Source organism: Cupriavidus pauculus, assembly GCF_008801835.1.
GTDB classification, from domain to species: Bacteria; Pseudomonadota; Gammaproteobacteria; order Burkholderiales; family Burkholderiaceae; genus Cupriavidus; species Cupriavidus pauculus.
The window spans coordinates 1-57,671 of sequence record NZ_VZOW01000030.1 but is presented as its reverse complement, the minus strand read 5'-3'; the positions used below and the strand labels follow the sequence as shown (position 1 = coordinate 57,671).

Genomic DNA, 57,671 nt, shown 5'->3' with positions numbered 1-57,671 from the left:
ACACGGCGTCGTTGCCGCGTTCGGCCAACGTGCGGGCGTCGATGGCCAGCGTACTGGCCTCGCGCGCGCTGTCGGCATTGTGTCGCACCGTGCTCGTCAACTGCTCCATGCTCGACGCGGTCTCTTCCAGCGAGGCGGCCTGTTGCTCGGTGCGTTGCGACAGGTTGGCATTGCCGCTGGCAATCTGCTGGCTGGCCGCGGCGATCGAGTCGGCGCCGCCGCGCACTTCGCCAACCATGGCCGCCAGGCGCGCCTGCATGCGATCGAGCATCCCGAGCATACGACTCGTCTCGTTCTTCGCATGCTCGTCGGCATCCACCGACGCATCGCGACCCGAGGAGCCGAGATCGCCATCGGCCATGCGCGCGAAGCGGGCGATTGCGATATCGAGCGGCTTTACGATCGACGCACGCAGGCGCCAGGCCACCACGGTGCTGAACGCAATGCCCACGCAAAGCACGATAATCGACAGCGTCAACAGTGCGTCATAGCGATGTTGCGAGCTTTCGTAAACGCTCTTTGCGCTCGCCACCTGCAAGCGGGCGAGCTCGGTGTTGACCGCGGTAAATGCGATGTCCAGTTTCGGAATCGTCTCCATCACGGCCTTCATCATCGCGTCGCGATCCCCAGCGTGCAGCGCTGCGATCATTGGCGCCACGCCCTGGCTGAACAATGCCTTGCGCTTTTCAGACACATCGTCGGTCGCGCGCGTCTGCTCCGCGGTGCGCGGAATCGCCAGGTACGCCTGCCATGCCGCGTCGGACTGGCGCGCAAAACCCTGGGCCGTCGCAGCACGCGCCTTTGCGTCAGCGGGATCCGTAGCAAAGGCGGCCTGGTCCAGCAGCACGCGGACGAGCAATTGGTTCGATCGCGCTTCGGCCAGGTAAGTCGCCGCCGACAGTTGCTGCTGATAAATCTGGCGCGTGGCATCGTTGCTGCGCGACATGCCGAACCATCCAACCATGCCGACAATCAGCAGCAACAAGTTGGTGACAATCGTAAGGAGCCACAAACGGGCGCCAATCGTGGTGTTGCGAAACATGGGGCGATCTCTCCGTGGTAATGGCGGCCACTCCTCCGTTAGCCGTCGCCCCAATGACGGCAAGCCGAGGGGCGTACTTGATCCCACCGCGGTGATAGTCTGTGCTGCATTTTCGTGATACCTCGCTGGCGCGCCGCATGCGCCACTCGTGTGGCGCCCGCGGCCGTATGGAGGAAAACTTCCATACGCTTTAACCGAAAATATGCACACTGGCGCCATGACGCTCCCCAGCCCTGCTCCTGACACTGACGGTTTCGACCCCGGCCTGATCCTGATGGCCTTCGCACCGGTATTCCTGCTGACGATTGCCTGGGAGGCGTGGTATTGGTCGCGGCGGGACCGCTCGGTGTACAGCTGGCGCGACACGCTTTCGAATGCGTCGCTGGCCTTGATGCATCAGGCGTCGGATGCGTTCTTTCTTTGGCTGATGGTCCGCACGGTTTATACGTGGTGTTTCAACCATGGGCTGCGGCTGGTGCCGGAGACATGGTGGTCGTTCGGTCTACTGCTGCTACTGCAGGATTTTCTTTATTACTGGTTTCACCGGGCCAGTCATCGCGTCCGCTGGATGTGGGCGTCGCATGTGGCTCACCATTCATCGGAGGGCATGAATTTCTCGACGGCGTTCCGGCAGAGCCTGACCTATCCGATATCCGGCATGTGGATTTTCTGGATCCCGCTCGCTTGGATCGGCTTTACACCAAACTGGGTCATCCTGGCGGTCGGCCTGAATCTGGCCTTTCAGTTCTTCGTCCACACACGGCTGGGACGCCGTTGGCCGCGCGTGGAAATGCTGGTGAATACGCCGAGTGTCCATCGTGTGCATCACGCGAAAAATGCGCAATATATCGATCGCAACTATGCAGGTGTGCTGACGATCTGGGATCGCTTGTTCGGCAGTTTTGTCCCGGAAACCGAGCCGTCGCAATACGGCATCACGCGCCAGATTCGCACGCACAATCCGCTGACGCTGACATTTCACGAATGGCGCGACATGTTTGCCGATGTACGGCGCGATCGGGATTTGCGGTATTTGTGGAAAGCGCCGGAATGGCGGAGCCCGGCATCGCGGTCCGTCGCAGCCGATCTGACTGCCATGCGAGCCAATCCATTCCATACCGGCGATCACTAAGCGGCTCCGCAGAAAACTCAAATACGGCAGGCAATAAAAAACCGCGTCACCAGGACGCGGTTTTTTATGCGGCGAGTTATTACAGCTTTACACCGCTTCGCGCGACGCGCGCTTGCGCTCGTGTTCCTTCAGATAACGCTTGCGCAGACGAATGCTCTTCGGCGTGATTTCAACCAGTTCATCGTCGGCGATAAATTCAACAGCGTATTCCAGCGACATCTGGATCGGCGGCACCAGGCGCACGGCTTCATCGGTACCCGATGCGCGCACGTTGGTCAGCTGCTTGCCCTTGATCGGGTTGACGACCAGGTCGTTGTCGCGGCTGTGAATGCCGATGATCATGCCTTCGTACAGCGCATCGCCCGGCTTCACGAACATGCGGCCGCGATCCTGCAGCTTCCACAGTGCATAGGCCACGGCGTCGCCATCATCCTGCGAGATCAGCACGCCATTGTGACGTTCGCCCAGGCCGCCCTCGCGCACCGGTGCGTAGTCGTCGAAGATATGGCTGATCAGGCCGGTACCGCGCGTCAGCGTCAGGAATTCGCCCTGGAAGCCAATCAGGCCCCGCGCCGGAATACGATATTCCAGACGCGTACGGCCCTTGCCGTCCGAAGCCATGTCGAGCAGTTCACCCTTGCGGCGGCCCAGCTCTTCCATCACCGAACCCTGGTGGCCGTCTTCGACGTCCACGGTCAGCAGTTCGTACGGCTCGTGCTTGACGCCGTCGATTTCCTTGAACACCACGCGCGGACGCGATACGGCCAGTTCGTAGCCCTCGCGGCGCATATTTTCCAGAAGAATCGTCAGGTGCAGTTCACCACGGCCCGAAACTTCGAAAATCGTGTCGTCGCCGGTGTCGGCCACGCGCAGCGCCACGTTCGACTTCAGCTCACGGTCGAGGCGCTCGCGCAGCTGGCGGCTGGTGACGAACTTGCCTTCGCGGCCGGCCAGCGGCGACGTGTTGACGCAGAAATTCATCGTCAGCGTCGGCTCGTCCACCTTCAGCATCGGCAGCGCATCCTGGGCTTCCGGGGCGCATACGGTGCAGCCGATGCCCAGTTCCTCGATGCCGTTGATCAGCACGATGTCGCCAGCTTCCGCTTCGGAAACGATCTCGCGCTCCAGGCCGCTGAACTTCAGCACCTGGTTGATACGGCCCTTGATCGGATTGCCTTCCGGACCGAACTTGACCACCACGTCCTGCAGCGGCCGGGCGCGTCCGCGCGAAATGCGGCCAACGCCAATCTTGCCGACGTAGCTCGAGTAGTCCAGCGAGATGATCTGCATCTGCAGCGGACCGTTCGGATCGTCGTTACGCACTGGCACCTTGTCCAGCACGGTTTCGAACAGCGGCTTCATGTCGCCGTCGCGCACGTCTTCGGTCAGGCCAGCGTAGCCATTCAGGCCCGAGGCGTAGATCACGGAGAAGTCGAGCTGGTCGTCATTCGCGCCGAGCTTGTCGAACAAGTCGAAAGTCTGGTTGATCACCCAGTCCGGACGTGCGCCCGGGCGGTCGATCTTGTTGATCACGACGATCGGCTTGAGGCCGAGCGCCAGCGCCTTGCGCGTCACGAAACGCGTCTGCGGCATCGGGCCTTCCACGGCGTCCACCAGCAGCAGCACGCCGTCGACCATCGACAGCACGCGCTCCACTTCGCCGCCGAAGTCGGCGTGGCCCGGCGTATCGACGATGTTGATGTGCGTGCCGTTGTATTCGACGGCACAGTTCTTCGCGAGGATCGTGATCCCGCGTTCCTTTTCCAGGTCGTTCGAGTCCATCACCCGTTCGGCGATCTGCTGGTTGTCGCGGAAGGTGCCTGCCTGGCGCAGGAGCTGGTCGACCAAGGTGGTCTTGCCATGATCGACGTGAGCGATGATGGCGATATTACGGATGGCGCGGGTCATTCGGCGTCCCCTGAAGGCGGAGCTATCGGAAAAAATAACCCGACATTCTAGCATGTTGCACCGCGGAACACTCTATCGCTCTTCAGCATAGATCAAGGAAAGCTGTTGCGATTCTTGCAATAACCAATTTCCGTGCTTGAACATCACTTATATCTCTGCTTATATTTGCCCAAGCAAAGATTGCAGTGACAAGAGATGACCTCAACGACACAAGACGCCGAGCCCGTTGATCTGTTCGACCCTGCCTCGTACGAAATCGGCAAGAGCGTCGGGTATCTGCTGGGTCGCGCCAAGAACACGCTTTCGCAGGGGGTTGAGCAGGAAGTCGGCAGCCTGGACATGACCCATGCGCAGGCTAGTTGCTTGATGATGCTCGCCAAGCACGAGGCGACGACCGCCACGGACCTGGCGCGCAACCTCAATACCGATGCCGGCTCGGTCACCCGCCTGCTTAGCCGCATGGAAAAACGCGGCCTGATCGAGCGCACACGCCGCGACGACGATCGGCGCGTGGTGGATCTGTCCATCACGGCCGAGGGCAACGCGATGGTCGAGAAACTGCCGGCGGCGTTCTGCAATGTGATGCGCCGCCACTTCGAAGGATTCACCGCCGAGGAAATCGAAGTGCTGCGCGGCATGCTGCTGCGAATCATTGCCAATAACGGCGGCACGGACGAAGCTGGCTGCCCGTTCGATCGCAACACGGGATAGCTGCGACCGCCGCCGAACAAGTACTACAACAGTCAGTTGCCGATTCCCGATTTCGCAAGACCGCGTCCCAGCTCACACCATGAACCCCGATTACTCATCCGCCACCAGTGCGCGCCGTCACGGTCCGTGGCGCCGCACCGGCAGCCTGGCCCTTACGCTAATGGCTACCGCCGTACTTGCCGGCTGCGCGGCGCTTGGCAATTCGCATAGCACGCAGTCCATGATGCCCGCCGAATCGGTGGCCTCGCCGCAGACCTTCGCCAACGAGCACGGACAGTGGCCGTCGCAGGACTGGGTCGACCAGTTCCGCGATCCGCAACTGCGCGCGCTTGTTGACGAAGCGGTCAAGGACAATCCCAATCTGCAGGTCGCCTTCGCGCGCCTCGAGGCGTCACGCGCCATGGCGGACGCCACGCGCGCGGCCCTGTATCCGAGCGTGGACTTCGAAGGCAGCCTGGTGCGCCAGCGCTTTTCTTCTACCGACCTGTTCGAAGGCACGCCGCTGGCCGGGTCGTGGCAAAACCAGTCGCGCCTGCAGTTCGGGTTGTCGTGGGACCTCGACTTCTGGGGCAAGAATCGCGACGCGCTGGAAGCCGCGCTGTCCGACGACCGGGCCATGGCGGCTGAAAGCCAGGCTGCCCGGCTAATGCTTACGACGTCGATTGCGCGCAGCTACAACCGTCTGGCCGCGCTTTACGCGCAGCGCGATGTCGCGGAGCGGGCCATCGCCCAGCGCCGCGATCTGACCGACCTGTCGCGCCAGCGACTCGCCGCCGGGCTCGATACGCAGGTGGAAACCACCCAGGCACGCGGAACCGTGGCGGCGGCGCAGACCGACCTGCAACGTGTCGACGAGGAAATCGCACTGGCACGTAACCAAATTGCCGCACTGCTTGGCAAGGGGCCCGATCGCGGCCTGCAACTGAGCAAGCCGACCCTGCTGGCCAACGCCACGCCGCAGTTGCCGGACGACCTGACGATCAGCCTGATCGCGCGCCGGCCGGACCTCGTCGCCGCGCGCTGGCGCGTGGAGGCCGCATCCAAGGACATCAGCGTCGCCAAGAAGGAATTCCTGCCCGATGTGACGCTGACCGCGTTCGCCGGCCTGGCGTCGCTCGATCCGGCGAATCTCCTGATGAGCGTCAGCCGCACCTTCGGCGTGGGCCCGACCCTCAAGCTGCCGATCTTCGAAGGCGGGCGGCTGCGCGCCAACCTGAAGGGCAAGTATGCGCAGTACGACATCGCCGCGGCCAGCTATAACCAGACGCTGGTCGATGCGCTGCGCGAAACGGCTGACACGGTGACCAGCATTCGCAGCGTCGACCAGCAGATCAAGACGCAGCGTGAAGCGCTGGAGTTGGCCGAGCATGCTTACTCGCTATCGACCATGCGATACAAGGCCGGCCTTGGCACGCAGCTGACGGTGCTCAACGCCGAGAGCAACGTGTTGCAGCAGCGCAGACTGGCCACCGACCTGCAGGCGCGCCGTCTCGATCTGCAGATGGGGCTCATGAAAGCCTTGGGCGGCGGATACCAGGAAACCGATACGGCCGCGCACCCGGACAGCAAACGGCAAGACATGGGCCAGACCCAGGGCGCCCAGGGCTGACAAGGCCGGGCACATCCACCAGACAAGACGAAAGAAACCGTAAGAGATTCGACATGAGCACCAACCAGCAAGCAGCCCCGGCGGCTGACAACAACGGCAAGCGCAAACGCCTGATCGTCATGCTGACCGCCGCGATCGTGGTGGCAGGCGTGGGCTATGGCCTCTACTGGGGCCTGTACGGCCGTCATTTCGAGAACACCGATGACGCTTATGTGGCCGGCAACGTGGTCCAGGTGACGCCTCTGGTCGGCGGGACCGTGGTCTCGATTGCCGCCGATGACACGCAACTGGTCACTGCTGGCCAGCCACTGATCCAGCTCGATCGCGCGGACACGCAGGTCGCCATGGAACAGGCCGAGGCGCAACTCGCCCAGGCCGTGCGCGAGGTGCGCACGCTGTATGTCAACAACGGCTCGCTGGCTGCCAACGTGGCGATGCGCGAAGCCGACGTCGCCAAGGCGCGCGACGACCTGCGCCGTCGTCAGGCCATCGCCGGATCGGGCGCGGTCTCGAACGAGGAAATCTCGCACGCGCAGACCGCGCTGAAGGCGGCCGAGTCGGCACTGGTCGCCGCGAAGGAGCAACTGGCGTCGAATCAGGTGTTGACCGACCAGACCACTGTCGAGAAGCATCCGAATGTGCAGCGCGCGGCGGCGAATCTGCGTTCCGCCTATCTCGCTTTCGTGCGCTCGACCATGCCGGCGCCTGTCACGGGCTACGTCGCCAAGCGTTCGGTGCAGGTCGGCCAGCGCGTGGCAGCCGGCACGCCGCTGATGGCCGTGGTTCCGCTCGATCAGGTCTGGGTCGACGCGAACTTCAAGGAAGTTCAGATCACCCACATGCGCATCGGCCAGCCCGTTGAACTCGAAGCCGATGTCTATGGATCGAAGGTCAAGTACACGGGCCATGTGGAAGGCTTCTCCGCCGGAACGGGCGCCGCGTTCTCGTTGCTGCCGGCACAGAACGCCACCGGGAACTGGATCAAGGTGGTGCAGCGCCTGCCGGTGCGCATCGCGCTGGACCCGCAGCAACTGAAGGACCATCCGCTGCGCGTGGGCCTGTCGATGAATGTCACGGTCGATGTGCGCAAGGAAGAAGGCGCGGCGCTGGCGACGGCCAATGCCGCCAAGCCGCTGCAGACCGACGTCTACGACAAGGTGGCGCAGGACGCCGATGCACTGATCGCCCGCATCATCGCGGTCAATAACGGCGGCCGCGTGGCAGCGCCGTCGGCCACGGGCGCATCCCGGCCCGCGGCAACGCCCAAGCCCGCCAACACCTGATGTGCACGACTGGCTGACCGCCCATGGCTAATTCCACTACCGCAACGCCGGACGCAGGCGCGGCGCCGGCGCCCAAGCCGGCCCCCGCGCGCCCGGCCGCGCATCCGCCGCTGTCAGGCGGCAAGCTGATTCTGGGCACCATCGCGCTGTCGCTGGCGACGTTCATGAACGTGCTCGACTCGTCGATCGCAAACGTGTCGATTCCAGCCATTTCGGGCGACCTCGGAGTCTCGCCGAACCAGGGCACCTGGGTGATCACGTCGTTCGCCGTGGCCAATGCCATCTCGGTGCCGCTGACGGGCTGGCTGACCACGCGCTTCGGCGCGGTGCGGCTGTTCGTGCTGTCGATCCTGTTGTTCGTGATTTCGTCATGGCTCTGCGGCGTGGCGCCCAACCTCGAAACGCTGCTGGCGGCGCGCGTGCTGCAAGGCGCCGTGGCCGGCCCGATGATCCCGCTGTCGCAGTCGCTTCTGCTGGCCAGCTATCCAGCGGCCAAGAGTTCGATGGCACTGGCGTTATGGGGCATGACGACACTGGTCGCGCCGATCATGGGGCCGCTGCTGGGCGGCTGGATTTCGGACAACATGACGTGGCCGTGGATCTTCTACATCAACGTGCCAATCGGCATTCTCACGGCCTATGTCACTTGGGCGATCTACCGCGACCGCGAGACGCCGATCAAGATCCTGCCGATCGACCGCATCGGCCTCGCGCTGCTGGTGATCTGGGTGGGGTCGATGCAGCTGATGCTGGACAAGGGCAAGGAGCTCGACTGGTTCCATTCGACCGTGATCGTTGCGCTCGCCGTGATCGCGATTGTCGGATTCCTGTTTTTCCTGGTGTGGGAGCTTTACGAAAAGCATCCGATCGTCGACATCCACCTGTTCAAGGGGCGCAACTTCGCGGCCGGGGTGGTGGCCATTTCGGTGGCGTACGGGCTGTTTTTCGGAAATCTGGTCATCCTGCCGCTGTGGCTGCAGACCATCATCGGCTATACCGCGACCGACGCCGGTCTGGTCACCGCGCCGGTGGGCATCTTCGCGATCATTCTGTCGCCTATCATCGGCCGCGTGTTGCCGAAGGTGGACGCCCGCTGGGTGGCGACCGCCGCGTTCATGACATTCGGCGTGGTCAGTTTCATGCGGGCCGGCTTCACCACAGGCGTGGATACACGTGCGTTGGTGATCCCCACGCTGATCCAGGGCGCCGCGATGGCGATGTTCTTCATTCCGCTGACGTCGATCATTCTGTCGGGACAGCCGCCGGAGAGAATTCCCGCGGCGTCAGGGTTGTCGAATTTCGTCCGGATCACGTTCGGCGCAATTGGCGCGTCGATCTCGACGACAATCTGGGAAAACCGCTCGGCGCTGCATCACGCGCAGTTGGTCGAGCAGATCAATCCTTACAACCCGGCATACCAGTCGCAGCTCGATCACCTGATGCAAATGGGCATGTCGAAAATGCAGGCGATCGGATTTATCGAGCGGAATATCTCGCAGCAGGCCTCGATGCTTGGCGCCAACGATATCTTCTGGATTTCCGGCGTGCTGTTTTTCGCGCTGATCGTCTTTGTCTGGTTGACCAAACGCGCCAAGGGCGGTGGTGGCGCTGACGCGGCCGGCGCTCATTGATTCACCACGAGGCAAAAAAGGGCATCGACGCGAATCGATGCCCTTTTCTTTTGCCGATTCTGTGGATTTCAACGGCCGGCGATCTCCCGACGTGCGGCACGTGCATTCGCGCCGCTCGACCAACCTGCCTTGATCAGAGCCTGACCAATCGTTCCGGACGGAGCGCGCCATCCTTCATGCGCGCGACGCCGAGCAGTTGGCCTTCGCCGTAGACCCGCGCCAGCGATCCCTCTTCGGGCGCCTGGCCGGCAGGCAAGTCGCGACGCGCGATGCGTTGGCCTTGTAGGAAACGCGCGGCCGAAGCGGCGTCGAGATGCACGGGCACGCAGCGCTGCAGCAGCGCGTCGACGGGCGCCAGCAAGGATGGACGCAGGTCATCGGACTGCGCCTCGATCTGTTCGAGCGTGACAGCGCCGTCCAGCGTGAGATCGCCTACCCCGATGCGGCGCAGGCCTGTCAGGTGCGCCCCGCAGCCGAGCGCCTCGCCGATATCCTCGGCCAGCGTGCGGATATAGGTGCCTTTGCTGCACGTCACGCGCATCGTGAACGATGGCGTCGCGCCTTGCAAATCGGCGTCGAGCAGCGTGATCGCGTGGATCGTGACGCGGCGCGCCGCGCGCTCGATGGTCTGCCCTGCCCGTGCGTATTCGTACAACGGCTTGCCGTCTTTCTTCAGCGCCGAATACATCGGCGGCACTTGGTCGATTTCGCCCGTGAATCGCACGAGCGCGGCGTCTAGCGCGCTCTTATCGCACGTCACCGCACGCTGCGTAACGATATCGCCTTCCACATCGCCAGTGGTCGTGGTCGCGCCGAGCCGCACTACTGCCTCGTAGGTTTTGTCCGCGTCGAGCAGATCCTGCGAGAACTTGGTGGCCTCGCCAAAGCACAGCGGAAGCAGCCCGGTGGCCAGGGGATCGAGCGTGCCGGTGTGGCCCGCCTTGTTCGCACGCAGCAGACGCTTGGCGCGCACCAGCGCATCGTTGGACGACAGCCCGAGCGGCTTGTCCAGCAGCAGCACGCCATGCACGTCACGGCGCGGCAGCCGGGGCGGACGTTGGGCTTGGGAATCAGTCATTGGGAAAAAAGAAAGCGAAGCCGGCCGCAGCGTGCCGGCTCGCGGAATGCACTGGAGACTTACTCGTCGTCCCTGGCGCGCGTTGAATTCGCTTCGTTGATCAGCTTCGACATCTCGATTGCACGTTCCACGGACGTATCGTGATGGAAATGCAGCGTCGGCACCGTATGGATATGCAGGCGCTTGAACAACAGGGAATGCAGATAACCGGCCTTTTCCCGAAGGATGGCGGCTGCCACCTCGGGCTCGGCGCCGAGCACCGTGAAATACACCTTGGCATGCGCGTAATCCGGCGTCAGCGACACCGATTGCAGCGTCACCAGCCCCAGGCGCGGATCGCGAAGCTCGCGCTGGATCATTTCGGCCAGTTCCTTCTGGATCTGGTCCGACAGGCGGAGATTACGGGAGGAAATATTGCCTTTCTTGGCCATGCAAAATCGTCGTGAACCGAAGTGAAAACGGCAGGCTGGTGCCTGCCGTTTTTTCGTATCGCCTTACAGCGTACGTGCCACCTCGGTGATTTCGTACACCTCGAGTTGGTCGCCTTCCTGAACGTCGTTGAAGTTCTTGATCGACAAACCGCACTCGAAGCCCTGCTTGACTTCCTTGACGTCGTCCTTGAAGCGCTTGAGCGAATCGAGTTCTCCGTCGTGAATGACCACGTTGTTCCGCAGCACGCGTACCAGCGAGGTCCGCTTGACCAAACCGTCTGTGACCATACAGCCGGCCACGGCGCCGATCTTCGGCACGCGGAACACCTGGCGAACTTCCACCTGACCGATGGTCGTCTCGCGCTTTTCAGGCGCCAGCATGCCCGACATCGCCGCCTTGATCTCGTCTACCGCATCGTAAATGATGTTGTAGTAGCGGATGTCGATACCGTTGTGCTCGGCGAGCTTGCGCGCACCGGCATCGGCGCGCACGTTGAAGCCGATGATCACAGCCTTGGAAGCCGTGGCCAGGTTGACATCGGATTCCGAGATGCCACCCACGCCACCGTGCACAATCTGCACACGCACTTCGGCGGTCGACAGCTTCTGCAGCGACTGCACCAGCGCCTCCTGGGAGCCCTGCACGTCCGCTTTCACAATCAACGGCAGCGTCTGGACTTCGCCTTCGGTCATCTGCTCGAGCATCGTTTCCAGCTTGGCCGCCTGCTGCTTGGCCAGCTTGACGTCGCGGAACTTGCCTTGACGGAACAGGGCGATTTCACGCGCCTTGCGCTCGTCCGGCAGCACCAGCACTTCTTCGCCAGCCGCAGGCACTTCCGACAGACCCTGGATTTCCACCGGGATCGACGGACCAGCTTCCTTCGCCGGCTTGCCGTTTTCGTCCAGCATGGCGCGAACGCGGCCATAGGCGCTGCCCGCCAGCACGACATCGCCGCGCTTGAGCGTACCGCTGCTGACCAGGATCGTCGCGATCGGGCCCTTGCCCTTGTCGAGCTGGGCTTCCACCACCAGACCCTTGGCCGGTGCATCGACCGGCGCCTTCAGTTCCAGCACTTCGGCCTGCAGCGATACCTGCTCGAGAAGTTCGTCGATACCGAGACCGGTCTTGGCCGACACCGGCACGAAAGGCGAATCGCCACCGTACTCTTCCGGCACGACCTGCTCGGCCACGAGTTCCTGCTTGACGCGGTCCGGGTTAGCTTCAGGCTTGTCGATCTTGTTGATCGCAACCACGATCGGCACACCGGCAGCCTTGGCGTGCGCGATGGCTTCCTTGGTCTGCGGCATCACGCCGTCGTCGGCGGCTACCACCAGAATGACGATGTCGGTCGCCTTGGCGCCCCGTGCACGCATTGCCGTGAAGGCCTCGTGACCCGGGGTGTCGAGGAACGTGATCACGCCGCGATCGGTTTCCACGTGGTAGGCGCCGATATGCTGCGTAATACCGCCGGCTTCGCCCGCGGCAACCTTGGTGCGGCGGATGTAGTCCAGCAGCGACGTCTTGCCGTGGTCGACGTGACCCATCACGGTCACCACCGGCGGACGCGGCAGCGCTTCGGCGTCCGAGTGGTCTTCACCATCGGTTACCAGCAACGCTTCCGGATCGTCCAGCTTGGCGGCGTACGCCTTGTGGCCCATTTCTTCCACCACGATCATGGCGGTTTCCTGGTCCAGCACCTGGTTGATCGTGACCATCTGGCCGAGCTTCATCATCTGCTTGATGACCTCGGATGCCTTCACGGCCATCTTGTGCGCCAAATCGGCCACCGAGATGGTTTCGGGCACGTGCACTTCGCGCACCACCGGTTCGGTAGGCGCCTGGAAGTTGCTGCGGCCGTCATCGGCATGCTGCTTGCCGCCACGGCCACGCGGGCCGCTGCGCCAGCCGCCGGTGCCGCCAGAAGAGTCGCCACGCGTCTTCAGACCGCCGCCCTTCTTGCCACGGGAGCTTTCGTCCTGCCACGTGCCGGTCTTGGCGCCCTTGCCGCCCTTCTTGTCGGCGGTCGCGGTGGTAGTGGTGGCGGCCGGAGCCGTCACAACCTTCTTGTCGTCCTTCTTCGCTTCGGTGGTCGCGCCGGCCGGCTTCACCGGCTTGTGCAGCGTACCGGTCTGCTCGGCCTTCTTTTCCTCGGCCTTGCGTTCCGACGGCGCCTTCAGCACGCGCGCCGGCGCATTCAGCATTTGCTGGATGGCGCGGGCTTCGGCTTCGGCGGCTTCACGGCGGCGACGCGCAGCGGCGTCCTGGTCGGCGCGCGCCTTGTCTGCGGCTGCCTTGGCGCTGTCCTGCTCGACGCGCGCCTTGTCGGCCGCTGCCTTGGCATCGTCGGCATTCTTCTGCGCCTGAACACGTTCGGCGGCCAGCCGCGTCTTGTCGTCCTCAGCCTTCTTGCGAGCGGTTTCCTCGGCGGCTTCGGCGGCGGCACGCGATGCGGCAGCCTCTTCTTCGGCCTTCTGAGCCAGCAGTTCGGCCTGGCGACGCTGCTCGGCTTCCAGCGCTTCCTGACGGGCGCGGCGCTCGGCTTCCTCGCGCTCGGCGGCCTCGCGGGCTGCCTGGGCTTCGGCTTCCTGACGGGCCAGCGCCTCGGCTTCCGCGCGACGCTGTTCTTCGTCGCGGCGCGCCTGTTCGGCGGCGGCTTCCACCGACTCCTGCGTATCGGCGCCGTCGCCGTGTGAATCGGCCTCGTCACGCTTGATCAGGACGCGCTTCTTGCGCACTTCCACCTGCACCGTACGGGTCTTGCCCGTGGAATCGGATTGGCGGATTTCAGAGGTCTCGCGCTTGGTCAACGTAATTTTTTTGCGTGCGCTGTCGTCGGCCTGGCCGTGCGACCGCTTCAGGTAATCCAGCAGTCGGGTCTTGTCCGATTCGGTAATGATGTCTTCAGGCTTTGCCTTGCCCACCCCAGCTGCCTGCAATTGTTCCAGCAGTGCAGCAGGGCTGCGGCTCAGTTCTGCGGCCAGTTGGGCAACTGTTGTGCTTGCCATTCAAACCCTTTCAATGCTCGGTTTCTACGTCGGGACAATTTGTATGCGGAAAGCGCGCCAGGGTCGCGAAACCCCGGCGTGTCCCTCAGTTAAACCAATGTTCCCGTGCTTTCATGATCAGCGCCTTGGCGTCATCCTCGCTGACACCGGCCATCTCGACCAGTTCGTCGACGGCCAGTTCGGCCAGATCGTCGCGCGTGTGAATGTTGCCTTCGGCCAACTTGCCGATCAGCTCGGGGGTCAGGCCGTCGAGCGAACGCAGATCCTGCGACACCTCTTCCACCTTTTCTTCCCGGGCCAGTTCCATCGTCAGCAGCGCATCGCGGGCGCGATTGCGCAGCTCGGTGACGGTATCTTCGTCAAACGCCTCGATTTCCATCATTTCACTGATGGGTACGTAGGCCACTTCTTCCAGCGTGGAGAAACCCTCTTCAATCAGGATATCCGCCACTTCCTCGTCCACGTCCAGCTTGGCCATGAACAGCTTGCGCACGACTTCGCTTTCCTCGGCCTGTTTCTGCGCCGATTCTTCCTGCGTCATGATGTTGATCTGCCAGCCAGTCAGCTCCGACGCCAGGCGTACGTTCTGACCGCTGCGACCGATGGCGATGGCGAGGTTTTCCTCGTCGACCACCACGTCCATGCTGTGCTTTTCCTCGTCCACCACGATCGACTGCACCTGCGCCGGCGCCAGCGCGCCGATCACGAACTGCGCCGGATCTTCCGACCACAGCACGATATCTACGGCTTCGCCGCCGATTTCGTTGCGCACCGCGGTCACGCGCGTACCGCGCACACCGACGCACGTGCCGATCGGATCGATACGCTTGTCATGCGCGACCACGGCGATCTTGGCGCGCACGCCCGGATCACGAGCCGCCGCCTTGATCTCCAGCAGCCCTTGCTCCATCTCGGGCACTTCATTTTCGAACAGCTTGATCAGGAAGTCAGGCGCCGTACGCGACAGTTCGATCTGCGGGCCACGCGCAGCGCGGTCCACATTGAGGATATAGGCGCGTACGCGATCGCCGGTGCGCAGATTTTCCTTCGGAATGATCTGATCGCGCGCCAGCAGCGCTTCCACGCGGCCCGATTCCACGATGAGCCCCTTCTTGTCGGCGCGCTTGACCGTTCCGGTCATGATCTTCTCGCCGCGATCCAGGTAATCGTTAAGAATCTGTTCGCGTTCCGCGTCGCGGATGCGCTGCAGGATCACCTGCTTGGCGGCCTGCGCACCGATACGGCCAAATTCGACGGATTCGATCTGCTCTTCGATAAAGTCGTCGAGCTGGATGTCCGGATTCTGTTCACGCGCTTCGAACAGCAGAATCTGCTTGTCTGGTTCCTGCAGGCCTTGCTCGTCCGGGACGACAAGCCAACGGCGGAACGTTTCGTGCTCACCGGATTCGCGGTCGATATGGACGCGGATGTCCACGTCTTCCTCGAAACGTTTCTTGGTGGCCGAGGCAAGCGCTGCCTCCAGCGCACCGAACACCACATCCTTGTCGACGTTCTTCTCGCGCGCAAGCGCGTCGACGAGCAACAGAACTTCGCGGCTCATTGCTTGTTCCCTTTTCTTTGATTTCCCTTGAAGTCGATGACAGGCACCAGGCGTGCCTTATCGACGTCGGATATGGTGAATTCCAGCAGTGCCGGGCCATCCTTGCCCTCGAATTCCAGTCCGATCTTCTCGTCCCCGGCCTCGCCCGTGGGTTCGCGCAGAATACCGACGAAATTCTTCTGGCCATTGACTGGCAGACGCAACGTCACCCTGGCTTCATCGCCCGCGAAGCGGACAAAGTCGGCCAGCTTCTTGAGCGGCCGGTCCAGACCGGGCGACGACACCTCGAGGCGCTCGTAGTCGACGTTCTCGACAGTCAGCACGTGCGTGAGCTGGCGGCTGACCTTCTCGCAATCCTCAATGACGATGCCAGTTTCAGGCTGATCGATATAGACACGCAGAAGTCCGGCCGGGGCACGCTCAAGCTCAACCAACTCGTAGCCCATGCCGATAAGGGTGGTTTCGATCAAATCTGCCAGATGCACTGTAATCCCGAGTAGTGGCTTTCAATACCTTGGCAGGTACCGGACAACACAACGTTCTGAATCGAAGTTCCGAAACGACGACCTGTAGGCTGCCCCGCCTGCCCATCATCCTTGCCAGCGCTGCGCCATGTGACGCAATACAGCCGCAAGCACGAACGGGCGAACCAAAAAAAAATGGGCGCAATGCCCATCATTCGCCCATCCCAGCCAAGGATGATACTTTTGAATAGACTTTGATTATACGCGGATTATGTCCAAAAGGCAAAAGCCGCATGGGATCCGCGGTGGAGAGGCGCCGGCCAGCGGCGCCTCCGCGCCCACTTCGTCAGCGCTGACCGCCGCGGCCACCGCCGCGCGGCCGGCGATTGCTGCCACCGCCACCCTTAGAGGCCTTTGGCATCACATTTCCATTGACTTCGCCACCGCCGCCGCGACGCGGGCGATTTCCGCCCGCATTGCCGGCGTTGTTTCCCGCGCGGCCACCGCGGCCAAGGCCCGGGCCACGCATGCCGCCGGCACCGGCGCCGCCGCCAAACTTCGTCGTATGCGAAGTGAGCGGCGCAGGACCCGATGGGATATACCCCATCGAAGTCTGCATCGGATCCGGTTGACCGCGTCCGCCGCTGCCGCCGGCACCGCGATTGCCACCGTTCTTCTCAAAGCGCGGCAGACCGTCCATGCCGGTATGCATCGGCATCCCTGCAATCGCGGCTTCCGTGCGCTGTTTCCGTCCGCCCACCTTGGTGGCGCCCTTGCCGCCGGACTGCTCCGACTTGGCCGGCGACTTCAGGCCAATGGCGTTCATCAGCGTGCGGACCTCGGTGGCTTCCAGCTCCTGCCAGCGGCCGCGCTTCAATCCTCGCGGCAGCAGGAATTGGCCGTAGCGGGTACGGATCAGACGCGACACCGTCAGCCCAACCGCCTCGAACATGCGCCGCACCTCACGGTTCCGGCCTTCTGTCAGCGCAACGTGATACCACTGGTTCACGCCCTCGCCGCCGCCGTCCGCAATTCGCAAGAAATTGGCCTCGCCGTCGTCGAGCTGAATGCCGTGCAGCAGGCGCTGGCGATCGGCCTCCGCCAGTTCGCCCAGCGTGCGCACCGCATATTCACGCTCGATGCCATAGCGCGGATGCATAAATCGATTGGCGATATCGCCGGAAGTGGTGAAGATCAACAGTCCTTCGGTATTGAAGTCCAGACGACCCACGGCCACCCACTTGCCGTTCTTGATGCGCGGCAGGTTGTCGAACACGGTCGGACGGCCTTCCGGATCCGACTGGCTGACAATTTCGCCCGACGGCTTGTGATACAGCAGCACGCGCGGCGGCTTTGTCGACACCTTGCGGTGAATCAGCTTGCCATTCACGCGCACCTGATCGGTCGGCAGAATCCGTTGCCCGATATGCGCCGGCAGACCGTTGACGGACACCCGCCCTTGAAGGATCAGCTCCTCCATCTCGCGCCGCGATCCGAGACCACCTTCGGCCAGCACCTTGTGCAGCTTCGGTGCATCGTCGTCCGACGTCAGTTCGCGTACCGGCTTGACCTTGGTCCGCGGAACGACCATCTCTTCCTGGTCGAACTGCCCCGAAATTACGAAGCGGAACAGATCTTCGGCTCCGGCCGCCGACTTTGGCGCATTGCCAGTGCCCGCGGCCGACCGCGGCGACTTTTCGCCCCCGCGTTGCTCGGATTTGTCGTTTGGCCGGCTCTGGCCCGGTTGCGTCTTGCGCTGACCGCCCTTGTTGCGTCTGCCGGGTTGCTGGGCAGCGGGCCGGTTCTCGCCATCGACGAGTGCAGCCTTGCGTTGCGGCGGCTGGCGGCGCCTGCGCTGCCCACGGCCGTCCGCTTGCGTCTCGCCTGCAGCGACTTCAGGCGCGCTGGGCGCCTGTGCGCCAGCCTCGGCACCGGCTGCCGGCTTGCGGCGTCCGCGCTTGCGGGGTGCGCCGGCGGATGCCTCGACAGGCGCTTCGGCAGGCGCGACGTCGACAGCATCGCCCTGGCCCGGATCGCGCCCTTCACGATCCTTCGAACCCTGGCGGCGCGACGCCACCAGATTGCGCAAACCACGGCGAAGCCCCTTGCGGCGCGGCGCTCCATCGGCACCATTGCCAGCATCAGGGGTCGCGCCGGAGTCTCCCGGCACGTCCGGCTGGCGGACGTCTTGCTCAGCGGAATCAGACAAAGTATTCACTATCGATGTTGCATGTTGTTCAGTTGGACACGCGTTCGTCGTCTTCGGCCGGGAGCGGCATGTCAGCGCCCTGCCCTGAACCGTCGGAAACTTCCTCGTCGGAAGTTTCGGTGTCCACGTGGAATCCGTTGGCCTGGGCCAACGGCGCGTTCTCGGCGTGTCCGTTCAATTCGGGACCTTGCGAAACGCGATTGGTTTGTTCGTCCTGCCTGGCGCCGTGACTTTCGCTTTCGGCCGCAAACGGCCCGTGCGCCTGGGAATTCTCTGGCTGATCGACACGAGGTTCCGGGACGGCGCCATGCGAAACCGCGGCCTGCGCCGTGGCGCCCGGCGTATCATGGCCCTCCGCTGCCACGGCGACAGCATCGTCTTGGCCATCCGCTTCCGGCTGTGTCTCAGGCTTGTCAGGTTCTGCGAACGTTTCCTCGTCGCCGACCGGAGGATTTGCCGTGGCTACATCCTCGAAATCGATGGCCTGCTGGTCGAGCAATGCCGCCTGCGCCTGTGCCTGCGCATCTTCCAGCGGAGGCAGTTCATCGAGTGACCGCAAGCCCAGATCGTCAAGAAACGCCTTGGTCGTTGCATACAACGCCGGGCGCCCGGGCACGTCCCGATGTCCGATCACCTCGATCCAGCTCCGGTCCTCGAGCTTTTTCACCACGTCGGTACTGACTGTGACACCGCGGATCTCCTCGATGTCGCCGCGCGTTACCGGCTGACGGTAGGCGATGATTGCCAGCGTCTCCATGACGGCCCGCGAGTACTTGGGCGGCTTCTCCGGGTTCAGTCGATCCAGGAACTCCCGCATTTCAGGGCGGCTCTGAAAGCGCCACCCGCTGGCCAACGCGACCAGTTCGACGCCGCGCCGCTGCCAGTCCTGGCGAAGTTCATCCAGCAGAACCCGAATGGTGTCTGCGCCAACATCGTCGGAAAATAGCCGCCTCAGATCGCCGACACGCAGCGGTTCCTGCGCACAGATCAGCGCGGTCTCGAGGACGATCTTCGCCTCTTGGGTATTCATGTGATTGCGTGCAGCCTGTCTTTGCACCTGCCCCGAACTATTCCCGGGGCAACGGAGATTGCAGATACAGCGAGGCCGAAGCCACCGCCATCTCATCGTGCAGCCGACGCGCCTGCTGGTTGCGGGGCCGTCGAGCTCCTCGTCTTTTGCATCGATTTGCCGGGTCTGTCCGGCAGGAAGATCGCCCAGACCAGCAGGCTTCGCTGGCCAACGGACCTCTTGCGTCGCGCCTTCTCCCTTCGAGGCGGACATTCGTCAGGGCAAGATGGCCAGGACGGCAAGAAACAACTGATATCGGCACAGGCAACTTTGCCTTGATCTAGCGTCGTTTTCCACATGAGCGCTGGCCGCTTGACCAGGTCATTCGAACCGGATGGGACTGTGGGAGTGGCTCCAGCATGTCCGACCCTGGGAGCCCTGAACAGGCACTCCGTGTAAGGAGCGCCGCTCGACGACGCCACGAGCATGGCGCGATGCGATACCGTGGTTCTCGCGATTGTATGGCATTCCTGCCCCACGCCGCAACCGGCTGTTGTGGCTGATTCAGAACACCAAGCAAAATCCGTGTTGTGCCAACATGTCAGGAAGCCACGCGGCGCGCACCATTCCCGCCAGTCCGAAGCCAATCACCACCAGCGCGGCCACGGTCCTGACGCCACGCTTGCGCAGGAGCTGACGAAGGGCGCCGGAAAGCCCCGAAATCACGAGCAGATTAGGCAATGTTCCGATACCGAACGCCGCCATGACAAGCGCTCCCGACACTGCATTTCCCGCAAGCAACGCAATACTAAGTGCGCTGTAGACCATGCCACACGGCACGATGCCCCAGGCCAGGCCCATGATCCATCGACGCACAAAAGGTGCCGCACCATTATTGGGGAGCGCCTGACGCGCCTCGCCGCGCCACGACCGGGCAAACGCCCGAACGACGACACCACTCCGTTGTGCGACTGCCGTGACAGTTCGCTCGATCCACGTCGCCGTGAGGGTGCGACCCAACAGCAAGAAAACACCTGTCAGCACAAGCAATGCACTGCCGCCCGCGTAAAGCCATCGCTGTAGTGGCAAAAAATCCTGCTTCCATATTACGCCGCCTACCGCCCCCATCAGCGCACCCAGCAACATATAGGTCGTAATTCGCCCAGCATGCATAACGCACAATTCAAACAGCCACTGTTGGCGTTTGCGATAGACGAGAACAGGCGCCTGCTGCTGCAGATTTTGTTCAGCAACAATAGCAATTCCTCCACACATGGCTGCGCAATGCATGCCACCGAGCAGAGCAATAAGGAAAACGCTTAAAAGCACACCAAATGGCAACTGTTCCTCGCTTCAGGGTCACCTGCATTGTAAAATGGCCTCATCGCGCGCCCGATACAAGCGCAGTCAAACGAGCACCTCAATTGCTTACTTCTATACCTGTCACCGAGATGTCACCCCGTTGCTCCACGTGTGCCATGGGTCAGCTTTGTTTGCCCGTCGGGATGTCGCACCAAGACCTGGCGAAGATGGATACGCTTGTGCAGGAGCGCGTGCGAGTCCACAAAGGCGAAACGCTCTACCGAATGGGCGAACCGCTCACCGCCGTCTACGCCATCCGATTCGGCACCCTGAAGACGCACGTCACAATGGAGGACGGGCGAACACAAATTACCGGCTTCCACCTGCCTGGCGAAGTCATCGGGCTGGACGGCCTCGGCGAAATGCAGCATGCGTCCGATGCCACCGCACTCGAAGACACTGAAGTCTGCGTCATCCGCTATGACGACCTGCAATCTTTGTCGAATCATTTGCCTTCGTTGCAGAATCAGTTTTTGCGGCTGATGAGCAAGGAAATAACGCAGGATCAAGTTATGCTGATAACGCTTGGTTCGATGCGCGCGGAGGAAAGACTGGCCGCTTTTCTGATCAACATGTCTGAACGCTTGTCTGCGCGCGGATATTCTTCTACCGAATTCGTGCTCCGCATGAGCCGCGAAGAGATTGGCAGCTACCTTGGCTTGAAACTGGAAACAGTCAGCCGACTGTTCTCCCGTTTTGCCGAAGCAGGCCTTATTCAAATTCGTCAACGACATGTAAAAATAGTCGACATTGCCGGGGTCAAGCAAGTCTACAGCCGATCGTGCTAGCGGCGATCACAAGAGACAAATAATAAGGGCCGCACCGAAATTCCGGTGCGGCCTAGTTTTTTTGACTTACTCGAGTTCATCCGTGTCACTTAAATTTACAGGCATGGTGTACAGGGTCAAGCCGCTCGACAACGCGCAAAACAACCACGCCACCAGGAAGCCGACCGTATATACCGCATGTCGCGACGCTTCCACCGGATGACCGAAGAAGTTCAGCTCTCCTGGATCCACCACGGAAAAGACCACAGCGGTAGCGGCGCCCCCCATCAAGAACGCGGGCCATAACACCCACATGAGCCAGCGCAGTCTCATGGATTCCTCGCCCGCGTCGATGAAACGCGCTCGGCGTCAATTTTCTGCACAACCAGTCCATGGCGCGTGGCATCGCTAACTGGCACGTCGGCGTAAGTACTTGCCAGCCAAATCGTGATGCCGCACCCGACAATAGCCAACAGCGGACCGCTCATCAGGATCCAGGGCCATGGTTCCTTGTACCAGGGTTTCGCCTGTCTCGTAGTCATATCACTCTCCTCTTCGCGGCTTTGCATTCGAGCATTACAGATTGCGGGGGACAATAAAACTCGTGCTTTGCTTGATCTGCGACGCGTCCCTGCCTTCGGCTTCTGCAGTGACCGTAACGCTAATCTTATGGGTGCCCTGTTTGGCATCATCTATGGGCACGCGCACCCGTATCGGCAATAAGCGATTGGATGTGGGAGACAGCTCTTCGGCAGCATGATCGTACTCGACGACAAGACCCGAAAGTTCATCGCTCTGTGCACTCACACGAAATTGCATCGACGCTTCCGTGGTATTGATCAACTGCAATCTATATACGTTTTCGATCCAGCGTCCCTCGACCTCTCTGCCCAGCGCGCCCCGATCACGAATAATGTCAACCTTGAGCGGCTCACGCATGGCCAATGACCCGAGAAAGCCCGCGACGACCGCCAGCCACAGCACCGAATAGATGATCGTCCGCGGCCGGATCAAGCGTTTGCGCGCCTCCGATGTTGATAGCCCCTGGCGCATTGCATTCTCCGACGTATATCGGATAAGGCCACGCGGGTACGCCATCTTGTCCATGACCTGATTACAGGCGTCGACGCACGCTCCGCACCCAATGCACTCGTACTGCAAGCCGTCACGGATATCGATGCCGGTCGGACACACCTGTACGCAAATGCTGCAATTGACACAGTCGCCCAGCCCTTCCGCGCGATGGTCGACCTTCCGCGAGCGGCTGCCGCGCGGCTCGCCGCGGCCGGCATCGTAGGTCACTACGTACGTGTCCCGATCCACCATCACGCTTTGGAAGCGTGCATACGGACACATGTATTTACACACCTGTTCGCGCATGAACCCGGCATTGCCCCACGTAGCAAAGGCGTAGAAGAACATCCAGAATGCCTGCCAGGGGCCGATCGCGAAATGCAGAATATCGGCGCCCAGTTCCCGGATGGGAGCGAAGTATCCAATGAACGTGAAGCCAGTCCACAATGCAATCAGCACCCACAGCGAGTGCTTTGTCGCCTTGAGCCTGAATTTGCGCACGCTCCACGGATCACCGTCGAGCCGAATACGAGCGATTCGGTCGCCTTCGACACGCCGCTCGATCCACATGAACATTTCGGTGTAGACGGTCTGGGGACAGGCGTAGCCGCAGAACAAGCGTCCAGCGATTGCCGTAAACAAAAATAAAGCAAACGCGGAGATGACGAGCAGTACGGCAAGATAAATGACATCTTGCGGCCACAGTACCAAGCCAAAGATGTAGAACTTCCGCGCGCCAAGATCGAATAGTACTGCCTGCCGGTCATTCCATTGAAGCCACGGTATGCCGTAGTAGATGACCTGCGTAATGACGACAAGCCAGACGCGCCAACTGGAAAAAGCACCTGTAGTCGATCGCGGGTAAATCTTGCGTCGAACCTCGTACAGCGCTTCCTCTGCGGAATCGACGACGGAATTCGGGGGCGGCACAGGCCGCCATTCACCAGACTTGGTTGAATCTTGCAGGCCGGATTGGGATTCCAGGGGCGCGTTCATTTCTCAGCCCTTCAACTTTCGGGAAGGACAGGTCTGTTGACCTGTCCCGATGCGGTTTTGTTATTGCCCAGATGGCGGGTTGTTGGAAAGACCCCAGACATACGCGGTGAGCATCCGGATCCGCTCCGGCGTCAGGATTTCCTCGTGCGCGGGCATATGGCCGTTGTGCCCCTTCAGAATCGCTTCGACGATCGCCCCTTCCGAGCTGCCGTACAACCAGACGCTGTCGGAGAGGTTCGGCGCCCCAAGGGCCTGGTTCCCCTTGCCGCTAGCGCCATGGCAGGCTGCGCAAGTCGATTTGAACGTGCTTTCTCCACGCGCTGCGCGAATCGGATCGTATGCCAAGCCTGAGAGGGAACGCACATATTGCGCCGTATCGCCCGCGAGCTTCGCATCGATCGCGCCGGCAAGCGACGGCATCATGCCGTTACGGCCTTTCGTGATCGTTTGCTGAATCGTGTCGGGCTCTCCGCCATACAACCAATCGTTGTCAGTGAGATTTGGGAATCCGCGACTACCGCGCGCATCGGAGCCATGGCACTGCGCGCAATAGTTCAGGAACAGCCGTTGCCCAATCTCACGCGCATCCGGATCCGCTGCAACGCTCTTGACATCCATTTTCATGTACCGGGCATAGATTTCTCGCTGCGCTTGCTCCGCGGCATTGCGGTGGGCGGCGAGTTCACCTTGGGTGGAGAACTTCAACACACCGGCGTACGATCCAAGACCCGGATACAAAATGAGGTAAACCACGCTGAATATGCAGGCCAGAAGGAACATCCACATCCACCAACGTGGAAGCGGGTTGTTCAGTTCTCGCAGATCTCCATCCCAGACGTGACCCGTATCGTCCGCCGCATTGACACTTTTCGGCAGCCTGCGTTGGGAGAACAGCAGCCACACACACCAGACAATCCCGATGAGCGCGATGGCCGCGATGTAATAGCCCCAGAAATCGGAAATGAAATCGCTCATGGTTACTGATTCCGGCTTGTATAGTTTGTTTCGTCGGGCAAGGAGAAGGGCAACATGGCCGATTCCTCGTTGGCAGACTTCCGTCCTGCCGACCATGCCCACCAACAGATGCCGATAAATGTCAGCATCGATAGAATGGTGGCGCCAGCGGTCACGATTACCATGGCACCTACTCCTTCGAAGATGCAGCGGGACCGGCGGCCTCGCTAGGGCTCGGAGGCGCGGCGCTAGCGGTACTTTCCAGCCGCACATTGCGGCGGTTCAGTCCCAACTCCTGCAGATAAGCCACCATTGCGTCCTCCTCGGTCTTGCCGGAGAGCTGCTCGGGCGCCTTGGCAATGTCCGCATCGCTATAAGGCACGCCGAGGCGCTGCAGCGCTCGCATGCGATCCTGGATCGAATTGGTTGGCAACGGTGTCTTTTCGAGCCACGGATACGAGGGCATCACAGATTCGGGAACGACGTCACGCGGATTGCGCAAATGAATGCGCTGCCAGTCGTCCGAATAGCGACCTCCTACCCGTGCGAGATCCGGCCCGGTCCGCTTCGATCCCCATAGGAACGGATGGTCATAGACCGATTCGCCCGCCGTCGAGAAATGGCCATAGCGCTCCGTTTCCGCCTGCAGCGTCCGCACCTGCTGCGAATGGCAGCCCACACAGCCTTCACGGATATAGATATCGCGCCCCATCAGCCTGAGCGGTGAATACGGCGTGATGCCAGGATCCGGCTGTGTTGTGGAATGCTGGAAGAACAACGGTACGATTTGTACGAGGCCAGCGATGCTGACCACGATGATCGTCGCAATGATCAGCCAGCCGACATTCTTTTCGAGCGTCTCGTGCCGAAAGAAACCTTGATTTTGAGCCATCGTTGTAGTCCTCGGCGATCAATGGGCAGATGCGGGCAAGCTTGCCGGAATCGGCGCATCCACTGCTGGCTTGCCGGCGATCGTACGTGCGACGTTGTAGGCCATGATGAACATGCCCGCCAGGAAACAGAGGCCCCCCATCAGACGGATCAGGTAGAACGGGTACTTGGCCTTGACCGCCTCCACAAAGGCATAGGTCAGCGTGCCGTCGGGCTGGGTGGCACGCCACATCAGGCCTTCCATTACCCCGGCAATCCACATCGAAGCGATATAGAGGACGACGCCGATCGTGGCGATCCAGAAATGCCACTCGATCAAGCGGGTGCTGTACATCTGCTTTTCCCCGAACAGGCGAGGAATGAGGTAGTAAAGCGAACCGATCGAAATCATCGCGACCCACCCCAACGCACCCGAATGGACGTGGCCAATGGTCCAGTCCGTGTAGTGCGAGAGCGCATTGACCGTCTTAATCGACATCATCGACCCCTCGAACGTCGCCATGCCGTAGAACGAAAGCGCCACCACGAGGAATTTCAGAATCGGGTCGGTACGCAGCTTGTGCCAGGCGCCCGACATCGTCATGATGCCGTTGATCATGCCACCCCACGATGGGGCAAGCAGAATGAGCGAAAACACCATGCCCAGTGACTGCGCCCAATCGGGGAGTGCCGTGTATTGCAGATGGTGTGGACCCGCCCACATATAGGTGAAGTTCAGCGCCCAGAAATGGACGATCGAGAGGCGATACGAATAGATGGGGCGCTCGGCCTGTTTGGGAATGAAGTAGTACATCATCCCCAGAAAGCTGGTGGTCAGGAAGAAGCCCACTGCATTGTGGCCGTACCACCATTGAATCATGGCGTCCTGCACACCAGCGTAAGCGGAGTACGACTTCCACATCGACGCTGGCATTTCGATGTTGTTGACGATATGCAGGACTGCGATCGTAAGGATGTACGCACCAAAGAACCAGTTGGCGACGTAGATATGGCGCGTCTTGCGTTTGACGATCGTGCCGAAAAAGACGATCGCATAGGCGACCCATACGAGCGTGATGAGAATATCGATCGGCCATTCCAGCTCGGCGTATTCCTTCGACGTCGTGATCCCGAGCGGCAGCGTAATGGCTGCAGCGACGATAACGGCCTGCCATCCCCAGAAGGTAAAGGCAGCAAGCGGCCCGCAGAACAGACGCGCCTGGCAGGTGCGCTGCACAACGTAATAGGACGTCGCGAACAGCGCGCTTCCGCCAAACGCGAAAATCACCGCGTTGGTATGCAACGGCCGCAATCGGCCGAATGACAGCCACGGTGTATTGAAATTCAGATCTGGCCAGATCAGTTGTGCCGCAAGCAGAACGCCTACGGCCATGCCGACGATTCCCCAAACCACGGTCATGACGGCAAACTGCCGCACAACGCCGTAGTTGAAGGTGTCGACGCGTGACGACGCGGTGGAGACAGCCATTCAGACCCCCAAGCTAAGTAAGAATAAACCTATTGACCGTGTGACTTTAGAAAAACAACCACCAAGCCGTGTTGACCTCAGTCAATGTCAGCGCACCCCACTAGAACTGTTTGACTGCACTGTTGTCCTGGCAACAAAACCGCGACACCCCGCACAAAACAGATAGCGCTTTCAGCGATCCTGTGGCTTGTCGTTGTCAAGAAGAATGGCCTCTCCAGGGCGATCGAGATCGTCATACTGACCGGAATGCACGGCCCACCACAGCGCCGCAACAACGAATACAACCAGGATTAGACTCATCGGAACCAGCAGGAAAAGGGTTTCCACTCACGACTCCTCTACCCTGACTGGCTTGACACGCAGAAGCCGCCACGCGTTGGCCACGACCAGCAGGGATGACACGGACATGCCGATTCCCGCCATCCACGCCGTCACATGACCGGTAGCCGCGAGCGGGATCGCGATGACGTTGTAGGCAAATGCCCAGCCCAGGTTCTGCCGCATGACGCTGCGCGTGCGACACGCCAGATCGATAGATGCTGCAATCTCGGTGACGCCGCCGTGGATCAGCACTGCATCCGCGCCCGCCTGGGCCAGCGGCGCCCCGCTGCCAATGGCAATGGAAACCTGCGCTTGCGCCAGCAGGGGCGCGTCGTTGATACCGTCCCCCGCTGCCAGCACAATTGCCCCGCGCTTCTGCAACGCGGCCACGTAATCGCGTTTACCCTCCGGGGTCACCGCGCCCATTGCCGTCTCCATACCAAGCTGGCCAGCCCACCACCGCACTGTGGCCGGCGCATCCCCGGAGACGAGGTGGCAACGCACACCCAGGGAGGCCAGCGCCCGAAGCAGTGCACGGGTATGCGGGCGCTCCACATCCGCCAGATGAAAGCATGCGAGGCAACCATCAACGTCGGCTAGCCACACTTCCGTCGCACCGGGACGCAAGTCCGTGGCAACGGAGGCATCCTGAGCTGCCGCTAACTCAGCGACGAACTCGCGCCGGCCCAATCGCACACAACGTCCCTCAATTTCCGCTTCCAATCCCTGCCCCGGGTGGTTCCGCAGGTTCTTTACCGACAGTTCGTCGAAATCAGAACCTTCGATCGCAGCTGCAAATGCCCGCGCGATTGGGTGCTCGCCACCTCGCTCCATTGCGGCCGCAATACGGACACAATGCGATGCATCCAACCTCCCAAATGTCTCCGTGGAGACGAGGGCGAAGCGGCCTTCGGTCAACGTGCCGGTCTTGTCGAGCACGACGTCGGTAACCCGCGATAACGCTTCGAGCGCATGTGCCCGCGTCAATAGCACGCCACGTCGCGACAGTGAAGCGCCCGCCGCCGCCAGTGCCGCGGGCGTTGCAAGCGACAATGCGCAAGGACAACTCACGACCAGAACAGCTACCGTCACCATCAACGCCCGCGATGGGTCGATCCATAGCGTCCAGATCAAGCCTGTGAGAGCCGCCGTGACCAGCAGCGTGCCGACGAACCATCCCGCAACCCGGTCCGCCAACTGCGCCAGGCGAGGTTTTTCCGCCAGTGCGCGATCGAGAACCGAAACGATCTCAGCAAGACGTGTCTGCGCGCCGATTCGATCGACGCTGACCTCAAGAGGACTGACCGCGTTGAAACAGCCCGCGAGTACCTTTTCGCCAACCGCGCGCCTCACGGGTCTCGCCTCGCCTGTCAGCATCGATTCGTCGATTTCACTGGCGCCGGCGACGACCTCCCCGTCTGCCGGAATGATCTCGCCCGCCTTGATTCGAATCCGGTCACCGATTTTCAGTCGCGCCACCGGGATGCGCTCGCCAATACCGCCGGACTCGGCCAGGCGCTCGCAAGTCGCGGGCAACTGACGCGCCAGCATTTCCGCGCCACTGCGCGATGCCTGGCGCACCCGCAACTCCAGATACCGGGCCAGCAACAGGAAGGCGACGAACATCGTGACCGAGTCGAAATACACGTCTCCGGTCCCGCGTAACGTGCCGACCATGCTGGCGATGAAGCCAGCCGCAATGCCGATAGCTACCGGCACGTCCATGCCCATGTGAGCGCGGCGCAACGACCGCAGAGCCCCGGTGAAAATCGGCCACGCGGAATATAGGACCACCGGCAGCGTCAGCACGAAGCTCGCCCAACGCATCAGTTGAAGCTGATCGGGATCAATGGTGGCTTCATGCGTGTAGATCGGCCACGCGTACATCATCACCTGCATCATGCCGAGCATCGCCACCGCCATGCGCATCAGCAAACTGCGTCGTTCCCGGCGATCCTGCTGGTCACTGCGCGAAGCTTCGAACGGCCAGGCGACATAGCCGATGTCGGCAAGCGCGGACAGCAGTCCGGCGACACCGTGCGACGTATCCCGCCATTTCACGACCACGCGACGGGTGGCGACATTGGCGATCACCGATTCCACGCCATCAAGCTGGCTCAAATGCTGTTCGATCAGCCACGCGCATGCGGCGCATCTGATATTTTCGGGCGCCAGCGTAATTTCGGAGCGGCCATCGCCCAGCGGGCGAGTGAACTGTGCGCGGAGCTCGGGAGTGTCATAGGCGGCCCAGATAGGTTCCGCCTTGCGGCGATCATCAGCATCGATGGGTGCGGCGAAGCGGGCGGCCGAGCCATACAGATGGCCGAATCCAGCTGCATGCAAGGTAAGCGCCAGCGTCTGACAGCCACCGCAACAGAATCTTTGGGCACGGCCATCGATTTCGGCCACGAACGATGTGCCGGACTGCGTTGGTTGACCGCAGTGAAAGCAATGAATGGATGGATTCGACGCAGACGAGGGAGCGGTCCCAGCGCCCGGAGAATGGGCGATCGTGGCGACGGAGGACGGTGACGCGAGGGGGGGCGCGGTAGTTAGGGACGGCATGGCTCGCTTTTATTACCCAGTGGATACTAGATAACTCAGCCAGCCCTCGCCTTGATACAAATCAACTTTGGAGGAACCGCGTCAGAATCTCCGCGACAATCTCAAACAACTCGCGCCATAGCAAGACCCTTGAATCAGGTCAGCGAAGTGTCCATCACGCGCCGTTCTGATTCCAGATACTCGCGCGACTGCATCTCGATAATGCGCGACACAGTCCGATGGAATTCGTTGGCCATCTGGCCTTCCGTATAAAGCTCGTCCGCCGGCACTTCAGCCGACATCAACAGCTTGACCTTGTGGTCATAGAAGACATCGATCAGCCATGTGAAGCGCCGGGCTTCGGACGACATGCGCGGCGTCATTTTTGGTACATCGGACAGGATCACCGTGTGGAATTGCGAAGCAATTTCAAGGTAATCGTTCTGGGACCGTGGACCGCCGCACAGCGTGGCAAAGTCGAACCACACCACCCCGTTCGCCTTGCGCAATGCCTTGATTTCACGATGCTCGATATGCAGGATCGGCGACTCGTCAGCTGTGCCAGCAATTGAGACGAAAGCGTCGCGCAGCGCCGCACTTGCCTCGCGGTTAAGAGGTGTGTGATAGGCCTGCACCTGCTCGAGCGCGCGCTTCCGGTAGTCGATGCCGGCGTCCACGTTCACGACGTCAAGCTTCTTCTGAAGCAGTTCGATTGCGGGCAGCACCCGGTCGCGATGCAACCCATCCGGATACAGCAAGTCTGGACGATAGTTCGAAGTCATCACAAACTGGACGCCATTGTCGAATAGCTGTTGCAGCAGTCTGTGCAGGATCATGGCATCTGCCACATCGCTGACGTGGAACTCGTCGAAGCAGATCAACCTGAATCGCCGCGCGATGCGTTTGGCGAGTTCGTCGAGCGGGTCGGGCCGGCCTCGCAGTTCTTCCAGCTCGCGATGCACCTCGCGCATGAATTCGTGGAAATGGAGCCTTGTCTTGCGCACCACGGGCACGCACGAATAGAAGCTGTCCATCAGGAACGACTTGCCGCGCCCCACTCCACCCCACATATACACGCCCTTGGGCACGTCAGGATGCACCAGCAGCTTTTTCAGCGTACTGTTGCGCCGGCTTTTGTAGGCCACCCACTCGTCATAGCATTGCTGCAGCCGCGCCACGGCACGCAATTGCGCCTCGTCGGACTGATAGCCGCGTTGTTTGAGTTCGTGCTCGTAAAACTCGGTGACATTCATGTCGAATTCGATCGGGGCTGCAAGTGAAAACGGCGCGCCGTTGATGGCGGCGCGCCGGTGCTCGCTAGATGGCGGGCAAATGCCTTACATGTTGAGCTGACGCTTATCGACAGCCAATGCAGCTTCGCGCATGACTTCCGACATGGACGGGTGCGGATGGCAAACGCGTCCAATGTCCTCGCTCGCTGCCTTGAACTCCATGGCAACCACGGCTTCGGCGATCAGGTCCGAAGCGTTGGCGGCCACAATATGCACACCGAGGATCTCATCGGTCTTGGCATCGGCCAGCATCTTGACGAAGCCGTCTGACGCGCCCATTCCCAGCGCACGGCCGTTAGCCATGAACGGGAACTGACCGGTCTTGTACTCGCGGCCCTCGGCCTTGAGTTGCTGTTCGGTCTTACCGACCCAGGCGATTTCCGGGAACGTGTAGATAACCCAGGGAATCGTGTTGAAGTCGATATGCGGCTTCTGGCCGACGATGCGCTCGGCCACGGCCACGCCTTCGTCTTCAGCCTTGTGTGCCAGCATCGGGCCACGCACCACGTCGCCAATCGCCCAGATGCCGGGCACCTTGGTCTGGCAATGATCGTCCACCTCGATGAAGCCGCGCTGGTCCACGCCCAGGCCAACCGCTTCCAGGCCCAGGTTGTCGGTGTTCGGCACCCGGCCGACCGACACGATCAGTCGATCGACTTCCAGCGTCTGGGCTTTGCCGTCCTTGTCCGTGAAGTTGACGGTGACGCTGTCCTTGCCGGTCTTGACTTCATCGACCTTGACGCCAAGGTTGAACTTCAGGCCCTGCTTGGTCAGCAGCTTCTGCGCTTCCTTGGCCACGCCTTCGTCGGCAGCACCCAGGAATGCGGGTAGCGCTTCGAGCACGGTCACGTCAGCGCCGAGGCGACGCCACACCGAACCCAATTCCAGGCCGATGACGCCTGCGCCGATCACGCCCAGCTTCTTGGGCACGGAAGCAAACTTCAATGCGCCTTCGTTATCGCTGATCAGATTGTTGTCGACGGTAATACCGGGCAGATGGCGTGCCTTCGAGCCCGTGGCGATGATGACGTGCTTGGCCGTCAGCGTTTCGCCGTTCACTTCCACTTGGAAGCCGTCTGCCGTCTTACCCGAGAACTTGCCGTAGCCCTTGAACAGCGTGACCTTGTTCTTGCGGAACAGGAACTCGATACCCTTCGTCATCTTGCCGACGATATCGTCCTTGCGCTTGAGCATCTTGGCCACGTCGACCTTGACGTCGCCCACGGTGATACCGTGGTCGGCCAGGTGGTGCGTGGCGTTCTCGAACTCTTCCGAGGAAGCCAGCAGCGCCTTGGACGGAATGCAGCCTACGTTGAGGCAGGTGCCGCCCAGACGGGCTTCGCCCTTGGGATCGTCATAGGCATTGCCTTCCAGGCATGCCACGTTCAGGCCCAGCTGGGCCGCGCGAATGGCGGCGATATAGCCGCCGGGGCCGGCGCCGATCACCAGCACGTCGAATTGTTTGCTCATGAAATTTCTCTTTGGCTCGTCATGGCGGGCGTCCGGCGCTTGTGGCTCGGGACGCGGCCGACTCCCCGCGTGCACGCACGCGAGGAGGACGACAATCGAAAGACGGGATGTCTACTGAGGTCGGACCAGATTACAGGTCCAGCAGCAGGCGGGCCGGATCTTCCAGCGCTTCCTTCATTGCGACCAGGCCCAGAACGGCTTCGCGGCCGTCGATGATGCGGTGGTCATAGGACATGGCCAGGTAGTTCATCGGGCGGATCACGATCTGACCGTCTTCCACCACGGCACGGTCCTTCGTGGCGTGTACGCCAAGGATTGCCGACTGGGGCGGGTTGATGATCGGGGTCGACAGCATCGAACCGAAAGTACCGCCGTTCGAGATCGAGAACGTACCGCCGGTCAGCTCGTCCAGCGACAGCTTGCCGTCGCGGGCCTTGGCGCCAAATTCAGCGATCTTCTTCTCGATATCGGCCAGGCTCATCTGGTCGGCGTTGCGGAGGATAGGCACGACCAGGCCACGCGGCGAGCCAACGGCGATGCCGATGTCGAAGTAGCCGTGGTAGACGATGTCGTTGCCATCGACCGATGCGTTGATGATGGGGTACTTCTTCAGCGCATGGACCGCGGCCTTCACGAAGAACGACATGAAGCCGAGCTTCACGCCGTGTTCCTTCTCGAAGCGGTCCTTGTACTTGGCGCGCAGGTCCATCACCGGCTTCATGTTCACTTCGTTGAACGTGGTGAGGATGGCGTTGGTCGATTGCGACTGGATCAGACGTTCTGCGATGCGGGCACGCAGACGGCTCATCGGCACGCGCTCTTCCGGGCGGTCGCCCAGCGCGGCGAAATCGACCTGGGCAGCAACCTGCGGCAGTGCCGGCTTGGCCGGCGCGGGGGCCGGAGCAGCCTTGGCAGCCGGGGCCGGAGCCGAGCCAGCGGCCAGCACGTCGCCCTTGGTGATGCGGCCGTCCTTGCCAGTGCCAGCCACTTGCGAGGCCGACAGGCCACCTTCGGCCATCAGCTTGGCTGCCGACGGCATGGCGATTGCGCCGGCGGCGGCCGGAGCAGGAGCTGCAGCCGCCGGGGCTGCTGCAGCGGCAGCGGGCGCCGGAGCGGCAGCGGCGGGAGCGGCGGCGCCAGCCGTCGCTTCCGTGTCGATCTTGGCAATGACTTCATCGGCGACGACGGTATCGCCGTCGTTCTTGATGATTTGCGACAGCACGCCAGCCGACGGGGCCGGCACTTCCAGCACAACCTTGTCCGTTTCGATTTCGATCAGGATTTCGTCCTGAGCAACGGCTTCGCCCGGCTTCTTCTTCCAGTTCAGCATGGTCGCTTCGGCGACCGATTCAGACAGTTGCGGAACCTTGACGTCAACAATAGCCATGGTTTTGTTATTCCTCGATGTATGCGTGTGTGTTTCGTATCAGGCAGGTACACCGCGGCGCGTATCCCTGTGCGCGGCCGCGGGCACCAACGAATTACTTGGTCAGAACAAAGCCCTTGAGCTTGGAGAACGCAGCGTCCAGCAGCGCCTTCTGTTGCTCGTTGTGCTTTGCGTAGTAGCCCACCGCCGGCGAAGCCGAGGCGGGACGACCGGCATAACCGAGCTTCTGGCCTTCCGTCATGTTTTCCATGATGTAGTGCTGAACGAAGAACCAGGCGCCCTGGTTCTGCGGTTCGTCCTGGCACCACACGATTTCGGTCGCGGCCGGGTACTTCTTGAGTTCGGCGGCCACAGCCTTGTGCGGGAACGGATACAGCTGTTCCAGGCGGATAATTGCCGTATCGGTGGCTTCGCGCTCCTTGCGCGTGTTCACCAGATCGTAATAAACCTTGCCCGAGCACATGATGATGCGCTTGACCTTGCTCGCGTTCAGTTCCTCGTTGTCGGGGATCACCGTTTCGAAGTGGCCCTTGGCGAGATCGGACAGCGGCGAGACCGCATCCTTGTTACGCAGCAGCGACTTCGGCGTCATGATCACCAGCGGCTTGCGGAACAGACGGATCATCTGGCGGCGCAGCAGGTGGAAGATCTGGGCTGGCGTGGTCGGCTGCACAACCTGGATGTTGTGGTCGGCGCAAAGCTGCAGGAAACGCTCGATACGTGCCGAGCTGTGTTCCGGGCCCTGGCCTTCGTAGCCGTGCGGCAGCATCATCGTCAGGCCCGAGGCGCGGCCCCACTTCACTTCACCCGACGAAATGAACTGGTCGATCACGACCTGCGCACCGTTGACGAAGTCGCCGAACTGGGCTTCCCAGATCACCAGTGCGTTCGGTTCGGCGGTCGAGAAACCGTATTCGAAGCCGAGCACAGCTTCTTCCGACAGCACAGAGTCGATCACCGTAAACGGCGCCTGGTTTTCGGACACATTCTGCAGCGGGATGTACGTGCCGGCGTCCCAGCGCTCGCGAGCCTGGTCGTGCAGCACGGCATGGCGGTGCGTGAACGTTCCACGACCGGCATCCTGACCGGTGATACGCACCGGGTAGCCCGACGCGACCAGCGAGGCGAAGGCCAGATGCTCGCCCATACCCCAGTCCAGCATCTGTTCGCCCTTGCCCATGTTGGCGCGGTCCTTGATGACCTTTTCCACCAGCGGGTGAACCTTGAAGTGATCGGGGATCGTGGTGATGCGCTCGGCCAGGCGCTTCAATTCCGTCACCGGCACCGCAGTGTCAGCGGCGTCCGTCCACTTGCGATTCAGGAACGGCATCCAGTCCACGGCGAACTTGTTCTTGAAGTTCGACAGAACGGGGTCGACGGTGTGCTTGCCGGCGTCCATCGCGGCGCGATAGCTCTTGACCAGTTCGTCGCCGAAATCGGCAGGGGTCAGGTTTTGCGCCACCAGCTTGTCCGCGTACAGCTTGCGCGTGCCCGGATGCTGGCTGATCTTCTTGTACATCAGCGGCTGCGTCACCGCTGGCGTGTCTTGCTCGTTGTGGCCCAGCTTGCGGAAGCAGATGATATCGACCACGACGTCCTTGTTGAATTCCATGCGGAAATCAACGGCCAGCTGCATGGCGTAGACCACGGCTTCGGGGTCGTCGCCGTTCACGTGCAGCACCGGCGCCTCGATCATCTTGACCACGTCCGTGCAGTACAGCGTCGAACGTGCATCGCGCGGATCGGAAGTGGTGAAGCCGATCTGGTTGTTGATGACCAGGTGCATCGTGCCGCCCGTGCCGTAACCGCGCGTTTGCGCGAGGTTCAGCGTTTCCATCACCACGCCCTGGCCGGCAAAGGCGGCGTCGCCGTGCACCTGCACGGGCAGCACTTCCTTGTGACCGGCATCGCCACGGCGTTCCTGACGCGCCTTGGCCGAACCTTCCACGACCGGGTTGACGATTTCCAGGTGCGACGGGTTGAACGCGAGCGACAGGTGGACAGGGCCGCCCTCGGTCGAGACATCGCTCGAAAAGCCCTTGTGGTACTTCACGTCGCCAGCCGGCAGATCGTCGACATGCTTGCCTTCGAATTCGGCAAACAGGTCCGCGGGCATCTTGCCCAGCGTGTTGACCAGCACATTCAGACGGCCGCGGTGGGCCATGCCGATCACGATTTCCTGCACGCCCTTGCTACCGGCGCGCTGGATCAGTTCGTCCATCGCGGCGATGAAGCTCTCTCCGCCTTCCAGCGAGAAACGCTTCTGACCGACATACTTGGTGTGGAGGAAGCGCTCGAGGCCTTCGGCAGCGGTCAGGCGGTCGAGGATGTGTTTCTTCTTTTCGAGCGTGAACACGGGCTTGGAACGCGTGGTTTCCAGACGCTCCTGCCACCAGCGCTTCTGCGCCTGGTCGCTCACGTACATGAACTCGGCGCCGATGGTGCCGCAGTATGTCTCGCGAAGATTGTTGAGCAGCTCGCGCAGGCTCATCGATTCCTTGCCGAAATACGTATTGCTGGCATTGAAAACGATGTCGAGGTCAGCCTCGGAGAAGCCGTAGAACGCGGGATCGAGGTCAGGCAGGGGCGGACGCTCCTGCCGCTTGAGCGGATCGAGATCCGCCCAGTGCGAACCGATGTTGCGATAGGCGGCGATCAGCTGCGTGGCAGCGACGCGCTTGCGGCCCATATCGGAATCGGCCGAGGCAACAATGGTCTTGATGGGGCCCTGCTTGGCGCGCTCGGCAAACGAGGCGACGATCGGTGCGTGGGGAATATCGCGGGCGTTGGAACCATCCACAGCCGGGACATTCTGCATCGCGTCAAAATACGCGCGCCAATTGTCGGGAACCGAGCTGGGATTCTGGAGATAGGCCTCGTACAACTCTTCCACATAGGGGGCGTTTCCGCCGAAGAGGTACGAATTGCTCTGATACTGCTGCATCATGGGGCGCTCACTATTCTCCGGGTATGCCGGAGTTAAGCGGGTTCATCAACCTTCCGCGACACGGCTTGACCGGTTAGCGGATTGCAAACAACTCTTGGGGGTCCTGCGGTAACCACCTTGAACGAACGGCACCCGCTGGGTGCCGCTGGTTGTCGGTCTCGCCGCCAGACCCGAAAGGGCAAGTTGTGCGGGGAAGGACCTAAGTCTTCACTCGCGAAGCATAGCACGTTTGCCTAAAAACCGCGGGGACTTTTCGTGATGCAAAATTCAGACACTCTGTTCAGGTCTTGGCCGAATCGGGCGCGATCTGGTCCACCGCATCGGTAATCAGACCGTCGAGTCCCCATGAGACAAGGTCCCGCGCCCTTTGCGGATCGTTCACTGTGTAGCACAGCACCTTGAAGCCGGCCGCATGCGCAGCCGCGATGACCTGGTCGTCCAGCTCGCGGTGATTCGCGTCGAGCGCCACGCAATCGAGCCGCTTCAGCCGTTCCAGCCAGTCTGCTGGCAGTTTATCCAGAAGCAGTGCGCGGGGCAGCCCGGGCGCGACATCCCGCGCCGCGGCAAGCGCCTCTTCAGAAAACGATGACAGCAACGGCGGCACAGCGGCGCCTTTCCACAGCGAAAGCGCATCAAGCGCCACTGCAGCGCCGGTGCGATGCTCCGCGCCGGGCACTGGCTTGATTTCGATATTGACCAGGAATCCATTGGCCTGCGTATAGCGCGCAACGGCGGCCAGCGTGGGAATCGGCTCGCCGGCAAAGGCCGGGCCATGCCAGCTGCCGGCATCCAGCGCCGCCAGCTCCCCCATTGTCAGCGCATCGACGCGCCCGGAACCAGACGTCGTCCGATCCAGCGTGGCGTCGTGCATCAGCACCGCCTTGCCATCGCCCGACAGCTTCACGTCGAACTCGAACATTCGGTAGCCGAATGATGCGCCGTGCCGGATTGCAGCCAAAGTATTTTCGGGCGCCAACTTGCCGGCGCCACGATGCGCGATGAAGCGCGGATACGCCCAATCCTTTCCTGTCATGCCCTGGCCTCGATGCGCTTGCCGTGTTGCATATCGAAGAAATGCAGATGGTCGGCCGATGCCGTGATCGGCAGTTGGTCGCCGGCGCGCACGTGCATCTGGCTGTCGAGCCGTACGACGATCGGCTGCCCGCCCAGCGTGCCATACGCAAAGGAATCGGCCCCCAGTGCTTCCACCACACGCACATCGACCTGTGCGATGGCCTCGTGCGCGGCGCAGGGTTCGACATGCTCGGGTCGCAATCCCAGCAGCGCCTGCTCCGGCAGGTGCAGGCCCATCGGCAGATGTCCAAGCGTTGCGGCGGTCCCGGCCTGCCCTTCCTTTGGCACCACACGCATCTGCGCGGCCTCGCCCTGCCCCGCGCCATTGCGTACCACGGGCACGAGGTTCATCGGCGGCGAGCCGATAAAGCCGGCCACGAACGTGCTGGCCGGACGCGAATAGACCTCGAGCGGCGTACCGATCTGCTCCACCCGACCGCCGTTGAGCACCATCATGCGGTCAGCCAGCGTCATGGCTTCGACCTGATCGTGGGTCACATAGAGGCTGGTGGTCTTGAGACGACGGTGCAGGTCCTTCAACTCCAGCCGCATTTGCACGCGCAGCTTGGCATCGAGATTCGATAGCGGCTCGTCGAACAGGAACACGGCGGGCTCCCGCACAATGGCGCGCCCCATGGCCACGCGCTGGCGCTGGCCGCCTGACAGCGCGCGCGGCTTGCGATCTAGCAACGGCGCCAGTTCCAGAATATCGGCGGCATGCCGTACGCGCTGTTCGATTTCGGCCTTCGGCATGCCGCGGATTTTCAGCCCATATGCCATGTTGTCGTACACGCTCATATGCGGATACAACGCGTAGTTCTGGAACACCATCGCGATATCGCGCTCGGCGGGTTCCAGGTCGTTGACCACCTTGCCGCCGATATGCACCTCGCCGCCGGTAATGGTCTCGAGCCCCGCCACCATGCGCAACAGCGTAGATTTACCGCAGCCCGACGGGCCGACTATCACGATGAACTCGCCATCGCCGATTTCCATATCGATGCCGTGCACGACTTGCGCACCACCGACATAAGTCTTCTGAACATTGCGAAGAGACAGCTTTGCCATGGATTGCCTTTACTTTTCCGTTTCCACCAGGCCCTTGACGAACCAGCGTTGCATCAACACCACCACCACGGCCGGCGGAATCATCGCCAGCATTACGGTGGCCATCACTAGGTTCCAGTCGGTGGCCGCATCGCCGGAGCGGGAAATCATTTGCGTGACACCGACCACCACCGGTGTCATCGATTTCTGGGTGGTAATCAGCAGCGGCCAAAGATACTGATTCCATCCGTAAATGAACTGGATTACAAACAGCGCCGCGATACTGGTGCGCGACAGCGGCAGCACCACGTCCCAGAAAAAACGCAGCGGCCCCGCGCCGTCGATACGCGCGGCTTCCGCCAGTTCATCGGGAATGGTCAGGAAAAATTGACGAAACAGGAATGTGGCTGTCGCCGATGCAATGATCGGGATGGTCAATCCAAAATAGCTATCGAGCAGGCCGAGATCCGAGACCACCTTGTACGTCGGCAGAATCCGCACTTCCACCGGCAGCATTAGCGTGACGAAAATCATCCAGAAAAACGTCTTGCGCAGCGGAAAGCGGAAATAGACGATCGCGAACGCCGAGATAATCGAGATGGCGATCTTGCCCAATGCAATACCCAGCGCCATGATCAGGCTGTTCTTCATCATTGTGGAAACCGGCGCCGCCGATTCGCCCACGCCATGGAACAGCACGGTTCGGTAATTCTCGATCAAATGACTGCCGGGCAACAGCGTCATTGGCGCGTCCAGCACCTGCTCCGCCGTCAGTGTCGAGGCAACGAAGGTGAGATACACCGGAAAAGCGACCACCAAAATGCCGGTGATCAGCACCAGGTGCGAAATAAAGTCCAGCACAGGACGACGTTCTATCATTTGACTGCCTCCTGTCAGTACTGGACCTTGCGTTCCACGAATCGGAACTGCACCACGGTCAGCGCGATCACGATCACCATCAGCACCACCGACTGCGCCGCCGACCCACCGATATCCATGCCGCGAAAGCCGTCATGGAACACCTTGTAGACCAGCGTGTTGGTTGAGTTGAACGGCCCGCCGTGCGTCACCGCATCGATGATTGCAAAGGTGTCGAAGAACGCGTAGACGATATTGATGACCAGCAGGAAAAACGTCGTCGGCGAAAGCAGCGGGAAAATGATCGACCAGAAACGCTTCCAAGGGCCTGCGCCGTCAATGGCCGCCGCCTCGATGAGCGATTTCGGAATACTTTGCAGGCCCGCCAGGAAGAACAGGAAGTTGTAGCTGATCTGCTTCCACGCTGCTGCCAATATCACCAATGCCAGGGCCTGCTTGCTGTCGAGCAGATAATTCCAGTCCACGCCCATCGTGCGCAGCGCGTACGACACGACACCGAGCGTGGGGTTGAACATAAACATCCACAACACGCCCGCCACGGCCGGTGCCACCGCATACGGCCAGATCAGCAACGTCTTGTAGCCGGTGGCCGCACGCACCACGCGGTCGGCAAAATAGGCCAGCAACAGCGCCACCGACAGCCCGACCACGGTTACGCCGATCGCGAATATCGCAGTGACCTGAAACGACTCCAGGTAATTCGGATCGTTCCAGAGCGCCATGAAATTGTCCGCTCCGACGAAGTCGAGATTGATGCCGAAGGCATCCTGCTGCAGCATCGACTGCCACAACGCCTGCCCGGCGGGCAGAAAGAAGAAGACCAGCGTGATGACGATCTGCGGCATGACCAGCAGATACGGCAACCACGGCGACCGGAATACGACGCGCTTTTCCATTATCAGGATTCCGCTAACACAAACAAATGCAAGCGGGCGACGGTTATCCCGCCGCCCGCCTCAGCCCCGGGGCAGCTGCCCGCCGGCTTATTCCCTTGCGGTCTTCTGGAAGCGTTCCAGTTGCTCGTTGCCACGCGCGATGGCCGCATCGAGCGCTGCTTTCGGCTCCTTCTTGCCTGCCCACACCGACTCGAGTTCCTCGTCGACGATGGTGCGGATCTGCACGAGATTACCGAGGCGCACGCCACGGGATTTGTCCGTGGTCTTCACCACCATTTGCTCGACCGACACGTCGGCACCCGGGTTCTTTTCGTAATAGCCGGACTTCTTGGTCAGCTCATAAGCAGCCATCGTGACCGGCAAGTAGCCGGTAGCCTGGTGCCAGTCGGACTGAATTTCCGGTTGCGACAGGAACGTGAAGAACTTGGCAACGCCCTTGTATTCTTCCGCCTTCTTGCCGCCCATTACCCACAGCGAGGCGCCGCCGATAATAGTGTTCTGCGGCGCGCCGGCAACGTCCGGGTAATACGGCAACTGCGAAACGCCAAACTGGAACTTCGCGTTCTTGCGGATATTCGCCAGCGAAGCCGACGAGCCCGTGAACATTGCGCATTCACCGTTATAGAACTTGGCCTGAGACTCCGACTTGCGGCCGCCGTAGCTGAAATAGCCCTTCTTGACCATTTCCTGCAGATTGGTGATGTGCTTCACATGCAGCGGACTATTGAATACCAGTCGCGCGTCGGTGCCGCCAAAACCGTTGTTCTTGCTGGCAAACAGGGTGTTGTGCCAGGCCGAGAAGCTCTCCAGATGCACCCAGCTTTGCCAGTCGGTGGTGTAGGCGCAATTCGTGCCCGATGCCTTGAGCTTGGCCGAATACTGCATGACTTCGGGCCAGGTCTTCGGCGGCGCGGAAAGTCCGGCCTTCTTGAATGCGTCCTTGTTGTAATAGAAGACCGTGGTCGAGCTGTTGAACGGGAACGACAGCATCTCGCCCTTCGACGACGTGTAGTAACCAGCCACTGCCGGGATATACGCCTTCTGGTCGAATTTCTCGCCGGCTTCCTTCATGACCACCGAAACCGGCTTGATGGCGCCTTTCGCGCTCATCATCGTCGCGGTGCCGACCTCGAACACCTGCAGGATTGCCGGCGCGCCGCCGGCGCGGAACGCCGCAATGCCGGCGGCCATCGTCTCGTCGTAATTGCCCTTGTTGACCGGCACGATCTTGTAATCGGACTGGCTGGCGTTGAACTTGTTGGCGATCTCGTTGACCTTGTCGTTCAGCGCGCCCTGCATGGCGTGCCACCACTGAATCTCAACAGCCGCGTGGGCTGTACCGGCCAGCGCAAGACTGGCCACTGCGGCGAACTTCAATGCGAAGCGTGGAAACGACATGGGATTTTCTCCTGAGGCTGTAACTTCGGTCCGACGATTTTTTTGAAAAAGCGACCGACTGTATGCATTTTTTGTGACAGGGATGTTACGCCGCTCTCTTGTCACGGAACACCGGGCAAACCCGCCTTGCAGAAGCGAATGTTGCAGCATATTGACGACTGACAATCGGCCCATGCTGGCCATCCGGGACTACAATTTGCCGCCATGACCGAACCGATCCCATTTTCCGCATTGCCCGATGGCGCGCTGCGCCGTGTCCGGGGAATCCTGACCGATATCGACGGCACCTTGACCACCGATGGCCGCTTGCCCGCATCGACATATCTGGCGCTGGACCGCCTGTCACGCGCCGGACTGCACGTGATCCCGGTCACCGGGCGCTGCATCGCCTGGGCCGAAATCCTGACGCGCCTCTGGCCCGTTGACGCGATCATCGGCGAAAACGGCGCGTTCTACTCGCATCTGACCCATGGCAAGCTGGTCACACGCTATCTGGACGATGCAGCAACCCGGGACGCCAACCTCTACCGTATCCATGCGCTGGGCCAGGAAATCCTGCGCGAAGTACCTGGCAGCGCGCTGGCGTCAGACCAGGCGTGGCACGCGGCGGACCTCGCGATCGATCACGCGGAAGACGTGACACCGCTTCCGCAAGCGGCGGTCGACCGTATCGCTGCCATGATGCGCAGCGCCGGCATGACCGCGACGGTCAGCTCGATTCACGTCAACGGCTGGTTTGGCCGGCACGACAAGTTGTCGATGAGCCGACTGTGCGTCAAGGAACTACTGGGGGATGACATCGACGCCAGTCGCGACGAATGGCTGTTCATCGGCGATTCGGCCAATGATGTGGCGATGTTCGGGCATTTCCCGTTGTCGGTCGGCGTGGCGAACGTGCGGGACATCCTCGACAAGCTGCCGGAGAAGCCGGCTTACATTACCGAGTCCGCCGGCGGGGAAGGATTCGCGGAGATGGCCGAGCGAGTGCTGCGGGCCAAGGGTTTCTGATATATTGCGCGGGCCGCGCCCCTCGCCTACACAACGAGGCAAGGGGCAACCGGCAACGGCCCCAGATCAATCGAAGCCGAGCTCCTGCAGCTTGCGAGTGATCGTATTGCGACCGATGCCAAGACGCGTCGCGGCCTCGACACGGCGGCCCCGCGTCACGCCAAGCGCGGCTTCCAGCACCGCTTTCTCGAAGCGTCGCGTCAGCACATCCATGACTTCCGTCTGTCCCGATTCAAGCATGGTCTTCGCTTCGCCTGCGAGCAGGTTTTCCCAGCTTTGGGAAAGCGCAGCCGCGGCATAGGCAGGCGCCACCGCCGCAGCCGGCGCGACCACCGGCGGACGCGTGGCGAGCATCGTATCGCCCTCGCCCGCATTCATGGCGTAGTCGGCCGCATCCGGCGCATCGTACTCGGGAGCGCCCGGACGCGGATCATTGATCGGACGCGCTACCGACAGGCTGTCGCCATGTCCTGCGTCGATCATCTCGCGCGGCAGATCCTTGACTTCGATCGTCTGCGCCGGCGCCATCACGGTGAGCCAGTTGCAGAGGTTTTCGAGCTGTCGCACATTGCCCGGGAACGGCAGCGTGCTGACATAACCGAGCGCGTCGTCGGACATGCGTTTTGGTTCGACGCCCAGTTCCTTGGCACTTTTCTGCAGGAAATGCCGGGCCAGCAGCGTAATGTCCTCGGGCCGCTCGCGCAGCGGTGGCAGGCGCAACCGGATCACGTTGAGCCGGTGGAACAAGTCCTCGCGGAACAGTCCCTCCTTCACGCGCGTCTCAAGATTCTGGTGCGTGGCGGCAATCACTCGCACATTGGCGCGCAACGGGTTGTGGCCACCGACGCGATAGAAATTGCCATCCGACAGCACGCGCAGGAGCCGCGTCTGCAGATCGAACGGCATGTCGCCGATTTCGTCGAGAAACAGCGTGCCGCCTTCGGCTTGTTCGAAACGACCGCGGCGCATCGTCTGTGCGCCGGTGAATGCGCCGCGCTCGTGGCCGAACAGTTCGGACTCGAGCAGATCCTTGGGAATGGCGGCCGTGTTCAGTGCAATGAAGGGCCCATTGGCGCGCGGACTGTGCTTGTGCAGCGCGCGCGCGACGAGTTCCTTGCCGGTCCCGGATTCGCCCGTGATCATCACCGTCACATTCGATTGCGACAGACGTCCGATCGCGCGGAACACGTCCTGCATCGCGGGCGCCTGGCCCAGGATCTCGGGCGCATCGACTAGCCGGTCGTCCATTTCCTCTTCGCGCAGACTCTCCTCGAGCGCGCGGCGAATCAATTCGACGGCCTTGTCGACATCGAACGGCTTGGCCAGGTATTCAAACGCACCGCCCTGAAATGCCGCCACTGCGCTGTCCAGATCGGAGTACGCAGTCATCACGATGACCGGCAGGCCGGGATGGCGCGCCTTGATGGCCTGCAGCAAATCGAGGCCGGATCCGCCCGGCATGCGGATATCGGAAATCAGGACCTGCGGCTCATCGTCTTCCAATGCCGCGAGCACGTCGCGCACATTGGTAAAACTGCGGGAGAGCAGGCTTTCACGGGCAAGGGCCTTTTCCAGGACCCAGCGGATTGATTGATCGTCGTCGACTATCCAGATCGGCTTCATGTGCGTCGCTTGTCTGCTCGGTGTCATGTGGTCTCCCGTGCTACCCGCCACGCCTGCCGCATCGGCCAAATCGTACGGCGGTCAATGCAGCGGCAACAGGATACGGAAGTCGGTACAGCCCGGCCGGCTCTCGCATTCGATCAAGCCCTCGTGCTGCTGCACGAAGGTTTGAGCGAGTGTGAGACCGAGACCGCTCCCGCCATCCCTGCCCGATACCAACGGATAGAAGATGCGTTCACGAATGTCCTCGGGGATGCCCGGGCCGTTGTCTATCACATGCAAATCCAATGCCAGCTTGTACAAACGCTTTGCAATCGTGACCTGACGCGCCACACGGGTACGCAACACGATCTGCGCGTCGCCATTTGCGATGCGCTCGCTCAAGGCCTGCGCGGCGTTATGCACGATGTTCAGCACGGCCTGGATCAGCTGCTCCATATCGCCGCGCAGGTCCGGCAGGCTCGCATCGTAGTCGCGAACGATATCGAGCCCATTCGGAAACTCGGCCAACACCACCGAACGCACACGCTCCAGCACCTCGTGAATGTTGAGCTCGGAAACGATGTGGGGATGCCGGTGCGGTTCCAGCAGACGATCTACCAGCGTTTGCAGCCGGTCGGATTCCTTGATGATGACCTGCGTGTACTCGCGCAAGGCGCGTTCCGGCAACTCGAATTCCAGAAGCTGCGCCGCGCCGCGGATACCGCCGAGCGGGTTCTTGATCTCGTGGGCCAGATTGCGGATCAGTTCCTTGTTGGCAGACGTCAGGTCCAGAATTCGCTCTTCGCGCTCGCTGCGCACCTTTTGCTCGTTGAGCAGAATCTCGACCAGCACGATGCTGGAAAACCCCTCGATGCCGCCGATCACCACATGCGCATGCAACGGTTCCTGCAGCGGCGGACGCAGAACCAGATCCTGACGCCGCACGTCCACCTGCCGCGCGATCACGGTCTCGATCATCGTGTCGAGTTCTTCCGACGCGCCGAACAGATCAGGTAGGGAGAGCTCCACCATGGCCTTGCGCGACACGGCAAAGCTCGCCTCCGCAGCGGGGTTGGCGTAGACCACGCGCAGCCCGGGCTGGCGCACCATCAGCACAGGATTGGCCACCACATCGAGGCCGGGGTGGAAGATCACGTCGCCAAGCGGCCGCACGTATGAATCGCCCTCGTCCGGACCGACGGGCTCTGGCTTGCGATCCACACCGGTGACTTTGCGCGAGACTCCGCGGATAAGGCGACGCATGGGCTGTTAGTCCTTCAGATTCGAAAGCTCCCGCTGAAGCGAGGCCACGTTTGCCTCGCTGCGGGTAATGTCATCGCGCAGCCGGGCCGTGCGATCCAGGTATTTCTGATAATTGCGCTCATTTCCCTGGCGCTCGGGTTCGCCGTTGTTGTATTCGGCCCGCAAGCCAGCAAGCTTGCCCTGCTCGCTCTGCAGTTCCTGCTCGAGCACCGCGCGGCGTTCGCTGTCGCGATTCTTCTGCGTGGCGCTGTCGACACGAGGAAAAGCCGCCGGCGAAACGGCCGCGGACTTGGCCGCGCCGGACGCCGCGGGGCCGCTGCGCGTGCCGGGCACGGTCACCACATCGGGCAGGTTGAGCTTCTTGCAGTCACGGCTGTTGCCCGGATTGCCGTTGCGATACTCCGGCACGCCATTGGCGCCCTTGCACATATAGACATCGGACGCCTGCGCGGCAGCCGGCGCGCTCCACGCGGCCAGCGCCAAAGCCGCCGACATCACCAGAACAGGGAATCCCACGCGCATTTGGTGCGGGAGCACCGGGCCGATGCGGCCGAAAATCTTGCTAGAAATCGCTTCCATGAACATCGACATGACGGTTAGGGAAAGATCCCCATTCTAGCGATCAACTTCGTTTCAAAACAAAAAGGGACAGCCGAGGCCGCCCCTTCCTGGTGCAACTGTTGCCCGGCAACAACCTGGCAACGCACGTGCGCGCTTACAGCGAGTAGTACATGTCGAACTCGATCGGGTGCGTCGTCATGCGGAAACGCGTGACTTCTTCCATCTTCAGTTCGATGTACGCATCGATCATCGAGTTCGAGAACACACCGCCGCGGGTCAGGAACTCACGATCGTTGTCCAGGTACTCCAGCGACTGGTCGAGGCTCGAGCAGACGGTCGGGATCTTTGCGTCTTCTTCCGGCGGCAGATCGTACAGGTTCTTGTCGGCAGCTTCGCCCGGGTGGATCTTGTTCATCACACCGTCCAGGCCGGCCATCAGCAGCGCCGAGAAGCCCAGGTACGGGTTCATCAGCGGATCCGGGAAGCGCGTTTCGATGCGGCGGCCCTTCGGATTCGCCACGTACGGAATGCGGATCGAAGCCGAACGGTTGCGGGCCGAGTAGGCCAGCTTCACCGGCGCTTCGAAGCCCGGCACCAGACGCTTGTACGAGTTCGTGCCCGGGTTGGTGATGGCGTTCAGCGCGCGAGCGTGCTTGATGATGCCGCCGATGTAGTACAGCGCGAATTCCGACAGACCGGCATAGCCGTTGCCAGCGAACAGGTTCTGGCCGTCCTTCCAGACCGACTGGTGAACGTGCATGCCCGAACCGTTGTCGCCCACGACCGGCTTCGGCATGAACGTGGCGGTCTTGCCATAGGTGTGCGCGACGTTCTGGATCACGTACTTCTGCAGTTGCGTCCAGTCGGCGCGCTGCACCAGCGTGCTGAACTTGGTGCCGATTTCGTTCTGGCCCTGGCCAGCCACTTCGTGGTGGTGGACTTCAACCGGAATGCCCAGCGATTCCAGAATCAGGCACATTTCCGAACGCATGTCCTGGAACGTGTCGATCGGCGCAACCGGGAAGTAGCCGCCCTTCTTGCCCGGACGGTGGCCGCTGTTGCCATGCTCGAATTCCTTGCCCGACGACCAGGGTGCTTCTTCGGAGTTGATCTTGACCGAGCAACCCTGCATGTCGATGTTCCAGGTCACGCCGTCGAAGATGAAGAATTCGGGTTCCGGACCGAAGAAAGCGGTGTCGCCCAGGCCGGTGCTCTTCAGGTAGGCTTCGGCGCGCTTGGCGATCGAACGCGGGTCGCGGTCATAACCCTTGCCATCCGAGGGTTCGATCACGTCGCAGGTCAGTACCAGGGTGGGTTCTTCGTAGAAGGGGTCGATGTGGGCGGTGCCCGCATCCGGCATCAGCAGCATGTCCGATGCTTCGATACCCTTCCAGCCGGCGATGGACGAACCGTCAAAGGCATGGCCGCTTTCGAACTTGTCTTCATCGAAGTGCGACGTCGGAACCGACACGTGCTGTTCCTTGCCCTTGGTATCCGTGAAACGGAAATCAACGAACTTGACGTCGTTTTCCTTCACGAGCTTCATCACATCTGCAACGCTGTGCGCCATGCCTATCTCCTGGAAATTCGAGGCTGTGTCTGAGAAAGCCATTGTTGGTGCGGTCGATCTTTGCTTCGATCCAGACCACCCCAAAAGGGACGAGGAATGTTAGCAGAAAGCATGCCAACGAAAGCCCCCCATCCGCCGGTAATCGCCCGGACTTCCCGAAAAGCGTGCATCGGCGGACAAGTCCGCACCGCAGCGGGGTTGGCGGATTGCATACAACTTCGCGTCGTTCGCCGCTCAAGCTCGCGCACGCGCGCCACGCCCCACCTGCAACCTCATCAGGAAACACCATAAAGGTGCATTCATCAAGGGAGTGCACTTATATTGTGCATCCCGGTGAATTACGCACCGAATTGGGGTGAGTCGCGTGGCGCACCTACGCAGTTTTTTCGGGACCATCCATTTCGGCCAACGGCCGCGCGCTAGAATAGCGCCGAATTCATGCGCTTCCCAGTGCCACGACGAATGGCGTGGTTTTGCGACGTCGTACGCGGCGCCTGTCCAACTACCTTGACCATGTCACAAAAGATGACTACCCGAGACTCTCTCCTTCAGACTGCCAAGGAACGGCAGCAACAAGGCCAGCTGGCGTACTTCGGCGCTCTGAGCCCCGAAGAAGCGCATGCGCTGCTGCAGGCCGATCCCAAAGCCGTTCTGGTGGATGTCCGCACCCAGGCGGAACTTGACTGGGTCGGCGGCGTCGCCATTCCCGACGAACAGTTTGCCCATGTGGAATGGTCGACTTATCCGGGCGGCACGCAGAATCCTGATTTCGTCGCTGAATTGAAGGCGCGTGTCCCGCAGGACGCGCCGGTGCTGTTTCTGTGCCGCAGTGCCGCGCGCTCGAAGCACGCCGCCCGCATTGCCACCGAAGCGGGCTACCAGTTCGCCATCGACGTGCTGGAAGGATTCGAAGGCGCTCGCGATGACCACCATCACCGCAAGACCGTGGAGGGCTGGTGTTTCCGTGGCCTGCCCTGGCACGGCGCGTAGATCGCGCCACCGTTGGCCTCGAAAGCAAAAAGACGCCTTGCGGCGTCTTTTGTTTTTTGGCGGCGATTCGGGATGCGCTACTGCTCGACAATCTCGAAGCCCATCGCGCGTACCCCTTCGAACAGCATTGCGTAGGCGGCCGGGACCGATTCTGCCAGGCCCTTGACGCCAAGATCGATATGGCGGCGCGCAAAGCGATCGCCGCGGCTGACATCGCCGACCGACGGCAGGCTGAACACACGAATACCCGGATAGGCGGCCTCTACCTGCTCCATCAGCGGCGTCAGCGTGGATTCCGGCGCTTCGAACACATAAAACGCGCGCGCCTGCTCGGCATCGCGATGGAACAGAGGCGCGTAGTAATGGTCGAGCACCCATTCCATCATCGGCCACGCCATGACCGGAAAACCCGGCATGAAATGGTGATCCGCCACCGAGAAGCCGGGAATGCGGTTGTAGCTGTTCGGGATGATGCGCGCGCCCACCGGGAATTCGCCCATCTTGAAGCGATGCTGGTTTTCGGGGCGGTTCAGGTCGGCCTTGACCGGATCGCCTTCGGCCGATTCTGCAATGCGCAGCGCGATCTGTTCGCGCGCATCGGGATGCAGCGCCAGTTCCACACCCAGCGCCGCGGCGGCGCATTGCCGAGTGTGGTCATCGGGCGTGGCGCCAATGCCGCCGGTGCAGAACACGATATCGCTGCTAGCAAACGTGCGGCGCAGCGTGGCGGTGATGCGGTCGCGCTCGTCGCCGATGTATTCCGCCCAGTTCAACGCCAGGCCGCGCGCGTTCAGCAATTCGATCGCCTTGCGCATGTGCTTGTCTTCACGGCGCCCGGACAGGATTTCGTCGCCGATGACAATCAAACCAAAACCCATGATGCCCTCTTGTTTTCCGTATTCAGGATTGCTCGATGCGACGCACGTCGGACGGCGACAGATCGATCACGTCGGGAGCGGGCGGCGCCGCCGCGGCGCGCTCGGCGCGCAGATCGGCCAGGGCGCGCAGGCAATAGTGGCCAAACCACAACGCCGAAAAAATGAATATCAGCACGTAGAGCCACAGCGTGCCGGCCAGCACCACCGGGAACAGGAAGATGATGACAGCGGACCAGACCCACAGCAAGGTCGGCGCGGAACCCAGCAGGCCCACCGCCACGCCAATCGCCAGCAGCGGCACACGGTGGCGTTTCATGAGCGTCTTGCGCTCCTCCGCCGTGGCATGCTCCGACAGCGCGTCGTAAGTCATCACCCGATAGGTCAGCCACCCCCACAGCACCGGTGGGATCAAGGCAAAAAATGGCGGAATCAGCCAGAGCGGCAAGGTGACGATCATCAACAACAGAAACACCACCGTGTTGCCAAGCGCCTGAAACACGCTGCCGGCAATGCTGCCGCCGTGCGCCTTGAGCAGATCGGGATAGCTGCGATCCAGATGCCTGACTACCGCCGGCACCGAAAACAGACTGATGAAAATCAGCATCGAGGCGATCACCAGCGGAATCGCCAGCGTGAGCACGAACAGTGGTGCCACCACCGTACGCAGCGACTGCAGGCCCAGCCAGTCGAGCATCGAATAGATCCAGCTGGTGAATGCGGATCCTTCAAGCAAGGTTCGCGCGGTGGTCATGATCGGTTCCCAGCCCCACCACAGCATGCCGCCCCAGAGGACGGTCGCGAGAATGAAGGGAACCACGGTCAGCATCAGCATGCGCGGATGCAACTGGCTGACCAGCGCACGGGCAAACGAGCGGAAGATATCGTTCATGCAGTCAAGAGATTGAGGAGAGCCCCGGGAAGCCAGGCAAGCCTAGCACAGCATGGGGCACTGCCCGTCACCCAAGCCGCAGCAGTCGCTTGATGCCCAGCCACTGCTGGGACAGGAAACCGGCGCCGTAGTTGCGGCCCCGCCCCGTCGGCGGCGGCATTTGGTCGCGGATCCCGGTGGGATAGTAGGACTGGGTGAACACGGCCGTGCGGAACAGCATGTCCCACCACGGGAAGATCACCCCATAGTTGCAGCCGCCCAGACGCGCTGGCTTGCCATCCTTGCCCTGGCGCTCGTGACCCAGGCCCACCGCGTGGTGCGTGCGATGGAACCGCGGCGAGACCAGCAGGCGCTCGCCGAGCCAGCCGAAATGCAGACGCAGGTTGGCGTGCTGCAGGCTTTGCAGCAACTGGGACAGTGCGACCAGCAGCACGTACTGCGACGGCTCCACGCCCACCGCAAGCGCGACGGTCGCAAAGACGAAATCCCGCAGAATATCGTCGAGCAGATGGTTGCGATTGTCGCTCCACAGGGTCATCTGCTGCTGGCTGTGATGGACGGCATGCAGGCTCCACCACCAACGGTAGGTGTGCGACAGCCGGTGATACCAGTAGTCGAGCAGGTCGAACAACAGCAGGTAAACGAAGAAGCTGACCAGCGGAACCGACGTAACGCCCGGCCACCAGTCTTCGACATTGACGCGCTGCCAGCCCAGCAGGCGCAAATGTCCTTCGATCGAATCCATCAGCGGCGCCAGCAGGAAGAACATGGCCAGCCGGAACAGACCCAGGCGGTGAATCAATGTATAGAAAATGTCCGTGCGGATGGCCCGGCGGTCGGTCACCCGCTCGACCGGACGTAGCTTCTCCAGTGGGCCGAGGATCAGCACCATCACCGCGATTTGGACCACGCCCACCAGCAGCCATTCCGTGCCGGTGAATGCGTCTTCGGCATAGCCGCCAAACCCGAGGTTGTAGACCACAGGCAATATGGCGTCCTGAAAGACCGTGGCTTCGATCTGGCCGACCCAGAGATTGAGCCAGTTAGTGAAAGCGTCCCACATTACCGTTTCGACCCCGTTGCAGTGGCTTCCGTCGCCGCTGGCTGCCCGGCGCGCACGGGCCCGCGCTGAGCGATCCAGCCCTTGTATTGCGGATGCTCGCGCAGCGTGGCGAAGCAGAAGCCCTTCTGTTCCAGCCCGCTGATCAATGGCTCGAGCACGGCTGGCGCCCAGGCGTCCTTGCGTGACCAGATGCCGAGATGTGCCATGGTGATATCGCCGTCCCGCAGATCGCGCAAGGCTTTGTCGAGCAGCGCCTGGTTCGGAAATTTCTCGGACGACAGCTCGTCGCCCAGGAATCCGGCCGGCGCCCAGCCCACATGTCGGAAGCCGCATTGCTCCGCCCACGCCAGCGTCTGCGGCGAGGTGCGGCCGCCCGGCGCGCGCCAGAGCGGCGCCATCGGCTGCCCCGTCATCGACTGGAATGCCTCGGCGCTGCGACGCAATTCACCGCAGAACGCCGCTTCGTCCATGACCACATCCTTGCCGCCATGCTGGCCGAACTGCGGGCGCATCGTGACCTTGCCGCCCGTCACGCTGCGCAGGTAGACGTGATCGAAAGTATGCGTGCCGAAGGCATGGCCGTCAGCCGCCAGCGATTTCCAGTATGGCGCCCAGCTCGCGTCGAGCGAACTGTCCTTGTTGACGGTTGGCTCGTTGGCCAGAAAGAAAGTGGCGCGGATGTGATGCTTGCGCAGCGTGCGTGCGATCAACTCGGCCTGGCTCATGCTGCCGGTGTCGAACGTCAGGTACAGCGTGCCGGCGCGGCATGCCCGCTCCGCAGGCGCGGACTCCGCGGCAAGGGTCACGGTGGCCGTGATGCCCAGCGCCAGCGCGGCAATGCGGGAAATCGTCCTGCGCATGATGTCCTCAATACAGCGGCGCGCGGGTCTTGAAGTAGATCCCGTGCGGCGACTTGCCGACGCGAATGGTCTTGACCAGCTTGCGGCTGGCCACATCGATCAGACCTACCGACCGCGCCCAGCGGAAGGTCACCCACAGCGTCTTGCCGTCGGCGGTCAGTTCCATATCGTCGGGGCCCGGCAGCAGGCCCGTAATATCACCCACCTTCGACAGCGTCTGCTGGTCGATGATACTGATCGAACCCGACACCCGGTTGGTCAGGAACAGATGCCGCTTGTCGCCCACGGCGCGGAAGTTGTGGGCACCTTTGCCGGTTTGGATCTGCTTGACCACGGTGCGCGTGCGCCAGTCGATCACGGCGACATAGTCGGCGCCCGTCATGCCTACCAGCAAATATTTCTGGTCTGGCGTCACCCAGATGCCCGCCGGGGCCGAGCCGGCTTCCATGGTCCACAGGACGGTCAGCGTGTTCAGGTCGATCGCTGCGATCTGGTTGGAATCCTGCAGCGTGACAAAGGCAATCCGGCTGTCGGCCGTGAAGGCGATGTGGCTGGGCGTCTTTGCAAGCGGAAACTGCCGCGCCATCTTGAGCTGGTGACCGTCCCAGCGATAGACATCCACCCGATCCAGTCGGTTGCCGGTAGCGACAAACCACTTCTGGTCCGGCGAAAACCCGACCTGATACGGATCGTCGATATTGGGCACACGCTGCTGCACCTTGCCCGTTACCGGATCGAGAAACACCAGATCGTTGCCCACCGCGTTTGCGACGATCAGCGACTTGTCATCCGGCGTGGCGATCAGATGATGCGGCTCCTTGCCGACGGGAAAGGTCTCAATGACTTTCTGGGTGTCCTTGTCGATCAGCGTGACGCTTGCGTCACCAGAATTGAGGATCACCACCACCTCTGCAAGCGCTGGGGCGGACACAAGGGCCAAGGCCAAGGCGCCAACCGAAACCACGCCAGCCGCTACACGACGCAATGCGAGCATAAGACCGTTAATTCAAAGGAATCGGGCATTCTAACGTTTCGCCGCCGGGATGCGATGACGTCGGACACAGAATCTTAAGCGCCTCTTACATTTAGATACATGTGCCCGGTCCGTGGCAGGGAAAAGTCAGCCAGGGGCATCGCCGCACTGGCTGTCCGAGAATCAGCGCTGCATCGATTCCCACACTTTTTGCAGTCGCTTCACCGACATCGGCTGCGGCGTACGCAACTCTTGCGCGAACAGCGCGATGCGCAACTCCTCAAGCATCCATCGGAATTCGTCGAGCCGCGCATCGGTCGCGCCACGGCCTTGCGCCCGGATCTGTTTCTCGGCGCGCTGCCATTGCTGTACCAGCGGCGACATTTCCTGAATGCGCTGGGCGTCGCGCGCCGGATCGCCTTTGAGCTTGTCCACGCGCATCGCCATTCCCTTGAGATAGCGCGGAAAGTGCACCAGCTGGTTGTACGGCGTATCGATGACAAACGACTTGGTCATCAGCCGGCCCAGTTGGCCTTCCAGATCCTGATAGGCGGAGCCAAACGGCTTGGCCTGCAGCAGCTTGCGCGGCAGCGCCGCGTATTCGGCCAGGATCGTGCCGACCAGCCGCGCGATTTCCTGCGCCAGCAGCGACAGCCGTGCGCGTCCCTCTTCCTTGCGCGCGTTGAATTCGGCTTCGTTGCGCGGCAGCGGCGCCTGCAGACAGGCGCGCTCCAACGCCATCGAGACGATCTGGCTGCGCAGTTCCTCCTGCGTGCCGATCGTCATGTACTGCATCGACATCTGCTGCAGGTTGGGAATGTTCTTTTCGATGAACTTCACCTGCTCGCGCAACTGCAGCGCGAACAACCGGCGCAGCCCGGCATGGTGTACGCGGATGGCCTCCTGTGGATCGTCGAAGACCTCGACATCGCAATGGTCGCCATGGTCAACCAGCGCCGGGTAGCCGAACAGCGTCTGGTTGCCCTTGCGGATTTCCAGCAGTTCCGGCAGTTCGCCGAATGACCACGACGTGAGGTTCTCGTACTGGCCGGCCTCGGCGGCCGGCACATCGCGCGCGGCAATATTCTGGAACGACTGCTGCGCCTGCCCCCCGAACTCCGCGCGCAACTGGGCCAGATTGCGGCCCACATCGAGCTGGCGACCGTGTTCGTCGATCACCTTGAAATTCATGAAATGGTGCGCCGGCAGCGTTTCGAGCTTGAAATCGGCGCGTTTGATCATCGTGCCGGTTTGCTCCCGGATGTCCGCAATCAGCACGTCCAGCAATTCGCCTTCGCCAAACGGCCGGCGATCGACAAAACCCGCCGCGTAATCCGGCAACGGCACGCAATGGCGGCGCAGCTTCTGCGGCAGCGACTTCAGCAGCAGATGCACCTTCTCCTTGATCATGCCGGGCACCAGCCAGTCCGCACGCTCGGCGCGCACCTGATTGAGCGCGTACAGCGGCACCGTCAGCGTCACGCCATCGCGGTGGCTGCCGGGCTCGAAGTGGTACGACAAAGCCATGTCGATCCCCGCGATCGGCAGCACCTTCGGAAACAGGTCCGTGGTAATGCCGGCCGCCTCGTGGCGCATCAGCTCGTCGCGATTCAGGTAAAGCAGCTTGCGATCCTTGGCCGACTCGGCCTGATACCACTTCTCGAACGCCACCTGGTTGTGGATGTCGGCCGGGATCGCCTTGTCGTAGAAGGCAAAGATCAATACGTCGTCCACCAGCACATCCTGCCGGCGCGCCTTGTGTTCGAGGTTCTCGATCTCGCGTACCAGCCGCTGGTTATGCGCAAAAAACGGCAACCGCGTGTCGAATTCACCCTCGACCAAGGCGCTGCGGATAAAGATCTCGCGCGCCTCCGACGGATTCATCGGACCGAAATGCACGCGTCGGTGCTGATAGATCGGCAAGCCGTACAGCGTGCCACGCTCCAGCGCCAGCACCTGACCGGCCTTCTTTTCCCAATGCGGCTCGCTCCAGCTGACCTTGAGCAGATGCTTGCCGACCTGTTCGACCCATTCGGGCTCGATCCGCGCCAGCGTGCGCGCATACAGGCGGCTGGTCTCCACCAGTTCCGCGGCAATGATCCAGCGGCCGACCTTGCGAGCGATCAACGACCCCGGCCACAGATGGAACTTGATGCCGCGCGCGCCAAGATATTCGCGGCCCTTGCCATCGGCTTCGTCCAGCTTCAGTCCGACATTGCCCAGCAGCCCCGTCAGCAACGCCTTGTGCAGTTGTTCGAAGGTTGGTTCGCTGTCGTTCAGGCGCCAGCCCTGTTCGCTGACCGTCGTATGGAGTTGCGAATGCACGTCGCGCCATTCGCGCAGGCGCACATGCGACAGGAAATGACTGCGGCATTGTTCCTGCAATTGCCGATTGGTTTTCTTGTGCGCGACGGCGTCCTCGAACCACTTCCAGAGCTTCACCCAGCCCAGGAACTCCGATCTTTCGTCGACGAACTTGCGGTGCGCCTGATCCGCGGCCTCCTGGGCCTCCTGAGGACGGTCGCGCGGGTCCTGCACCGAAAGCGCGCTGGCGATGATCAGGACTTCGCGCAGGCAATGCTGGTCCTTTGCAGCCAGAATCATGCGCGCCACGCGCGGATCCAGCGGCAACTTGGCCAACTGGCGCCCCGTGCCGGTCAACTGATTGGCTTCGTCCAGCGCGCCAAGCTCCTGCAGCAACTGGTAGCCGTCGGCAATGGCACGGCCAAGCGGCGGCTCGATGAACGGGAATGCCTCGATATCGGTCAGCCGCAGCGCTTTCATGCGCAGGATCACCGCCGCCAGCGACGAGCGCAGGATTTCGGGATCGGTGAAGCGCGGCCGGCCCGCAAAATCGCTTTCTTCGTAGAGCCGGATGCAGACGCCGTCGGCCACGCGGCCGCATCGGCCCGCGCGCTGGTTCGCAGCGGCCTGGGAAATCGACTCGATCTGCAGCTGCTCCACCTTGTTGCGGTAGGAGTAGCGCTTGACCCGCGCCAGGCCGGTATCGACCACATAGCGAATGCCGGGCACGGTCAGCGAAGTCTCCGCCACGTTAGTGGCCAGCACGATGCGCCGGGCGTTCGACGGCTTGAATACGCGCTCCTGCTCCTGCACGGAGAGCCGCGCGAACAGCGGCAGGATCTCGGTGTGCGGCGGGTGGTGCTTGCGCAGCGCCTCGGCGGCCTCGCGAATCTCGCGCTCGCCGGGCAGGAACACCAGCACGTCGCCGGGTCCGAGCCGGCATAGCTCGTCCACGGCGTCGACGATGCCATCGTACAGGTCTCGCTCGCGCGCCTTGTCCGAACGCGGCGCGCCGTCGGCGGGCTGGTCTGCCTGGATCGGCCGATAACGAATTTCGACCGGATACAGCCGGCCGCTGACCTCGATGACCGGCGCTGGCTTGCCGTCACGCGCGAAATGCTCGGCAAAGCGCTGCGCATCGATGGTCGCCGACGTGATGATCAGCTTGAGATCGGGACGCCTGGGCAGGATTTGGCGCAGGTATCCGATCAGGAAGTCGATATTGAGACTGCGTTCGTGCGCCTCGTCGATGATGATCGTGTCGTACGCGCGCAGCAGCGGATCGTTCTGGGTCTCGGCCAGCAGGATGCCGTCGGTCATCAGCTTGACCGACGCGCCCGCCGACATCGCGTCGTTGAACCGCACCTGATAGCCGACATGCTCGCCGATCGGCGTTCCCAGCTCCTGCGCGATCCGCTTGGCCGTGGAAGTCGCGGCGATCCGGCGCGGCTGGGTGTGACCGATCAGTCCTCCGCCCGGCTTGCCTTCGCGCGCCGGGCCGCGCCCGATGGACAGCGCGATCTTCGGCAACTGGGTGGTCTTGCCTGAGCCGGTCTCGCCCGAGACGATGACGACCTGATTGGCCAGCAACGCAGCGGCAATCTCGTCGCGCCGCGCCGACACCGGCAAGGCTTCCGGAAAGGTAATCTCAGGCAACGGATTGGCCAGACGCGCCGGCTGCGGCGGACGGGGCGGACGGCGCTCGGCGCCATCGCCGCGCGGCGGACGTTCGGCGCCTTCCTGACGGGCAGCCCGCGGGGGACGTGGCGCTTGCTCGGGGCGACCGCGACGCGGCTCGCCATCCGGGCGAGGCGCGTGCGGGGCGGCCTGCGGACCCAGCGGCGGCGCGCCCTTCGTTGCTGGTCT

At 61.8% G+C, this 57,671-nt stretch carries 46 protein-coding genes and 1 pseudogene (1 of these 47 running past the window's edge); 8 read left to right on the top strand and 39 right to left on the bottom strand.

Annotation, left to right across the window (positions count from 1 at the left end):
* Together F7R19_RS30680 and F7R19_RS30675 are read right to left on the bottom strand one after the other, a co-directional pair.
* On the bottom strand, window positions 1-109 hold the 5' portion of the coding sequence (locus F7R19_RS30680; RefSeq protein ID WP_409364604.1) for a methyl-accepting chemotaxis protein. It extends 524 nt beyond the left edge of the window; only the first 109 of its 633 coding nucleotides appear in the window; the start codon lies at window positions 107-109; its stop codon lies off the left edge, out of view.
* Window positions 110-499: 390 nt separating this feature from the next.
* Window positions 500-1,042 (bottom strand): annotated as a pseudogene (locus F7R19_RS30675) (Tar ligand binding domain-containing protein); the annotation flags it as partial.
* Window positions 1,043-1,259: 217 nt separating this feature from the next.
* Here F7R19_RS30675 and F7R19_RS23260 point away from each other — a divergent pair.
* On the top strand, window positions 1,260-2,174 hold the full coding sequence (locus F7R19_RS23260) for a sterol desaturase family protein (protein WP_150982156.1): 915 nt from the start codon (window positions 1,260-1,262) through the stop codon (window positions 2,172-2,174).
* A gap of 87 nt (window positions 2,175-2,261) precedes the next feature.
* On the opposite strand, the gene typA is transcribed toward F7R19_RS23260, so the two are convergent.
* Window positions 2,262-4,082 (bottom strand): translational GTPase TypA, encoded by a 1,821-nt coding sequence (gene typA, locus F7R19_RS23255; RefSeq protein WP_061958085.1) that lies wholly within the window; start codon window positions 4,080-4,082, stop codon window positions 2,262-2,264.
* A 195-nt stretch (window positions 4,083-4,277) separates the two neighbouring features.
* Between typA and F7R19_RS23250 the strand changes: the two genes are divergently transcribed.
* From F7R19_RS23250 to F7R19_RS23235, 4 genes are all read left to right on the top strand, one after another.
* Window positions 4,278-4,793, top strand: coding sequence for a MarR family winged helix-turn-helix transcriptional regulator (locus F7R19_RS23250; protein WP_061958084.1), 516 nt, complete (start codon window positions 4,278-4,280; stop codon window positions 4,791-4,793).
* A gap of 79 nt (window positions 4,794-4,872) precedes the next feature.
* Window positions 4,873-6,402 carry an AdeC/AdeK/OprM family multidrug efflux complex outer membrane factor gene (locus tag F7R19_RS23245; protein WP_150982155.1) on the top strand — a complete coding sequence of 510 codons (1,530 nt, stop codon included), beginning with the start codon at window positions 4,873-4,875 and terminating at the stop codon, window positions 6,400-6,402.
* 53 nt (window positions 6,403-6,455) lie between these two features.
* Window positions 6,456-7,685, top strand: coding sequence for an HlyD family secretion protein (locus F7R19_RS23240; protein ID WP_061958082.1), 1,230 nt, complete (start codon window positions 6,456-6,458; stop codon window positions 7,683-7,685).
* Window positions 7,686-7,708: 23 nt separating this feature from the next.
* A complete protein-coding gene (locus tag F7R19_RS23235; RefSeq protein WP_061958081.1) occupies window positions 7,709-9,316 on the top strand; it encodes a DHA2 family efflux MFS transporter permease subunit in 1,608 nt (535 codons plus the stop codon).
* Between the two features lie 133 nt (window positions 9,317-9,449).
* On the opposite strand, the gene truB is transcribed toward F7R19_RS23235, so the two are convergent.
* From truB to F7R19_RS23195, 8 genes are all read right to left on the bottom strand, one after another.
* A complete protein-coding gene (gene truB, locus F7R19_RS23230; RefSeq protein WP_061958080.1) occupies window positions 9,450-10,394 on the bottom strand; it encodes a tRNA pseudouridine(55) synthase TruB in 945 nt (314 codons plus the stop codon).
* A 59-nt stretch (window positions 10,395-10,453) separates the two neighbouring features.
* Window positions 10,454-10,825 carry a 30S ribosome-binding factor RbfA gene (gene rbfA / locus F7R19_RS23225; protein ID WP_061958079.1) on the bottom strand — a complete coding sequence of 124 codons (372 nt, stop codon included), beginning with the start codon at window positions 10,823-10,825 and terminating at the stop codon, window positions 10,454-10,456.
* 63 nt (window positions 10,826-10,888) lie between these two features.
* The gene (gene infB / locus F7R19_RS23220; protein ID WP_150982154.1) at window positions 10,889-13,831 is read right to left on the bottom strand and encodes a translation initiation factor IF-2; all 2,943 of its coding nucleotides are present in this window, start codon (window positions 13,829-13,831) and stop codon (window positions 10,889-10,891) included.
* A gap of 85 nt (window positions 13,832-13,916) precedes the next feature.
* A complete protein-coding gene (nusA, locus tag F7R19_RS23215; RefSeq protein ID WP_061958077.1) occupies window positions 13,917-15,392 on the bottom strand; it encodes a transcription termination factor NusA in 1,476 nt (491 codons plus the stop codon).
* On the bottom strand, window positions 15,389-15,877 hold the full coding sequence (gene rimP, locus F7R19_RS23210; RefSeq protein ID WP_061958076.1) for a ribosome maturation factor RimP: 489 nt from the start codon (window positions 15,875-15,877) through the stop codon (window positions 15,389-15,391). The genes nusA and rimP overlap by 4 nt, the downstream gene beginning before the upstream one ends.
* A 325-nt stretch (window positions 15,878-16,202) precedes the next feature.
* The gene (rluB, locus tag F7R19_RS23205) at window positions 16,203-18,065 is read right to left on the bottom strand and encodes a 23S rRNA pseudouridine(2605) synthase RluB (protein WP_211922782.1); all 1,863 of its coding nucleotides are present in this window, start codon (window positions 18,063-18,065) and stop codon (window positions 16,203-16,205) included.
* A gap of 28 nt (window positions 18,066-18,093) precedes the next feature.
* Entirely contained in the window at window positions 18,094-19,095 is a 1,002-nt protein-coding gene (scpB, locus tag F7R19_RS23200; RefSeq protein ID WP_061958074.1) for an SMC-Scp complex subunit ScpB, read from the bottom strand.
* 543 nt (window positions 19,096-19,638) lie between these two features.
* The gene (locus F7R19_RS23195) at window positions 19,639-20,415 is read right to left on the bottom strand and encodes a sulfite exporter TauE/SafE family protein (protein WP_150982153.1); all 777 of its coding nucleotides are present in this window, start codon (window positions 20,413-20,415) and stop codon (window positions 19,639-19,641) included.
* Between the two features lie 83 nt (window positions 20,416-20,498).
* On the opposite strand from F7R19_RS23195, the gene fnr reads away from it, so the two are divergent.
* Window positions 20,499-21,224, top strand: coding sequence for a fumarate/nitrate reduction transcriptional regulator Fnr (gene fnr / locus F7R19_RS23190; protein WP_061958072.1), 726 nt, complete (start codon window positions 20,499-20,501; stop codon window positions 21,222-21,224).
* Window positions 21,225-21,290: 66 nt separating this feature from the next.
* Here fnr and F7R19_RS23185 read toward each other — a convergent pair whose 3' ends face one another.
* The 18 genes from F7R19_RS23185 to ugpB all read right to left on the bottom strand — a co-directional run bounded on the left by F7R19_RS23185 (window position 21,291) and on the right by ugpB (window position 41,841).
* On the bottom strand, window positions 21,291-21,536 hold the full coding sequence (locus tag F7R19_RS23185) for a hypothetical protein (RefSeq protein ID WP_061958071.1): 246 nt from the start codon (window positions 21,534-21,536) through the stop codon (window positions 21,291-21,293).
* Entirely contained in the window at window positions 21,533-21,745 is a 213-nt protein-coding gene (locus F7R19_RS23180; RefSeq protein ID WP_061958094.1) for a hypothetical protein, read from the bottom strand. The genes F7R19_RS23185 and F7R19_RS23180 overlap by 4 nt, the downstream gene beginning before the upstream one ends.
* 34 nt (window positions 21,746-21,779) lie before the next feature.
* A complete protein-coding gene (ccoG, locus tag F7R19_RS23175; RefSeq protein ID WP_150982152.1) occupies window positions 21,780-23,273 on the bottom strand; it encodes a cytochrome c oxidase accessory protein CcoG in 1,494 nt (497 codons plus the stop codon).
* 60 nt (window positions 23,274-23,333) lie between these two features.
* Window positions 23,334-24,248, bottom strand: coding sequence for a cytochrome-c oxidase, cbb3-type subunit III (gene ccoP, locus F7R19_RS23170; RefSeq protein ID WP_061958069.1), 915 nt, complete (start codon window positions 24,246-24,248; stop codon window positions 23,334-23,336).
* Window positions 24,249-24,250: 2 nt separating this feature from the next.
* Window positions 24,251-24,412: a cbb3-type cytochrome oxidase subunit 3 gene (locus tag F7R19_RS30285; protein WP_061958068.1), complete on the bottom strand. Its 162-nt coding sequence runs from the start codon at window positions 24,410-24,412 to the stop codon at window positions 24,251-24,253.
* A gap of 5 nt (window positions 24,413-24,417) precedes the next feature.
* Window positions 24,418-25,119, bottom strand: coding sequence for a cytochrome-c oxidase, cbb3-type subunit II (ccoO, locus tag F7R19_RS23160; RefSeq protein WP_061958067.1), 702 nt, complete (start codon window positions 25,117-25,119; stop codon window positions 24,418-24,420).
* A gap of 18 nt (window positions 25,120-25,137) precedes the next feature.
* Window positions 25,138-26,586, bottom strand: coding sequence for a cytochrome-c oxidase, cbb3-type subunit I (gene ccoN, locus F7R19_RS23155; protein ID WP_061958066.1), 1,449 nt, complete (start codon window positions 26,584-26,586; stop codon window positions 25,138-25,140).
* Between the two features lie 171 nt (window positions 26,587-26,757).
* On the bottom strand, window positions 26,758-26,913 hold the full coding sequence (ccoS, locus tag F7R19_RS23150; protein ID WP_150982151.1) for a cbb3-type cytochrome oxidase assembly protein CcoS: 156 nt from the start codon (window positions 26,911-26,913) through the stop codon (window positions 26,758-26,760).
* Window positions 26,914-29,472, bottom strand: a complete 2,559-nt coding sequence (locus F7R19_RS23145) for a heavy metal translocating P-type ATPase (RefSeq protein ID WP_150982150.1) — start codon at window positions 29,470-29,472, stop codon at window positions 26,914-26,916. It lies immediately after the preceding gene.
* Between the two features lie 134 nt (window positions 29,473-29,606).
* Window positions 29,607-30,704 carry a cell division protein ZapE gene (zapE, locus tag F7R19_RS23140; RefSeq protein ID WP_150982149.1) on the bottom strand — a complete coding sequence of 366 codons (1,098 nt, stop codon included), beginning with the start codon at window positions 30,702-30,704 and terminating at the stop codon, window positions 29,607-29,609.
* 84 nt (window positions 30,705-30,788) lie between these two features.
* Window positions 30,789-32,213, bottom strand: a complete 1,425-nt coding sequence (gene lpdA, locus F7R19_RS23135; RefSeq protein ID WP_150982148.1) for a dihydrolipoyl dehydrogenase — start codon at window positions 32,211-32,213, stop codon at window positions 30,789-30,791.
* Window positions 32,214-32,343: 130 nt separating this feature from the next.
* Window positions 32,344-33,600, bottom strand: coding sequence for a 2-oxoglutarate dehydrogenase complex dihydrolipoyllysine-residue succinyltransferase (gene odhB, locus F7R19_RS23130; RefSeq protein WP_150982147.1), 1,257 nt, complete (start codon window positions 33,598-33,600; stop codon window positions 32,344-32,346).
* Between the two features lie 94 nt (window positions 33,601-33,694).
* Window positions 33,695-36,547, bottom strand: a complete 2,853-nt coding sequence (locus F7R19_RS23125; protein WP_061958060.1) for a 2-oxoglutarate dehydrogenase E1 component — start codon at window positions 36,545-36,547, stop codon at window positions 33,695-33,697.
* 280 nt (window positions 36,548-36,827) lie between these two features.
* Window positions 36,828-37,580 carry a glycerophosphodiester phosphodiesterase gene (gene ugpQ, locus F7R19_RS23120; RefSeq protein WP_061958059.1) on the bottom strand — a complete coding sequence of 251 codons (753 nt, stop codon included), beginning with the start codon at window positions 37,578-37,580 and terminating at the stop codon, window positions 36,828-36,830.
* Window positions 37,577-38,689: a sn-glycerol-3-phosphate import ATP-binding protein UgpC gene (locus F7R19_RS23115; RefSeq protein WP_061958058.1), complete on the bottom strand. Its 1,113-nt coding sequence runs from the start codon at window positions 38,687-38,689 to the stop codon at window positions 37,577-37,579. Before F7R19_RS23115 ends, ugpQ begins: the two co-directional genes overlap by 4 nt.
* Before the next feature lie 9 nt (window positions 38,690-38,698).
* On the bottom strand, window positions 38,699-39,547 hold the full coding sequence (ugpE, locus tag F7R19_RS23110) for a sn-glycerol-3-phosphate ABC transporter permease UgpE (RefSeq protein ID WP_150982146.1): 849 nt from the start codon (window positions 39,545-39,547) through the stop codon (window positions 38,699-38,701).
* Between the two features lie 14 nt (window positions 39,548-39,561).
* Complete coding sequence (gene ugpA / locus F7R19_RS23105; RefSeq protein ID WP_061958056.1) at window positions 39,562-40,443, bottom strand: sn-glycerol-3-phosphate ABC transporter permease UgpA; 882 nt, start codon at window positions 40,441-40,443, stop codon at window positions 39,562-39,564.
* An 87-nt stretch (window positions 40,444-40,530) separates the two neighbouring features.
* Window positions 40,531-41,841 (bottom strand): sn-glycerol-3-phosphate ABC transporter substrate-binding protein UgpB, encoded by a 1,311-nt coding sequence (gene ugpB / locus F7R19_RS23100; protein ID WP_061958055.1) that lies wholly within the window; start codon window positions 41,839-41,841, stop codon window positions 40,531-40,533.
* Window positions 41,842-42,045: 204 nt separating this feature from the next.
* Between ugpB and F7R19_RS23095 the strand changes: the two genes are divergently transcribed.
* Window positions 42,046-42,849 carry an HAD-IIB family hydrolase gene (locus tag F7R19_RS23095; RefSeq protein WP_150982145.1) on the top strand — a complete coding sequence of 268 codons (804 nt, stop codon included), beginning with the start codon at window positions 42,046-42,048 and terminating at the stop codon, window positions 42,847-42,849.
* A 66-nt stretch (window positions 42,850-42,915) separates the two neighbouring features.
* Here the strand turns inward: F7R19_RS23095 and ntrC are convergent, their stop codons facing one another.
* The 4 genes from ntrC to F7R19_RS23075 all read right to left on the bottom strand — a co-directional run bounded on the left by ntrC (window position 42,916) and on the right by F7R19_RS23075 (window position 47,848).
* Window positions 42,916-44,472, bottom strand: coding sequence for a nitrogen regulation protein NR(I) (gene ntrC / locus F7R19_RS23090; RefSeq protein ID WP_150982160.1), 1,557 nt, complete (start codon window positions 44,470-44,472; stop codon window positions 42,916-42,918).
* 81 nt (window positions 44,473-44,553) lie between these two features.
* A complete protein-coding gene (glnL, locus tag F7R19_RS23085; RefSeq protein WP_150982144.1) occupies window positions 44,554-45,717 on the bottom strand; it encodes a nitrogen regulation protein NR(II) in 1,164 nt (387 codons plus the stop codon).
* A gap of 6 nt (window positions 45,718-45,723) precedes the next feature.
* Complete coding sequence (locus F7R19_RS23080; protein WP_150982143.1) at window positions 45,724-46,296, bottom strand: DUF4124 domain-containing protein; 573 nt, start codon at window positions 46,294-46,296, stop codon at window positions 45,724-45,726.
* Window positions 46,297-46,432: 136 nt separating this feature from the next.
* Window positions 46,433-47,848: a 3-hydroxylaminophenol mutase gene (locus F7R19_RS23075; protein WP_061958051.1), complete on the bottom strand. Its 1,416-nt coding sequence runs from the start codon at window positions 47,846-47,848 to the stop codon at window positions 46,433-46,435.
* A gap of 525 nt (window positions 47,849-48,373) precedes the next feature.
* On the opposite strand from F7R19_RS23075, the gene F7R19_RS23070 reads away from it, so the two are divergent.
* Entirely contained in the window at window positions 48,374-48,838 is a 465-nt protein-coding gene (locus tag F7R19_RS23070) for a rhodanese-like domain-containing protein (protein WP_150982142.1), read from the top strand.
* A 77-nt stretch (window positions 48,839-48,915) separates the two neighbouring features.
* Here the strand turns inward: F7R19_RS23070 and F7R19_RS23065 are convergent, their stop codons facing one another.
* The 6 genes from F7R19_RS23065 to hrpA form a co-directional block, all read right to left on the bottom strand.
* Complete coding sequence (locus F7R19_RS23065; RefSeq protein WP_061958049.1) at window positions 48,916-49,716, bottom strand: competence/damage-inducible protein A; 801 nt, start codon at window positions 49,714-49,716, stop codon at window positions 48,916-48,918.
* 22 nt (window positions 49,717-49,738) lie between these two features.
* The gene (locus tag F7R19_RS23060) at window positions 49,739-50,605 is read right to left on the bottom strand and encodes an EI24 domain-containing protein (RefSeq protein ID WP_150982141.1); all 867 of its coding nucleotides are present in this window, start codon (window positions 50,603-50,605) and stop codon (window positions 49,739-49,741) included.
* Window positions 50,606-50,672: 67 nt separating this feature from the next.
* The gene (locus F7R19_RS23055; RefSeq protein ID WP_150982140.1) at window positions 50,673-51,668 is read right to left on the bottom strand and encodes a sterol desaturase family protein; all 996 of its coding nucleotides are present in this window, start codon (window positions 51,666-51,668) and stop codon (window positions 50,673-50,675) included.
* Entirely contained in the window at window positions 51,668-52,528 is an 861-nt protein-coding gene (locus tag F7R19_RS23050) for a polysaccharide deacetylase family protein (RefSeq protein ID WP_150982139.1), read from the bottom strand. Before F7R19_RS23050 ends, F7R19_RS23055 begins: the two co-directional genes overlap by 1 nt.
* 7 nt (window positions 52,529-52,535) lie before the next feature.
* On the bottom strand, window positions 52,536-53,522 hold the full coding sequence (locus F7R19_RS23045) for a YVTN family beta-propeller repeat protein (protein WP_061958045.1): 987 nt from the start codon (window positions 53,520-53,522) through the stop codon (window positions 52,536-52,538).
* A 162-nt stretch (window positions 53,523-53,684) separates the two neighbouring features.
* Window positions 53,685-57,671: ATP-dependent RNA helicase HrpA (gene hrpA, locus F7R19_RS23040; protein ID WP_409364603.1), on the bottom strand; the 3,987-nt coding region annotated here is incomplete at its 5' end.

Coding starts and splice junctions, on each gene's coding strand:
- F7R19_RS23065 (WP_061958049.1), bottom strand. CDS start 49,716: ATGGGTTTTGGTTTGATTGTCATCGGCGACGAAATCCTGTCCGGGCGC.
- F7R19_RS23075 (WP_061958051.1), bottom strand. CDS start 47,848: ATGGCGCACAGCGTTGCAGATGTGATGAAGCTCGTGAAGGAAAACGAC.
- zapE (WP_150982149.1), bottom strand. CDS start 30,704: ATGAATGTCACCGAGTTTTACGAGCACGAACTCAAACAACGCGGCTAT.
- F7R19_RS23060 (WP_150982141.1), bottom strand. CDS start 50,605: ATGAACGATATCTTCCGCTCGTTTGCCCGTGCGCTGGTCAGCCAGTTG.
- glnL (WP_150982144.1), bottom strand. CDS start 45,717: ATGCGTCGCCTTATCCGCGGAGTCTCGCGCAAAGTCACCGGTGTGGAT.
- ntrC (WP_150982160.1), bottom strand. CDS start 44,472: ATGAAGCCGATCTGGATAGTCGACGACGATCAATCAATCCGCTGGGTC.
- F7R19_RS23070 (WP_150982142.1), top strand. CDS start 48,374: ATGACTACCCGAGACTCTCTCCTTCAGACTGCCAAGGAACGGCAGCAA.
- truB (WP_061958080.1), bottom strand. CDS start 10,394: ATGACTGATTCCCAAGCCCAACGTCCGCCCCGGCTGCCGCGCCGTGAC.
- ccoN (WP_061958066.1), bottom strand. CDS start 26,586: ATGGCTGTCTCCACCGCGTCGTCACGCGTCGACACCTTCAACTACGGC.
- F7R19_RS23250 (WP_061958084.1), top strand. CDS start 4,278: ATGACCTCAACGACACAAGACGCCGAGCCCGTTGATCTGTTCGACCCT.
- ccoO (WP_061958067.1), bottom strand. CDS start 25,119: ATGGCTCAAAATCAAGGTTTCTTTCGGCACGAGACGCTCGAAAAGAAT.
- F7R19_RS23180 (WP_061958094.1), bottom strand. CDS start 21,745: ATGACTACGAGACAGGCGAAACCCTGGTACAAGGAACCATGGCCCTGG.
- F7R19_RS23045 (WP_061958045.1), bottom strand. CDS start 53,522: ATGCTCGCATTGCGTCGTGTAGCGGCTGGCGTGGTTTCGGTTGGCGCC.
- odhB (WP_150982147.1), bottom strand. CDS start 33,600: ATGGCTATTGTTGACGTCAAGGTTCCGCAACTGTCTGAATCGGTCGCC.
- ugpA (WP_061958056.1), bottom strand. CDS start 40,443: ATGGAAAAGCGCGTCGTATTCCGGTCGCCGTGGTTGCCGTATCTGCTG.
- ugpB (WP_061958055.1), bottom strand. CDS start 41,841: ATGTCGTTTCCACGCTTCGCATTGAAGTTCGCCGCAGTGGCCAGTCTT.
- F7R19_RS30285 (WP_061958068.1), bottom strand. CDS start 24,412: ATGGTAATCGTGACCGCTGGCGCCACCATTCTATCGATGCTGACATTT.
- F7R19_RS23055 (WP_150982140.1), bottom strand. CDS start 51,668: ATGTGGGACGCTTTCACTAACTGGCTCAATCTCTGGGTCGGCCAGATC.
- F7R19_RS23185 (WP_061958071.1), bottom strand. CDS start 21,536: ATGAGACTGCGCTGGCTCATGTGGGTGTTATGGCCCGCGTTCTTGATG.
- infB (WP_150982154.1), bottom strand. CDS start 13,831: ATGGCAAGCACAACAGTTGCCCAACTGGCCGCAGAACTGAGCCGCAGC.
- F7R19_RS23095 (WP_150982145.1), top strand. CDS start 42,046: ATGACCGAACCGATCCCATTTTCCGCATTGCCCGATGGCGCGCTGCGC.
- F7R19_RS23050 (WP_150982139.1), bottom strand. CDS start 52,528: ATGCGCAGGACGATTTCCCGCATTGCCGCGCTGGCGCTGGGCATCACG.
- ugpQ (WP_061958059.1), bottom strand. CDS start 37,580: ATGACAGGAAAGGATTGGGCGTATCCGCGCTTCATCGCGCATCGTGGC.
- nusA (WP_061958077.1), bottom strand. CDS start 15,392: ATGAGCCGCGAAGTTCTGTTGCTCGTCGACGCGCTTGCGCGCGAGAAG.
- F7R19_RS23240 (WP_061958082.1), top strand. CDS start 6,456: ATGAGCACCAACCAGCAAGCAGCCCCGGCGGCTGACAACAACGGCAAG.
- F7R19_RS23115 (WP_061958058.1), bottom strand. CDS start 38,689: ATGGCAAAGCTGTCTCTTCGCAATGTTCAGAAGACTTATGTCGGTGGT.
- F7R19_RS23080 (WP_150982143.1), bottom strand. CDS start 46,296: ATGGAAGCGATTTCTAGCAAGATTTTCGGCCGCATCGGCCCGGTGCTC.
- ccoP (WP_061958069.1), bottom strand. CDS start 24,248: ATGAGCGATTTCATTTCCGATTTCTGGGGCTATTACATCGCGGCCATC.
- F7R19_RS23145 (WP_150982150.1), bottom strand. CDS start 29,472: ATGCCGTCCCTAACTACCGCGCCCCCCCTCGCGTCACCGTCCTCCGTC.
- ugpE (WP_150982146.1), bottom strand. CDS start 39,547: ATGATAGAACGTCGTCCTGTGCTGGACTTTATTTCGCACCTGGTGCTG.
- F7R19_RS23260 (WP_150982156.1), top strand. CDS start 1,260: ATGACGCTCCCCAGCCCTGCTCCTGACACTGACGGTTTCGACCCCGGC.
- F7R19_RS23235 (WP_061958081.1), top strand. CDS start 7,709: ATGGCTAATTCCACTACCGCAACGCCGGACGCAGGCGCGGCGCCGGCG.
- lpdA (WP_150982148.1), bottom strand. CDS start 32,213: ATGAGCAAACAATTCGACGTGCTGGTGATCGGCGCCGGCCCCGGCGGC.
- ccoG (WP_150982152.1), bottom strand. CDS start 23,273: ATGAACGCGCCCCTGGAATCCCAATCCGGCCTGCAAGATTCAACCAAG.
- typA (WP_061958085.1), bottom strand. CDS start 4,082: ATGACCCGCGCCATCCGTAATATCGCCATCATCGCTCACGTCGATCAT.
- F7R19_RS23125 (WP_061958060.1), bottom strand. CDS start 36,547: ATGATGCAGCAGTATCAGAGCAATTCGTACCTCTTCGGCGGAAACGCC.
- rbfA (WP_061958079.1), bottom strand. CDS start 10,825: ATGGCCAAGAAAGGCAATATTTCCTCCCGTAATCTCCGCCTGTCGGAC.
- F7R19_RS23245 (WP_150982155.1), top strand. CDS start 4,873: ATGAACCCCGATTACTCATCCGCCACCAGTGCGCGCCGTCACGGTCCG.
- scpB (WP_061958074.1), bottom strand. CDS start 19,095: ATGAATACCCAAGAGGCGAAGATCGTCCTCGAGACCGCGCTGATCTGT.